At 59.9% G+C, this 57,671-nt stretch carries 52 protein-coding genes and 1 other RNA gene (1 of these 53 running past the window's edge); 50 read left to right on the top strand and 3 right to left on the bottom strand.

Features of this window, described 5'->3' with window-relative positions:
* The 16 genes from era to VB144_07375 form a co-directional block, all read left to right on the top strand.
* Nucleotides 1-86, top strand: the 3' portion of a protein-coding gene (era, locus tag VB144_07450) for a GTPase Era (protein MEA4883474.1). The gene continues 799 nt to the left of window position 1, outside the view; 86 of the gene's 885 nt are visible here — the last part of the coding sequence; its start codon lies off the left edge, out of view; the stop codon is at nt 84-86.
* Between the two features lie 63 nt (nt 87-149).
* A complete protein-coding gene (queA, locus tag VB144_07445; protein ID MEA4883473.1) occupies nt 150-1,178 on the top strand; it encodes a tRNA preQ1(34) S-adenosylmethionine ribosyltransferase-isomerase QueA in 1,029 nt (342 codons plus the stop codon).
* A 36-nt stretch (nt 1,179-1,214) separates the two neighbouring features.
* Nucleotides 1,215-2,321 carry a tRNA guanosine(34) transglycosylase Tgt gene (tgt, locus tag VB144_07440; protein MEA4883472.1) on the top strand — a complete coding sequence of 369 codons (1,107 nt, stop codon included), beginning with the start codon at nt 1,215-1,217 and terminating at the stop codon, nt 2,319-2,321.
* Nucleotides 2,322-2,357: 36 nt separating this feature from the next.
* Nucleotides 2,358-2,663: a preprotein translocase subunit YajC gene (gene yajC, locus VB144_07435; GenBank protein MEA4883471.1), complete on the top strand. Its 306-nt coding sequence runs from the start codon at nt 2,358-2,360 to the stop codon at nt 2,661-2,663.
* A 31-nt stretch (nt 2,664-2,694) separates the two neighbouring features.
* Nucleotides 2,695-3,480: a hypothetical protein gene (locus VB144_07430; protein MEA4883470.1), complete on the top strand. Its 786-nt coding sequence runs from the start codon at nt 2,695-2,697 to the stop codon at nt 3,478-3,480.
* A 143-nt stretch (nt 3,481-3,623) separates the two neighbouring features.
* A complete protein-coding gene (locus tag VB144_07425) occupies nt 3,624-4,292 on the top strand; it encodes an HD domain-containing protein (GenBank protein MEA4883469.1) in 669 nt (222 codons plus the stop codon).
* A gap of 76 nt (nt 4,293-4,368) precedes the next feature.
* On the top strand, nt 4,369-5,955 hold the full coding sequence (locus tag VB144_07420) for a hypothetical protein (protein MEA4883468.1): 1,587 nt from the start codon (nt 4,369-4,371) through the stop codon (nt 5,953-5,955).
* The gene (locus tag VB144_07415) at nt 5,952-7,688 is read left to right on the top strand and encodes a VWA domain-containing protein (protein ID MEA4883467.1); all 1,737 of its coding nucleotides are present in this window, start codon (nt 5,952-5,954) and stop codon (nt 7,686-7,688) included. Before VB144_07420 ends, VB144_07415 begins: the two co-directional genes overlap by 4 nt.
* 65 nt (nt 7,689-7,753) lie before the next feature.
* On the top strand, nt 7,754-9,478 hold the full coding sequence (gene recJ, locus VB144_07410; protein MEA4883466.1) for a single-stranded-DNA-specific exonuclease RecJ: 1,725 nt from the start codon (nt 7,754-7,756) through the stop codon (nt 9,476-9,478).
* 55 nt (nt 9,479-9,533) lie between these two features.
* Entirely contained in the window at nt 9,534-11,684 is a 2,151-nt protein-coding gene (locus tag VB144_07405; protein MEA4883465.1) for a bifunctional (p)ppGpp synthetase/guanosine-3',5'-bis(diphosphate) 3'-pyrophosphohydrolase, read from the top strand.
* Nucleotides 11,685-11,740: 56 nt separating this feature from the next.
* Nucleotides 11,741-12,250 carry a D-aminoacyl-tRNA deacylase gene (gene dtd / locus VB144_07400; GenBank protein ID MEA4883464.1) on the top strand — a complete coding sequence of 170 codons (510 nt, stop codon included), beginning with the start codon at nt 11,741-11,743 and terminating at the stop codon, nt 12,248-12,250.
* A 13-nt stretch (nt 12,251-12,263) separates the two neighbouring features.
* Complete coding sequence (locus VB144_07395) at nt 12,264-12,914, top strand: MBL fold metallo-hydrolase (GenBank protein ID MEA4883463.1); 651 nt, start codon at nt 12,264-12,266, stop codon at nt 12,912-12,914.
* Between the two features lie 132 nt (nt 12,915-13,046).
* Complete coding sequence (locus tag VB144_07390) at nt 13,047-14,219, top strand: SurA N-terminal domain-containing protein (GenBank protein MEA4883462.1); 1,173 nt, start codon at nt 13,047-13,049, stop codon at nt 14,217-14,219.
* Nucleotides 14,220-14,348: 129 nt separating this feature from the next.
* Nucleotides 14,349-15,626 carry a histidine--tRNA ligase gene (gene hisS, locus VB144_07385; GenBank protein MEA4883461.1) on the top strand — a complete coding sequence of 426 codons (1,278 nt, stop codon included), beginning with the start codon at nt 14,349-14,351 and terminating at the stop codon, nt 15,624-15,626.
* 47 nt (nt 15,627-15,673) lie between these two features.
* A non-coding RNA gene (ssrS, locus tag VB144_07380) (6S RNA) lies at nt 15,674-15,855 on the top strand.
* Nucleotides 15,856-15,895: 40 nt separating this feature from the next.
* Entirely contained in the window at nt 15,896-17,233 is a 1,338-nt protein-coding gene (locus tag VB144_07375) for a replication-associated recombination protein A (GenBank protein MEA4883460.1), read from the top strand.
* Between the two features lie 450 nt (nt 17,234-17,683).
* On the opposite strand, the gene VB144_07370 is transcribed toward VB144_07375, so the two are convergent.
* From VB144_07370 to VB144_07360, 3 genes are read right to left on the bottom strand one after another with little or no spacing between them, the layout of a single operon-like run.
* A complete protein-coding gene (locus VB144_07370) occupies nt 17,684-18,004 on the bottom strand; it encodes a hypothetical protein (protein ID MEA4883459.1) in 321 nt (106 codons plus the stop codon).
* The gene (locus VB144_07365; GenBank protein MEA4883458.1) at nt 18,001-18,579 is read right to left on the bottom strand and encodes an indolepyruvate oxidoreductase subunit beta; all 579 of its coding nucleotides are present in this window, start codon (nt 18,577-18,579) and stop codon (nt 18,001-18,003) included. Before VB144_07365 ends, VB144_07370 begins: the two co-directional genes overlap by 4 nt.
* A complete protein-coding gene (locus tag VB144_07360; protein MEA4883457.1) occupies nt 18,579-20,519 on the bottom strand; it encodes a thiamine pyrophosphate-dependent enzyme in 1,941 nt (646 codons plus the stop codon). Before VB144_07360 ends, VB144_07365 begins: the two co-directional genes overlap by 1 nt.
* Nucleotides 20,520-20,698: 179 nt before the next feature.
* Here VB144_07360 and VB144_07355 point away from each other — a divergent pair, with 179 nt between their 5' ends.
* The 34 genes from VB144_07355 to VB144_07190 all read left to right on the top strand — a co-directional run bounded on the left by VB144_07355 (nt 20,699) and on the right by VB144_07190 (nt 57,630).
* Complete coding sequence (locus tag VB144_07355) at nt 20,699-21,145, top strand: Rrf2 family transcriptional regulator (GenBank protein ID MEA4883456.1); 447 nt, start codon at nt 20,699-20,701, stop codon at nt 21,143-21,145.
* Between the two features lie 36 nt (nt 21,146-21,181).
* A complete protein-coding gene (nifS, locus tag VB144_07350; GenBank protein ID MEA4883455.1) occupies nt 21,182-22,405 on the top strand; it encodes a cysteine desulfurase NifS in 1,224 nt (407 codons plus the stop codon).
* Nucleotides 22,406-22,481: 76 nt separating this feature from the next.
* Nucleotides 22,482-22,922 carry a Fe-S cluster assembly scaffold protein NifU gene (gene nifU / locus VB144_07345; GenBank protein ID MEA4883454.1) on the top strand — a complete coding sequence of 147 codons (441 nt, stop codon included), beginning with the start codon at nt 22,482-22,484 and terminating at the stop codon, nt 22,920-22,922.
* A 66-nt stretch (nt 22,923-22,988) separates the two neighbouring features.
* On the top strand, nt 22,989-23,234 hold the full coding sequence (locus VB144_07340) for a hypothetical protein (protein ID MEA4883453.1): 246 nt from the start codon (nt 22,989-22,991) through the stop codon (nt 23,232-23,234).
* A gap of 54 nt (nt 23,235-23,288) precedes the next feature.
* The gene (locus VB144_07335; GenBank protein ID MEA4883452.1) at nt 23,289-24,407 is read left to right on the top strand and encodes an AI-2E family transporter; all 1,119 of its coding nucleotides are present in this window, start codon (nt 23,289-23,291) and stop codon (nt 24,405-24,407) included.
* A 159-nt stretch (nt 24,408-24,566) separates the two neighbouring features.
* Nucleotides 24,567-27,215: an alanine--tRNA ligase gene (alaS, locus tag VB144_07330; protein MEA4883451.1), complete on the top strand. Its 2,649-nt coding sequence runs from the start codon at nt 24,567-24,569 to the stop codon at nt 27,213-27,215.
* A 29-nt stretch (nt 27,216-27,244) separates the two neighbouring features.
* A complete protein-coding gene (locus tag VB144_07325) occupies nt 27,245-27,505 on the top strand; it encodes an IreB family regulatory phosphoprotein (GenBank protein MEA4883450.1) in 261 nt (86 codons plus the stop codon).
* Between the two features lie 118 nt (nt 27,506-27,623).
* Nucleotides 27,624-30,080, top strand: a complete 2,457-nt coding sequence (locus VB144_07320; protein MEA4883449.1) for a hypothetical protein — start codon at nt 27,624-27,626, stop codon at nt 30,078-30,080.
* 6 nt (nt 30,081-30,086) lie between these two features.
* On the top strand, nt 30,087-31,034 hold the full coding sequence (locus VB144_07315; GenBank protein ID MEA4883448.1) for an aldo/keto reductase: 948 nt from the start codon (nt 30,087-30,089) through the stop codon (nt 31,032-31,034).
* Nucleotides 31,035-31,045: 11 nt separating this feature from the next.
* Nucleotides 31,046-31,465 (top strand): Holliday junction resolvase RuvX, encoded by a 420-nt coding sequence (gene ruvX / locus VB144_07310; GenBank protein ID MEA4883447.1) that lies wholly within the window; start codon nt 31,046-31,048, stop codon nt 31,463-31,465.
* An 82-nt stretch (nt 31,466-31,547) separates the two neighbouring features.
* Nucleotides 31,548-31,889, top strand: coding sequence for a DUF1292 domain-containing protein (locus VB144_07305; protein MEA4883446.1), 342 nt, complete (start codon nt 31,548-31,550; stop codon nt 31,887-31,889).
* 154 nt (nt 31,890-32,043) lie between these two features.
* The gene (gene mltG / locus VB144_07300; GenBank protein ID MEA4883445.1) at nt 32,044-33,102 is read left to right on the top strand and encodes an endolytic transglycosylase MltG; all 1,059 of its coding nucleotides are present in this window, start codon (nt 32,044-32,046) and stop codon (nt 33,100-33,102) included.
* Nucleotides 33,103-33,129: 27 nt separating this feature from the next.
* Nucleotides 33,130-33,747: a uridine kinase gene (gene udk, locus VB144_07295; GenBank protein ID MEA4883444.1), complete on the top strand. Its 618-nt coding sequence runs from the start codon at nt 33,130-33,132 to the stop codon at nt 33,745-33,747.
* Nucleotides 33,748-33,857: 110 nt separating this feature from the next.
* Nucleotides 33,858-35,675, top strand: coding sequence for a penicillin-binding transpeptidase domain-containing protein (locus VB144_07290; GenBank protein MEA4883443.1), 1,818 nt, complete (start codon nt 33,858-33,860; stop codon nt 35,673-35,675).
* A 97-nt stretch (nt 35,676-35,772) separates the two neighbouring features.
* Nucleotides 35,773-36,480 (top strand): RNA polymerase sporulation sigma factor SigK, encoded by a 708-nt coding sequence (gene sigK, locus VB144_07285; GenBank protein MEA4883442.1) that lies wholly within the window; start codon nt 35,773-35,775, stop codon nt 36,478-36,480.
* A 266-nt stretch (nt 36,481-36,746) separates the two neighbouring features.
* On the top strand, nt 36,747-37,772 hold the full coding sequence (locus tag VB144_07280) for a LacI family DNA-binding transcriptional regulator (protein MEA4883441.1): 1,026 nt from the start codon (nt 36,747-36,749) through the stop codon (nt 37,770-37,772).
* A gap of 143 nt (nt 37,773-37,915) precedes the next feature.
* Nucleotides 37,916-39,184 (top strand): extracellular solute-binding protein, encoded by a 1,269-nt coding sequence (locus tag VB144_07275; GenBank protein MEA4883440.1) that lies wholly within the window; start codon nt 37,916-37,918, stop codon nt 39,182-39,184.
* A gap of 111 nt (nt 39,185-39,295) precedes the next feature.
* Nucleotides 39,296-40,249, top strand: coding sequence for a sugar ABC transporter permease (locus VB144_07270; protein ID MEA4883439.1), 954 nt, complete (start codon nt 39,296-39,298; stop codon nt 40,247-40,249).
* Nucleotides 40,246-41,157, top strand: coding sequence for a carbohydrate ABC transporter permease (locus VB144_07265; GenBank protein ID MEA4883438.1), 912 nt, complete (start codon nt 40,246-40,248; stop codon nt 41,155-41,157). The genes VB144_07270 and VB144_07265 overlap by 4 nt, the downstream gene beginning before the upstream one ends.
* Before the next feature lie 4 nt (nt 41,158-41,161).
* Complete coding sequence (locus VB144_07260) at nt 41,162-43,954, top strand: cellobiose phosphorylase (protein MEA4883437.1); 2,793 nt, start codon at nt 41,162-41,164, stop codon at nt 43,952-43,954.
* Nucleotides 43,955-43,973: 19 nt separating this feature from the next.
* Nucleotides 43,974-44,426 (top strand): hypothetical protein, encoded by a 453-nt coding sequence (locus VB144_07255; protein MEA4883436.1) that lies wholly within the window; start codon nt 43,974-43,976, stop codon nt 44,424-44,426.
* Between the two features lie 59 nt (nt 44,427-44,485).
* Nucleotides 44,486-44,980, top strand: coding sequence for a YqeG family HAD IIIA-type phosphatase (locus VB144_07250; GenBank protein MEA4883435.1), 495 nt, complete (start codon nt 44,486-44,488; stop codon nt 44,978-44,980).
* A 60-nt stretch (nt 44,981-45,040) separates the two neighbouring features.
* The gene (gene priA, locus VB144_07245; GenBank protein ID MEA4883434.1) at nt 45,041-47,515 is read left to right on the top strand and encodes a primosomal protein N'; all 2,475 of its coding nucleotides are present in this window, start codon (nt 45,041-45,043) and stop codon (nt 47,513-47,515) included.
* A gap of 74 nt (nt 47,516-47,589) precedes the next feature.
* On the top strand, nt 47,590-48,057 hold the full coding sequence (def, locus tag VB144_07240; GenBank protein ID MEA4883433.1) for a peptide deformylase: 468 nt from the start codon (nt 47,590-47,592) through the stop codon (nt 48,055-48,057).
* Between the two features lie 3 nt (nt 48,058-48,060).
* Nucleotides 48,061-49,020, top strand: coding sequence for a methionyl-tRNA formyltransferase (gene fmt / locus VB144_07235; protein MEA4883432.1), 960 nt, complete (start codon nt 48,061-48,063; stop codon nt 49,018-49,020).
* A gap of 51 nt (nt 49,021-49,071) precedes the next feature.
* Entirely contained in the window at nt 49,072-49,767 is a 696-nt protein-coding gene (locus VB144_07230; GenBank protein ID MEA4883431.1) for a zinc metallopeptidase, read from the top strand.
* The gene (gene rsmB, locus VB144_07225) at nt 49,760-51,145 is read left to right on the top strand and encodes a 16S rRNA (cytosine(967)-C(5))-methyltransferase RsmB (protein ID MEA4883430.1); all 1,386 of its coding nucleotides are present in this window, start codon (nt 49,760-49,762) and stop codon (nt 51,143-51,145) included. Before VB144_07230 ends, rsmB begins: the two co-directional genes overlap by 8 nt.
* Before the next feature lie 39 nt (nt 51,146-51,184).
* On the top strand, nt 51,185-52,621 hold the full coding sequence (gene spoIVB, locus VB144_07220) for a SpoIVB peptidase (protein MEA4883429.1): 1,437 nt from the start codon (nt 51,185-51,187) through the stop codon (nt 52,619-52,621).
* Between the two features lie 67 nt (nt 52,622-52,688).
* On the top strand, nt 52,689-52,946 hold the full coding sequence (locus VB144_07215; GenBank protein MEA4883428.1) for a response regulator transcription factor: 258 nt from the start codon (nt 52,689-52,691) through the stop codon (nt 52,944-52,946).
* A gap of 63 nt (nt 52,947-53,009) precedes the next feature.
* Nucleotides 53,010-53,759, top strand: coding sequence for a sporulation initiation factor Spo0A C-terminal domain-containing protein (locus VB144_07210; protein MEA4883427.1), 750 nt, complete (start codon nt 53,010-53,012; stop codon nt 53,757-53,759).
* A 43-nt stretch (nt 53,760-53,802) separates the two neighbouring features.
* Nucleotides 53,803-54,957 (top strand): putative cytokinetic ring protein SteA, encoded by a 1,155-nt coding sequence (gene steA, locus VB144_07205; protein MEA4883426.1) that lies wholly within the window; start codon nt 53,803-53,805, stop codon nt 54,955-54,957.
* Between the two features lie 91 nt (nt 54,958-55,048).
* On the top strand, nt 55,049-55,954 hold the full coding sequence (locus VB144_07200) for a copper transporter (protein MEA4883425.1): 906 nt from the start codon (nt 55,049-55,051) through the stop codon (nt 55,952-55,954).
* A gap of 5 nt (nt 55,955-55,959) precedes the next feature.
* Nucleotides 55,960-56,667, top strand: a complete 708-nt coding sequence (locus tag VB144_07195) for a glycosyltransferase family 2 protein (protein MEA4883424.1) — start codon at nt 55,960-55,962, stop codon at nt 56,665-56,667.
* Between the two features lie 117 nt (nt 56,668-56,784).
* Nucleotides 56,785-57,630, top strand: a complete 846-nt coding sequence (locus tag VB144_07190; protein ID MEA4883423.1) for a hypothetical protein — start codon at nt 56,785-56,787, stop codon at nt 57,628-57,630.
* Nucleotides 57,631-57,671 lie beyond the last annotated feature (41 nt).

The raw sequence follows: 57,671 nt of genomic DNA, 5'->3' as shown, positions 1-57,671 counted from the left end.
AGGTGAATCTCCAGCTGTGGGTGAAGGTCAGGAAACGCTGGCGAGATGACGAATCGTTCCTCGACAGACTCGGCTACAGCGAGTGACGCCAAGCGAATGACGCCAAGCGAGTGACGCCAAGCGAGTGACGCGAAAGGACATGCCAACATATGCAGCTCAGTGAGTTCGATTACGACCTTCCAAAGCGCTTGATAGCACAGACCCCGCTTCAGATCAGGGACGCTTCCAGGCTGATGGTGCTCCATCGGGACAGCCTCGAGGTGGAGCACAGGCAGTTCCACGATCTCCCGGAGTACCTCCGCCGAGGCGACGTGCTGGTGCTCAATGATACCCGGGTGATGCCTGCGCGGCTCTCGGCCAAGCGCGAAACCGGAGGCAAGGTGGAGATCCTGCTCCTTTCGAAGAAAAGCGACGAAGGCACGACCTGGGAGTGCCTTGCACGCCCGGGTCGGCGCGCGCAGGTGGGCGAGACCCTCTCTTTCGGCGGGGGAAGGATGACAGGATGCGTTCTCGACAAGACCGACTACGGAGGCCGCGTGATCGCATTCGAGGCTTCTGAAGGTGTCGACGCGGTGGTCGATGCAATAGGAGAGATGCCCACGCCTCACTACATAAAGGAGCATCTGTCCACTCCAGACCGGTACCAAACAGTATACGCATCGGTGCGAGGCTCTGCAGCAGCGCCCACAGCGGGGCTTCACTTCACCCAGGAACTCCTGGACCGGATTAAGGCAAACGGAGTGACGCTGGCCAGGGTTACCCTCCATGTCGGGCTTGGAACCTTCCGTCCGGTGAAAACGGAGCAGATCGAAGCGCATGTGATGCACTCAGAGCACTACCACGTATCCAGCGAGACCGCTGCTGCAATCAACAGCGCCCGCATGGCTGGGGGAAGAGTTGTGGCGGTTGGCACCACAGCCGTGCGCACCCTAGAGACCGTTGCAGCCGAGGATGGTTCCGTCAATCCAGGTGATGGATGGACGGGCATCTTCATCTACCCCGGCTATCGGTTCAAAGCCGTGGATTCCATGGTGACCAACTTCCATCTGCCCAAATCCACCCTGGTGATGATGGTGTCGGCCTTCGCAGGGAGGGACTTCGTTCTCAGCTCGTATCAGGAGGCCGTGAACCAGGAGTACAGGTTCTTCTCATTTGGCGATGCGATGCTCATACTCTAGCACGGATTCAACAGTGAGGTGGTCCATATTCATCCGGTGAGTTTTACTATACACAAGAGATCCACAACAACAGCAGCCAGGGCGGGAGTACTGCACACTCCTCACGGCGACATCCAAACCCCGGTGTTCATGCCAGTTGGGACTCAGGCCACTGTGAAAACCGTATCTCCAGACGAGCTCACTGGGCTTGGCGCCCGGATTGTCCTTGGGAACACGTATCATCTCTATCTCAGGCCAGGCCATGAGCTGATTGCGAAGGCTGGCGGCCTGCACCGGTTCATGTCGTGGGGAGGGGCTGCTCTCACCGACTCAGGCGGGTTTCAGGTGTTTTCCCTGGGGGCGCTGCGCAAGATCACTGAGAATGGCGTGGAGTTCCGATCCCACATCGACGGGTCTCCTCACATGTTCACGCCTGAGCGAGTGATGGAGATAGAGATGGCGCTAGGAGCGGACATCGCCATGTGTTTCGATGAATGTGCTCCTTATCCGTGTGAGCGGGATTACGCGCGAAGCTCCACGGAACTTACTGCCAGATGGGCGGAGAGGTGCCTTGCCGCCCACGACCGTGAAGACCAGGCCGTATTCGGAATAGTGCAGGGATCGACCTATGCGGATCTGCGAAAGCAGAGCGCGGCCCAGATGGTGTCGATGGGATTCCCCGGGTTTGGCATAGGAGGCCTTTCGGTTGGCGAACCTAAAGAGATCATGTACGAGATACTCGATGCGGTGGTTCCGTGCCTGCCCGAGGAGAAGCCTCGTTACTTGATGGGCGTGGGCTCTCCCGATGCGCTCCTCGAGGGGGTTGCCCGGGGCATCGACATGTTTGATTGCGTTCTCCCCACCAGGAACGCCAGAAACGGAACGGTATTCACGAGGTCCGGAAGGATCATCGTGCGCGATGCGTCATATGCGGAGGACTTCGGCCCTCTGGATCAGGGGTGCGACTGCTATGCGTGCACCCATTTCTCCAGGGCATACATACGGCATCTTCTCAAGGCAGGCGAGATCTTGGGCTTGAGGCTCACCTCCCTCCACAACCTTCGGCACTTGGTCAGGATGATGGAGGAGATGAGGGCAGCGATCATCGATGGGACTTTTGATGAATACCGGAAGGAAACATGGCGGGTCTGGTATAATAACTAAGGCATTACCCACTTGGGAAATGGAGGTAAGCAGCGAATGCAACCAGGACAGAGTCAGAACCTGTTAGTCACATTGCTCCCATTTGCCGTTCTGATGGTGGTCTTCTACTTCATGCTGATCCGACCGCAGCAGACGCAAAAGAAGAAGCGCGAAACCATGCTCTCGGGGTTGCGCAAGGGCAACAGAGTAGTAACCATCGGAGGAATACACGGCGAGATAGTCGAGATCAAGGACGACGCACTAATCGTGAACGTCGCAGACCAGGGCGAGCGCATCATCATGCGCTTCTCCAAATGGGCAGTGCAGGATACAGTGGGCAAGGAGAATCAGCAGAGTTCCTAGGGGTCGGCGTCACTATAGGAGGCCTGGATCTATGATTACGAGAAGAACCTGGATTACATATGCGCTTGCCGCAGCTCTCCTGGCGGGCATGTGCATCCCCTATGCCGCAGCTGCCGCTGATGCTGCAGAGGCGGTCGCGGCGGAGTTCGTCAGTGCTTTTCAGAAGTGCGACTGGAAGCGGGCGCAGTCCTTCTGTTCCGACGCAGCGCTTTCGTGGGTGGAATATGTCTCTGCTAGAGATGGCAAGACCGACGGCATCACATCGATATCCAAGGTGGAGTCGAGTGTTCTCGGCGAGAGCATCCGTGCGAAGGTGTACTACGTCAATGCTGACGGGCAGTTGCGAGTCAGATACCTGAAGATTCGCGATATCGAAGGCCGCCCCGCCGTGGTCGATGATCGCATGATGGGCCGCGAATGGGTTTCCCTCTCCTACCGGAAGGGGCTTTTCGCAACGCCTCAGGAGATAGGCGGAGTGCGCGTCACTGTCCTCGGACTTCTTGAGGCCCCTCCCGAGGTAAAGATCGACCTCCTAGTGGAGAACATATCCGGACCAGCGGATTGCATGGTGCTTCCGTCGATAGAGGCTTTCTATGTGGTGGATGCGGATGGAGCAGTCAGGCAGAAGTACTACGCGAGCGCGCCCGAATTACTGCCTGAGAAACCGCTGGCTAAAGGCGAGACGATGCGCACATATGCCATACTGCCGTTTTGGAGCGCTGATCCTGCCTTCTCAGGAAGGCAATGGAAGAAGATCACATGGACTCTGTACGTGCCTTTCGGGCCGTTGGATCAGTTCGCGTTCGACTACATGTAGGCTCACAGCGAACGATGTCCACGTCCACACGGATAACGCCCATACGGAGAACGGCGGCCGCGCCTGCATGGCGCGGCTGTCGGCGTAGGTGTGGGGTAGACTCGCGGGGCGCGCGAGCACACAACAGAGGTGATGATGATCATATGGATGGAAAGCTGAGCATCAAGGATGTGCGGAGCAACCCCGAGGTGAATGCTCTGGTGGAACGGGCGAACTTGAACCTTGGAGCGATGGGATACACAGAGCACGGCCCGCGCCACGCGTTTCTGGTGTCGAGCATCGCCCACAATGTCCTTGAAACACTGAAGTACGACCCCAGATGGGCGGAGCTTGCGGGCATCGCTGGATATATCCACGATATCGGAAACGTCGTGTCGAGGGATCATCACGGACAGAGCAGTGCGATTATGGCGTGGTCCCTTCTCACCAGGATGGGCATGAGCGTGGAAGAGACGGCCCTGGTGATGGCGGCAGTCGGCAACCACGAGGAGGAATATGGCCACCCTGTGAACGAGGTGTCGGCAGCGGTTATTCTTGCCGACAAGACCGACGTGCACCGGACTCGCGTCCGGAACCGCGACGTGGCCTCCTTCGATATCCACGACCGAGTGTCATACGCGGCCACCAAATCCCGGCTGGATATCGACGCTGAGCACAGGCTCATTACGCTCTCACTCGTGACCGATACTGAGATGTGCCCCGTAATGGAATACTTCGAGATATTCCTATCCCGCATGACCATGTGCAGAAAGGCCGCAACCGTGCTCAACTGCAAGTTCGGTCTTGAGATCAACGGAGCATGCTTGCTGTGATCCGCCGACTGGGGATCAAACTCCACGCGCGGTGCAATACTACTCTTCGCACAATACCGACGCGGAGGGGTTCCTTTTGCGCCCATACGAGAGCCTTGTGAAGCATGAGGGAAACGCTGCTCTGTTTGAAGCAGTGGAGATCTCCATTGTGGCGGCCATAGCGGGGCGGCCAGTGCATGTGCACGCGGAAGGCGTGAGAGGAACCGGAAAGACCACCATAATGCGCTCGGCGGCTGGCGTTCTTCCCAGGATCGATCGGATTACTGGCTGCGAGTACAACTGCAGGCCATGGGCGCCACACTGCCCAGTCCATCGCGACATGCCTCTGTCACGCCTTCACGACCTCAGCTCAGAGAGGATCATGATGCCATTCCTCGAGGTATCCCACTCGGCCAAGCTTGGCACGGTGGTAGGCAGCATCGATCTTGCTAAGGTAATGGACCGAGAGAGGCCAGGCGCTGCCATCCTGCTCGGCACGATCCCCAGAGCGAACCGGGGCATAGTCTTCATCGATGAGATAAACCGGCTTGCCGACACCTCCCCCGAGCTAACCGATGTCTTGCTAGATGTAATGGGAACGAAGCCCGGCAGGGTGCAGATCGAGGAGTCTGGTCTCCCGGTGGTGGCGGTGCCTGTGGAGATCTCGGTATGGTCCGCGTCCAACCCTGACGAGGACCCGGGCCCTTTGGAGGACGTGAGGAGGCAGCTTTCCGATAGGTTTGATCTGTCGGTTGAGATGGGCCGAGCGAGCGAGTTGCCGATGATCAGGAGGATCCTAGAGCTCGACGACTTTTGCGCCCAGAGCAGGCAGCTCTCGCTGTCTGCTCCCGAAGGCAGCAGGGGCGCTGCATCCGCTCCGGCTGATCCTGGTTCGGGGGGATGGAAGGGCCGGCTCGTGGCAGCGGGCGCCCTCGTTCCGCGGGTCAGCTACCCTGACGAGTTGGTCGAGCTTCTTGCCCAGATATACGTGGACTTCGATATCGAGAGCATCAGGGCCATGGAATCAGCCAGGATCACCTCGAGGTGCAGGGCAGCTCTGGCGGGCAGAAGCTGTGTTGCGCTGGAGGACATCAGGGCAGTGCTGCCAGCGGTGCTAAGGCACAGGGTGGAGATTGCTGCCCTGTCGAGCATCCTTCGGTACGTTGACGCGATGCAGGAGAAGTCGGCCGGCAGGCCAACCTCTGCCCTGGCAGGAGGGGGCTGCTCGGGGCCTGGGCAGACGCCAGGGTCTGCGCTAGGGGGCGGTGGTCAGTGCTACGACCGCAGCTGGGAGTCGAGAGTTGGGGCGGGGCCCGGGCCCGGGCTTGGGCTTGGATCTGGGGCCGGGCCTGGGGGCCAACCCGGCATTGCCGGGATGCCTGGAATCCGTGGGATGCTCCACAGGGTGTTCGAGCGCATGAAATCCGATGGGGCTGACTCCGGATCCGGAGCCGGACCTGAGGATGGCGGAGGCCAGGGGAGAAGGTCAGCCGGGTGCGGAAGCCCGACAGACGGAGGAAACGGGATTGGCGGCGCCAGGGCGAGCGTGGGTTCTGGTGTGCATGGCGATGCTGATGAGGGCGGAGGCGGGCCTGCGGTGTGCGAAGCATGTCCGCCCAACCCTGCGCGCCCCATAACCGACATCGGCCCCAAGGTCGTCTTCGCAGAGGATGACTTGAGTTGAGGCTTGAGGAAATAGCGGCATTCACCAGAGACGTGAACCAGGAGCTGGATAGGGGGCTCGGGGTGCGCATAGGGGAGACTGCAGTGGCGTCGAGGCGCATTCACATACTCGACCCTGCGCATCCCGAGGTGATGACGGTGAGGTGCATGGCAGACGCAGGGCAGGTCTTCTACGGAAGATCCAAGGCCTTCGAAGTCGTGCACCTCGACGTTTTCCACGCCCTGGCAGACATAGACCACACTGCGGTGGCTTTAGCTGTGAGGCATGCAGCGGAGGAATTCGCGAGGGAGATGTGTATTGGGCCTGAGCCGTGGTCGCTTAGATCATGGCCATCTGGAAACCTCGCGGACTTCGTGGACGTGCAGACCGGGACTGGCGGCGGCCGGGCCACTGGCAGCCTCAAGTTCGGCAGAAAGGCGTCGCTCCGAACTGCGCACAGAGGCCATGTCCATCTTGCAGCCATGCTTCCACCTGATGCGACGGGCCTGATCTACTATCTCGTCCGCGAAGTAGAACTCGCCATAAGGTTGGCAGGGGGTGAGTTGCGTCAGGTTGAGAGGGTGGCTAACAACCATTCCGTCATAGGCAGTCCGCTGGACCTATCGCCATACTCTTCGCAGATGGATTCGCTGCTTCGCGAGGACAATCAGCCGGGCTCAGGGACGGACCGTTCAGCTGAGATGAAAGACGCGCTGGATGCGTCGGCGGATTTCGGTTCTGTAACCAGCCTTCGATCCTTCCTGGAGTGTGCCGCCAGTCCAAACAGGCGCGAGAGCCCATATGCCATGCTCGAACGGGAATTCGGCGATGCCGAGGGCATGCTCGCAAGGCTCCGTGCGCTGGAGATAGTTGACGGAGACGGCGCTTCGGTGACGCTTTCTGATAAAGGCCTCCGGATCCGGGATTTCCTTCGCCGGTTCGCCCGCGAGGTCGAAACCCAGATGCATAGGCTTATCCGCAGGGCGGCTCGGCCAGCCTGCACACCGCTTGAGCGGAGCGATTTCGCGGTCTCCTCTGCGGGCAAAGCAGGTCATTACTCTGCTCTTCGCACAATGCGCGCAGATGAGGCAGATTTCCGGGGCGAGATCGCTGTGCCTGAGACAGTAACCACCTGGGCGGTGAGGTGCGCCAAGAGCGGCGAGATACTGCCGATGCAGAGAGACGATGTCCGCATCGAGCAGAGGCGGCGGAGACGAAAGGTCGACGTATGCCTGTTGATCGACGCAAGCGCCAGCATGGCCGGGAAGCGCATCCAGGCCGCGAAGCATCTTGCAAGGTATCTGTTTCTTGCGTGCCGCGACAAGGTGACCGTGCTTACCTTCCAGGATCGATCTGTGACCTGCCACGTGGTGCGAGCCCGTTCCGTGAAGGCGCTGGAGGACGGGTTGGCAACCGTGAGACCGGCAGGGCTCACTCCGCTTGCCGCGGGGATTGTCGAGGCGGTCCGCGTACTCGCGAGCAGCAAAGCCACGCCCACTCTCCTGGTGCTGCTCACTGATGGGATTCCCACTATGAACCAGTGGACTGGAGACCCTGCACGGGATGCTCTCACTGCGGCCGAGCAGATAGCCAAGTACGGTCTTCCCTTCACGTGCATAGGACTGTCCCCGAACAAGGGGTTCCTTCGCAGGCTGGCGGAGGTGGCCCATGGGACCCTCTACATTGTCGATGAGTTCGATCGCGATCTCCTGGCGAAGGTCGTCCGGGATGAGCGCGACCGGGTGCAAACATGATAAACTGTGCAGGGGATCTGTATCACAGGTCGAATTGTCCCTGATTAAGATGGGTGGATCGCATAATGGCTGCTAGGAAGAAAACATGGGTGGTTCTCGAGGGCAACCCTCGGGCGGAGGAGGAACTCGCGCGGGAATGCGGAGTCCCTGCTCCAGTTGCGAGAGTGCTTGTGAACCGAGGCCTCCTGGATGGCAAGGCCGCGGCGGCTTTTCTCTCCCCTGCACGTGGGAACATGCATGATCCGTTTATGCTTCCGGACATGAAAGAGGCGGCGGGCAGGATTGTGGACGCGGTCGCCAGAGGCGAGAAGATCAGAGTCTACGGCGACTACGACGCCGATGGCGTCACGGCGGTCTCGCTTCTCGTGACCGTGTTGTCGGCCTTAGGAGCTTCTGTCGACTATCGCATCCCCAATCGCCTCGTGGAGGGATACGGCCTCAGCACCGAAGCGATAGAGCGCGCGGCTGATGAGGGCGTGTCGGTAATGGTGACCGTGGATTGTGGAATCGGAGCTGTGGAGGAGGCGCTTGCGGCTCGATCGCGGGGCATGGATCTGATCATCACAGACCACCACGAGGCCGGGCCGGAAATTCCCAGGGCACTGGCCGTTATCAACCCCAAAAGGAAGGGTTCTCTGTATCCCTTCAAGGATCTGGCCGGGGTCGGAGTCGCGTTTAAGCTTGCCCAGGCATTCTGGGAGCTCTCGAATCGCCCTGCTGGGCATGGCGATCCGTGGCGCCATCTGGATATCGTTGCTCTGGGAACTATAGCTGACGTGGTCCCTCTTGTCGGCGAAAACAGGATCATAGCAAGAGCAGGACTCGCCATGATGAAGTCATCACAGAATTTGGGAATACGGAATCTAATAGATGTGTCTGGGTTCGCAGGCCGGGAGATCAAGGCGGGGAATGTTGGCTTCTCGATGGCGCCTCGAGTGAATGCAGCTGGCCGGCTCGGCGATCCCTCCCTCGGGGCAAGGCTGTTTCTCACGGATTCTCAGGCGGAAGCCGCTGGCCTTGCGGCCATGCTCGATGAGGAGAACCGGAAAAGGCAAGAGATAGAGGCTGGCATTTTTCGTGACGCATGGGCTCCAGTCAGCAAGATGAACACCGCGTCCACAAGGGCGATAGTGCTAGGGTCCGAATCGTGGCATTCAGGGGTCATCGGGATCGTTGCTTCAAAGATCGCGGAGCTTACCTGCAGGCCCACTGTGCTCGTGTCGTTCGACGGCGATGTGGGCCGCGGTTCGGGGCGAAGCATTCCAGGTTTCAACCTGCATTCGGCCTTGACGGAATGTTCTGACCTGTTGCTGAAGTACGGTGGCCACGCGCAGGCTGCGGGGCTCTCCATACGAGCTGACGATCTGGACAGATTCCGGGAGAGGCTCAATGAACTCGGACACAGATGGCTCACTCCCGAGGATTTGGTTCCTCAGGTGAGTGTAGACGCGGAACTGCAGGAGAGCGAGATTTCCATCGAGCTTGCCAGGGGCCTGGCCGTTCTCGAACCGTTCGGACTGGGAAACCCGACACCCGTGTTTCTTACACGAAGACTGCTGGTTCTCGAGCAGAAACAGGTGGGGCCGGAAGGACGGCACCTCAAGCTCAAGCTGGGCAAGGGATCGCGGATTGTCGACGCCATCGGTTTCCGCATGGCACAGCATTACGCCGATCTTGCGCGTCAGGCTGGAGAGGTGGATGTCGCCTACGGCCTGGAGGTAAACGAATGGAACGGGCGGGAATCCGCGGAGCTTAATCTGAAAGACATGAGGCGGTCGGAGGCTGTGTGAGGCGGTTTCGCGCTGCATAAAGCCGCTTTACGTAGTGCAGGGAGGCCAAGCGAGCATGGTCCGGTCCAAACACACCATTGAGGATCTCTTGGCAAAGGCAGGCAAGAATCGTCCTGGCGTGGACATGGGAATGGTCCGCCAGGCGTGGGAGTATGCTGAGTGTGCACACTCGGGGCAGTTCCGCGAGTCGGGAGAGGCGTATTTCGAGCATCCCGCGGCGGTGGCATTCATCCTCGCCGGCATGGACCTCGACCCGAACACGATCACGGCTGGGCTTCTGCATGATGTGGTGGAGGACACGAGCAAGAGTATTGATGAGATAAGGACCACGTTCGGGCCTGAGATTGCCATGCTGGTGGACGGGGTGACCAAACTCTCCCGCCTTGATTTCAAGAACCGCGAGGAGCAACAGGCAGAGAGCCTTCGGAAGATGTTCGTATCTATGGCAAAGGATATCCGGGTGGTTCTCATCAAGCTTGCCGACAGGCTCCACAACATGCGCACATTGCGGCATTCGCCGCCGGAGAAGCAGAAGAGGGTTGCGCGGGAAACGGTTGAGATATATGCCCCCCTCGCCCACAGGCTCGGGATGTGGGCCATCAAGTGGGAACTCGAGGATCTCTCCCTTCGGTATCTTGAGCCAGCAGCCTACTATGAACTAGTGGATCGGGTCGCCAAGAAGAGGCAGGAAAGAGAGGGCATCATCGAGGACGCCCGTCGGACTCTTGCCGCTGCTCTTGAGGAGATAGGGGTTTCTGGCGAGATCCAGGGCAGGCCTAAGCATTTCTTCAGCATATATCAGAAGATGACGCAACAGGGCAAGGATTTCAGCGAGATATGGGACCTCATGGGGCTTAGGGTGATCGTTGGAACGCTCAGGGAGTGCTATGCAGCGCTAGGAGCTGTGCACACCATCTGGAAGCCGATTCCGGGGCGGTTTAAGGACTATATCGCGATGCCCAAGTCCAACATGTACCAGTCTCTCCACACCACTGTAGTGGGGCCCCGTGGAGAGCCTCTCGAGATCCAGATCCGCACCGTAGAGATGCATCGGACGGCGGAATACGGCATTGCTGCTCACTGGCGCTATAAGGAAGGCGGAGCAGGCGGCGATTTCGAAGACAAGATAACCTGGCTTCGGCAGATTCTGGAATGGCAGAAGGAGACCAGAAACGGCGAGGAGTTCGTGGAGACCCTCAAGGTGGACCTCTTTTCCGATGAGGTGTACGTGTTCACCCCGAAAGGCGACGTGAAGGCCTTGCCTGCCGGCTCTACGCCCATCGATTTTGCCTACGCGATTCACACGGATGTGGGCAACAGGTGCGTGGGTTCCCGCGTGAACGGGAGGATGGCGCCCCTCGGAACTGAGCTCGCCACCGGCGATATCGTTGAGGTGATCACGAGCAAGACGACCACCGGTCCAAAACAGGACTGGCTGGCGATTGCCAAGACCGCCAAGGCCAAGGGCAAGATCAGACAATGGGTGAAGGAGCTTAGAAGAGAGGAATCCATCGAGCGAGGGAAGGAACTGCTTGAGCGGGAACTGAGGCGCGTTGGGGCTGAGGTTCACGCGAACATGAAGGAGGATCGCCTTCTCGACGCGGCTCACAAGTTCAGCCATCTGAGCGCAGAGGACTTCCTGGCGAGCATCGGGTACGGGAGGATCTCGGCCGCGCAGGCCATAGGGAAACTCCTGCCAGAACGGGTGCAGGAGGATCAGAGGCCGGCTCGCGAAGCCCACCCCAGTGTCCGTTCTTCTAAGGGCGTGCGGGTGCACGGTGTGGACAATGTGCTCGTGAGGTTCGCCAGATGCTGCAGCCCGGCGCCAGGAGACGCCATTGTAGGCTACATCACCAGAGGGCGCGGGATTTCTGTTCACAGAGAGGATTGCCCGAATGTGGGTATCGAGATAGACGATGAGAACAGGCGGGTTGAGGTTGAGTGGGACATCGGCGAAGGCGTCTCCTATGCCGTCGAGATCGAAATGGAAGCCCACGATAGCCCAGGGCTGCTCACTGATGTCATGAACGCAGTGGTGGAGACCCATGCGCACGTGAGTGCAGTCACCGCTCGAACTCTCAAAAGTCACGCTGCGATGATCAACATGACTGTAGAGATAACCGATGTGGCCCACATGAACACGGTGATCCGCAGGCTTTCCAAGGTCGCCGGGGTCCGCGATGCTCACAGGGCGCGGCCAAGCTAGGGCATTCAGCTTGGAGGAGGATCACAGATACTTCGGTGCAGGCAGGTGTGGTGTAGTTGAGGGCTGTTGTGCAGAGGGTCGGCAGCGCGTGGGTGAGAGTGCGCCAGGAGAACGCCCGGGGTGAAGAGGCTGGCGGCAAAGAGGTCGACGGTGAGATGGGGCGCAGTGCGGAGGTAGGGAGGATCGGCCGCGGCGTACTGGTGCTCCTCGGGGTGACTCGGTCGGATGGGTCTGATGATGTCTGCTACATGGCCGACAAGATCACGGGCCTTCGCGTATTCGATGATGCCTATGGCAAGATGAACCTCTCTCTTCGGGATGTGGGAGGCAGCATGCTTGCAGTCTCACAGTTCACGCTCTACGGCGATTGCCGGCGGGGCAAGCGGCCTAGCTTCACTGATGCTGCGCCTCCAGATCAGGCCGTCGTGATTTACCATGAGTTCATCGACGCGGTTCGAGCAACTGGAGTGCATGTGGAAACTGGGGTATTCAGAGCAGAGATGGAAGTGGGCCTGGTGAACCATGGACCTGTGACCATAATCCTCGACAGCTCCAGGGATTTCTAAGGGGGTTGCTGTATTGGCGGAATCAGAGAATCTCAGGGTTCAGCGTATGGCTGTTGGCCCTCTCTCCACCAACTGCTACATAGTGTGGCGCGATGGGGCAGATGAGGCGGCGGTCATCGACCCGGGAGCGCAGGCCGAGGGTATAGTGAGAGCCCTGGATTCACTCGGCCTCAGATGTGGGGCAATCATATGCACTCATGGGCACCCCGACCACATCGGTGGAGTCGGAGAGCTTCGCCGGATCACAGGAGCGAAGGTGCATGTGGGAGTGAAAGATGCTCCCATGCTTGCGTGCCCAATCGACACCTTCCGCATCCTGGCTCGGTGCGGAGCAGGCAACGACAGGCTGGATGCGGATGAGACTCTTGAAGACGGGGAGACACTGCACGTTGGCGGCGTGGACTTCCGCATTCTGGCCACGCCTGGCCACACTCCTGGAGGCGTATGCCTGTGGGCGCCTGAGGATCTCGTAGTGTTCACAGGCGACACCCTGTTCAACATGGGTGTGGGCCGCACCGACCTAGAGGGCGGTGACGAGGGTGCACTGTGGAAGTCCATCCACGATGTGTTGTTTCCCATGGACGAACGAACCCGAGTCTATCCTGGGCATGGAGCGGCAACCACGATAGGCGATGAGATGGCTTGGAACGGGCCTTCTCGTTGAAGCATAGGGATCGTTCAGCCCTGGCTTGCGCCTTGCAGCAGCCTTGCGCGCGCCTTGCGGGTGCGTTGACACTGCTTGAGCCGTGCGATACAATATCGTAGGTTACACAGCATAGCTGGGAGGGTTTCACATTTGTTCGTAGGAATGCGTAAGCGAATGGGCACCTTTGTAGCCGTTATAGCGGGGCTTCTCGCGGTTGGCATGATCGTACCTATGTTTCTGGAACGGTCTTCAGGTTCAGCTCAGGGCAGTGGGCTCACTGTCGCGAAGGTCGATGGCAGGCGCATAACCGAGCTCGAGCTCAGCCGCGAATTCGCCTGGCAGTACTACGAGCGCATGGCATTCGGAGGCCTGAGGCCCGATCAACTCGATTCGATAAGGTCGACGGTCATGGACAAGCTTATCGATGACGCAGCAATCCTCAACGCAGCGAAGAAGGCGAACTACGCTCCGGATCAGGCCGCAGTGGACTCGCAGGTCAAGTCGGACCGCGCCAACTTCGAGAACGATTCTGACTGGGTTTCCGCACTGTCGCGGTGGGGGTTCACCACAGCTTCCTATAGTAAGTGGGTGGCCGACCGGCAGATGGTAGAGGGATTCCCCAGGCAGGCCGTTGGTGCAGTTGAGGCAACAGAGGATGAGATCAAGGCCGAGTTCGAGAGGATGCAGAAGAGCCAGCCCAAGCTGGTTCTGGATGAGGTCCGCACTAATCTGGACAAGATGATCAGGCTCCGGAAGGAGAAAGAACTGCGCGACAAGTACCTTTCGGACCTTCGAACGCAGGCCAAGGTGAAGATATACGATTCCAGGGTGCTTGCCTACCGCGCAATGGAGGCCAAGGAGTACGACGAGGCTGTGAAGCAGTACCGCAAGGCCGCCAAGCTTCAGCCAGGCGACCCCTATCTCCAGGTGGCGCTGGGGCGGGCCCTTGCGCTGCAGGGAAAGGCGAAGGACTCTGTCGCCGCATTCGAGAAGGCAACGAAGATCGTGCCGACAGACCCGTACGTGGTTATCGCGCAGGCGGATGCCAACCGCGACGCGGGCGATGCTGATCAGGCCGTGGAGCTGTACAAGCGGGCGTCCGAACTAGCCGACAAGGACGTGTTCGCTCACGCACTGATAGCCGATGGATACCGGAAGATGGATAGGGCGGACGATGCATCAGCTGAGGATGCGCTCATGGCCGATATCCAGCTCGCACAGAAGGAAGCAGCGCAGAAGGCTCTAGAAGAAGCCAAGGCTGAGGCTGAGAAGAAGGCTGCGAATGATGCTAGCGCCCAGCCTGCGGTCGAGCCCAAGAAGTAGTTGATTCCCCCGGTTATACGTGGGCGGGTTGCGACCCGCCCGTTTTCATAGCCGACATCGTATGGCCCGTTTCTGATGGCTCATTCCCAGGCGGACGTGCTTGCACCGCAGGGAGGGGAGGATGCGTCAATGGAGATCAACGCGCCTAGGGGCACTTCCGACGTTCTGCCCGAGGACGTGGGATTATGGCAGTATGCTGAGGGCATTGTGAGGCAGACATTTGAGAAATACGGATACAGGGAGATACGCACGCCCATATTCGAGCACACTGAGCTTTTCGAGCGCGGCGTCGGACAGACTACCGACATCGTAGAGAAGGAGATGTACTCTTTCCCCGACAGGGGAGGGCGGTCCATCACCTTGAGGCCTGAAGGTACGGCGCCGGTTGCCCGGGCGTATGTGGAGCATCGGCTGGCAGCCCGGCCTCAGCCAACGAAAGTGTACTACATGGGACCCATGTTCCGGTACGAGCGGCCACAGGCAGGCAGATACCGTCAGTTCCACCAGTTCGGCGCCGAGGTGCTTGGCGCAGCGTCTCCGGCTGCGGATGTGGAGATCATCGCAATGCCGATCGAGGTGTTCCGCGCGCTCGGAATCGAGGACGTGGTGGTGAACCTCAACTCCATCGGCTGCCCTAGCTGCCGTCCTGCATACCGGGAAGTGCTCCGGCAAGCTTATGCTCCTGTCCACGATGGTCTGTGTCCATCCTGCAAGTCAAGGTACGACCGGAACCCATTGAGGCTGCTCGACTGCAAATCCGAGGAATGCAGGGCGCTTCTGCCGAGCCCGCCTCCAGTGTTCGATCACCTGTGTGCAGAGTGCAAGGACCACTTCACCCAGGTCAGGAGGCTCCTCGATTCCGTTGGGGTGGGCTGCACGCTCAATTCCCGATTAGTCCGTGGCCTCGATTACTACACCAAGACAACTTTCGAGTACAACATGGCGGGGATCGGCGCCCAGGATGCACTGGGAGGAGGAGGCCGCTATGACGGCCTCGTGGAGGAGTGCGGGGGAGGCCCGACCCCAGGCGTGGGCGTGGCATGTGGGATCGAGCGCTGTGTGCTCGCGATGAAAGCCAGCGCTTCCGATGATCGGTATGCGCAGAAGCTCGACGTGTACATCGTGGCTCTAGGCGAGCGCGCGCGCGAAAAGGCTTTCTCAGTTGCCTTCGAACTGCGTGGGGCTGGGATATCCGCAGACTACGACATTCTCGGACGCGGCCTGAAGGCCCAGATGCGCTATGCAGACAAACTGCGGGCCAGGTATGTTGCGATCATCGGCGATGATGAACTGGACGCTGGCGTCGCGACTTTGAAGAACATGACTGGCGGGGAGCAGGAGCGCGTGGGGTTTGACTCGCTCAGAGATCGCTTGTTCCAGATTATGGCGCCGGGCCGCGTTTGTTGAAAGGCTGACTTCTGTGTGATATGATATACCCGCTGAATGAAGACGCAATAACCCTGCTGTGCACGTGGGTGCACTGGCTGTTTACTTCCAACATCTCTTCTCAGGGAGCCCGGTCTCTACTACGAGCATGTGTGCCGCGCCGCAGGTGCGGAACGTTAACGTAGCAGGAGGGCGCCCACCTCGCAGCGCGGGGGAGAAGCGGCCAGACCTACGCCATGGCGGGGTATTTTCGTGCTCATTTTCGCGGACATCTCGTAGAGGTGAGGGTCATGCCTGGAGCGGATCTGTTCGATTTTGGGTTGGAGCAGGGCGGTTCGCGAGACAGGGTTCCCCTGGCTGCCCGCATGAGGCCGAGGAGTATCGATGAGATCGTTGGGCAGGAGCACATCCTTGGACCGGGGAAGTTGCTGCGGCGCGCGATCGAGTCGGACCGCATCGGGTCGATCATCCTTTACGGTCCACCTGGCTCTGGAAAGACGACGATAGCGGAGGTTATCGCTGTCACCACTAAGGCCGAGTTCGAGAGGCTCAATGCTGTGACAGCTGGCGTGGCCGACATCAGGCGGGTAGTGGCTGAGGCGCGAGACCGCATGAAACTCCGGGGCAAGAGGACGATTCTGTTCATCGACGAGATCCACAGGTTCAACAGGGCTCAGCAGGACGCCCTCCTTCCATCTGTGGAGGACGGGACTGTCACCATGATAGGCGCTACCACAGAGAACCCTTTCTTCGACGTGAACCCTCCGCTGGTATCGCGGTCACGGCTTTTCCGGCTGGAGCCGCTCGATGCCGCCAAGGTTCGAACGGTGGTTTTACGCGCTATCAGCGATTGCGAGCGCGGTCTTGGCCATATCAACATAACAATCGATCCCGAAGCCCTAGACCACCTGGCTAGCTTCTCAAACGGGGACGCTCGCACTGCACTGAACGCTCTTGAGGTGGCGGCCCTGTCCACCCCTTCTGATTCAGATGGTGTTGTTCACATAACGCTGGAGGTAGCTGAGGATTCCATACAGCGGCGCGCTCTGCGGTACGATGCAGGCGGCGATATGCACTACGACGTGGTCTCAGCCTACATAAAGAGCATGCGGGGTTCTGATCCCGATGCTGCCCTCCACTACCTGGCAAGGATGATCGAATCTGGCGAGGATCCCAGGTTCATCGCGCGCAGGCTCATGATACATGCCAGCGAAGACGTGGGAATGGCGGATTCCCGTGCGCTGACAGTCGCTGCGGCCGCTCTGCTTGCCGTCGAGAAGGTGGGATTGCCGGAGGCGCGAATCATCCTTGCCCATGCCACGATATACATAGCCACCGCTCCGAAGAGCAATGCCGTGGTGCGGGCGATAGATGCAGCTCAGGCTGATGTGCGCGAGAAACCCTCGGTGGATGTCCCATCGCACTTGCGGGATTCCTCCTACCGCGGTGCAGGGGCCCTGGGAAGCGGAGTTGGCTACAAGTACCCCCACGACTACCCAGGGGCATACGTCCAGCAGCAGTACATGCCGAATGGATTGACTGACCGGGTGTACTATGAGCCTGGCGAGAACGGGGAGGAAGCTTCGATCAAGAAGAGCATACTGAAGCTGCACTCGATGGAAACGTGAGGTTTTCCCCTGCGCACCTCATGGGCAGTACGGAATTCGTACTGGTTCACCGCATGAGTGGTACGGAATCCGTACAACGCTAGGCCTTGCTTGCCCACAGGGATGGGTAGACGAGCCCCAAATATCCTAATTACTTCCATTATAGGCTCCTGCGTATGGACCATCACACTGTTTTTGCATGAATCGGTGCGTATTCAAAAGCCGTCCGCTGATTCTGCTCTCAGCGTAGTACGAAATCCGTACAGGTACCCAGCGATGCCTGTACGGATTCCGTACTGGGTCTCTGAAAAATCAGGTGCGCTGGCCGAGGGCGCGTACCGAAGATCTCGGTAATACAGCGCTGGGCGCCTGCGGGGAACTTGCGCCGTGTCGCTTCGCGCAAGTCGCTGAGGAAGACAAGCTGGCGCGATCGGGCCGGACCCAGTGGCAGATGGATCCCCTGTGCGTGCGCTAGATCCTATAGTATCTGCCCGCGCCGGCGGTCATCACGCCGAGGACCACCGTGGTGGCCAGCACCGTGCAAAAGAGTATCGCGGCAAACGCCTTCGTGATCCAGATCAGAGCTGCTCCAGCGGTGAGAATGCCGCCCATGGTGTAGAAGCAGCCCTGCATCCACCGAGCAAACCGGTCGGCGTCCTTCGCCTTTTCGTCCTTGTGCCCGTTGATGAGTTCAAACCTGTGCTTATCCCCGATCAAGTGTCCGAAGAGGACTGAGAGCACCCCAACCGCGGCCAGCAGGGCCGATGCCATCAACGGAGCGTTGGCTTTCACGCGAGTTCCCTCCCGGCGGCAAACGCGACAAGATTGAGTTCCACGGCTTTCGCGGGCACGACCTGTGCAATTGCCTGCCGCCACGCGCTTTCGGCAAAGGGCAGCACTGTCGAAAACGCCCCTAGCAGCACAACGTTCTCCGCCTTACTGTTCCCGAGCCCGACTGCGGTAGTATAGGCGTCGAGCCAGTGAGCCGAAATGCCACGCGCCGAAAGGCGTGCAGGAAGATCCTCAGGGTAGGTTTCCTTCGCGATCAGGATGGGTAGGGAAGGGATGCGCCTGGTGTTGGCGACCATCACACCTCCGGGCCTGAGCCAGTGGGCCATCCTGGCCGCTTCCATCGCTTCGAAGGCGAGGATCACATCGGCCTGGCCCGGGGAAATCGTGGGAGCGGACACGCGTTCGCCGTAGCGGACGTGTGTCGTGACACTCCCGCCACGCTGGGCCATGCCATGGATTTCCGACATCTTCACATCACAATCCGAATTCAGCAGAAGCTGGGAGAAGACTCGGCCTGCGAGTATTATGCCCTGCCCGCCGACTCCAGCCAGAAGAACACTAGTAGTCTCCTGCATTACTTGTCACCAGCCTTCGAAAGGATCTTGATCGTTCCCCAGCGGCACGCCTGGCTGCATACGCCGCATCCGACGCATGCGTCTGCATCGATCTGCACCATGTCGTTCTCCACATAGAGAGCCGGGCACGCTACACGCAGGCACAGCTTGCACTTGCGGCAGGTCTCCTGATCCACATAGTAGGCGGGTTTTCTCACAGCTGATCGCTTGAGGAGGGCGCAGGGGGCGCGGCCCACGATCACAGATGGACCTGGGTCGGCAAGAGCTGCGACCAAGGCTTCGCGCACCTTCTCTAGGTTGAACGGATCGACGGTCGCGACGTTCTTGATCCCGAAGGCTTTCACGATGCCTTCGATACTCACCTCATTGGCAGCATCGCCTGAGAGATTGAACCCGCTGCCCGGGTTCTCCTGATGGCCAGTCATGGCAGTGATGCGGTTATCAAGAATGAACGTTATGAGCCCTGATCCATTATAGGCCGCGTCGAGCAGCCCGGTCATACCAGAGTGGAAGAAGGTGGAATCGCCGATCACGCCCACGGTTCGTTTGGGCTTCTCAACCCTAAGCATTTCCAGGGCCGCCTGGAACCCCATCCCTGTGGAGATGCCGGCGCCCATGCAGATGCAGGTATCCATGGCGCCGAAGGGCTGGAGAGAGCCAAGAGTGTAGCAGCCTATGTCGCCGGATACCGCCACAGGCAGTTTGGCGAGTTCGTAGAATACTCCCCTGTGGGGGCAGCCTGCGCAGAACATCGGAGGCCTGCCAGGGACCTGCTCCGGCGGGGCGGGCAAGGGCGCCTCCGCCGCGTCAGCCTTGTCGCGGGTTCCCCCCTGCGCCTGCGCCTGCGTCTCGGCCTGCGTCTCGGCCTGCGCCTCCGCCTGCGCCTGCGTCTCGGCCTGCGCCTCCGCCTGCGCCTGCGCCTCGGCCTGCGCCGTCTCTGCCTGTGCCTTGGCGCCGACTCCTGCGCCGAGGCTCGCCAGGGACAATCCGAACGCCCGAGCCACGATTCCAGTGTCCAACTCGCCGGTGAGTGGGATCAGCGACTTGCCCTCAACGGAAATGCCGAGTGCGCGGACGGCCTCCTCGATGAACGGATCGAGCTCCTCAATCACAACAAGCCGTTCCACTTCGGTTGAGAACCGCCTCACAAGATTCTTAGGGAACGGGAAACTCATTCCAAGTTTGAGGTAGGAGGCCTTCTGCCCCAACGACTCGAGGGCGAACTGGTACGCCACACCACTCGTTATGATCCCGATCGAGCGGGAACCCCACTCAATCCTGTTCAATGGCGAGATCTCGGCGTATGTCGCAAGCTTCAGGAGGCGTTCCTCGAGCACTGCATGGCGAGCTCGGGCAGCAGCCGGCATGAGGACGTATTTGGATTGCGTCCTCTCGTACGCACGGGGAGGCGCCTCGACTCGCTCGCCGACAATCACGGGAGTCTTCCCGTGGGAAAGATTTGTGGTGGATCGGAACAGGACTGGCGTGTCGAAGGCCTCGCTGATATCAAAGGCAGCCTTCATGTAGTTGAGAGCCTCCTGGGAATCGGAAGGCTCCACGATAGGGAGCTTGGCGAACTTGGCGTAGTGCCTGTTGTCCTGCTCGTTCTGGGAGCTATGACAGCCAGGGTCGTCGGCAGTGACTATCACGAATCCAGCATTCACTCCCACATGGGCCGAGGAGAACAGGGGATCAGCGGCCACATTGAGCCCCACATGCTTCATCGCGCACATGGACCGCACACCAGCAATACATGCCCCCAGTGCAGCTTCGAGGGCGGTCTTCTCGTTCACTGCCCACTGAGATCGGATCTCCCTGTACCGCGCCACACTCTCCACAATCTCGGTGCTAGGTGTTCCCGGGTAGGCCGAGGCGAACCTCACGCCAGCCTCCCATGCGCCCCGCGCCATAGCCTCATTTCCAGTCATCAGCGTTTTCAATGCTCATCCCTCCTGCGCATTGCCACAGAACCATGATTTCCACACACAACTCCACGACTCCTTCATGCGATCATCTGTTGACACCCAGCGGATGCCGTCGTATATTGAAATTGACAAATCCGACTGAATCGGTCGGGATTGCCGAGGCTGCCTTTGGTATGGCACTCGGAGGTGATTGGGTGAAATTAAGCTCGCGCACCGAGTATGGGGTACGCGCAATGGCGGAGCTGGCCACGCTGTTCGGGCGCGGTCCGGTATCTCTCCGGGAGGTTGCAGCCAGGCAGGGAATCCCCGAAAGTTACCTTGAGCAGCTGCTCGGAGTGCTTCGAAAGGCGGGGCTGCTCTTGGGGCAGAGGGGAGCTGCAGGCGGATACGCTCTCGCACGGGAACCGAGGAGCATCACTGTTGGCGATGTAGTGCGCGCCCTTGAAGGGCCAATAGCACTGTGTTCGTGCGCTTCAGAAGACGGCGGTGACGGAGGAGGATGCAGCCGGGTTGGCGATTGTGCAGCCCATCCGGTTTGGGCTAGGTTACGCGATGGGATTACGTCGATACTAGACTCGACTACGCTCGAAGATATGATAGCTGCGCCGCAAGGGAACGGCGATGCTGAGAGCGTCGACTGAGGTCTGGCTGAGCTGTTGCTATCGGGAGGGTGTTGCATGGATAGGATATATTTGGATAACGCTGCCACCACGCCGGTCAGGCGTGAAGTTCTCGACTCCATGATCCCGTATCTAGCTGAGAAGTTTGGAAATCCATCGAGCATACACTCATTCGGAAGAGAGACCAAGCGTGGCATGGACGAGGCGCGGGAGAGGGTCGCTGGGGCCATCGGCGCATCTCCAGAGGAGATCATCTTCACTAGCGGAGGATCTGAGGCCGATAACCTTGCCATAAAGGGGACTGCCCTCGCAGTCTACGGCAAGAAGAAGCACGTAATAACCTCGGCCGTGGAGCACCACGCTGTGTTAGAGACTGCGGAGAGCCTGAAGAGGCTCGGGTTTGACGTGACCGTGGTCCCTGTGGACCAATACGGCATGGTGCACCCAGACGATGTCCAGAGGGCGATCACTCCGGAGACTTTTCTCATCAGCATCATGCACTCAAACAACGAGGTTGGCACGATTCAGCCTATCGAAGAGATAGGGAGGATAGCCCACTCGGCGGGGGTCCTCTTCCATACCGATGCAGTGCAATCCGTCGGGCATGTTCCCATCGATGTGAAGGCGCTGGGAGTGGATATGCTCTCCATGTCGGGGCACAAGTTCTACGCCCCGAAGGGTGTGGGCGCCCTGTATGTGCGGCGGGGTATCAGGCCGGTTCCCCTCATCAACGGCGGACCGCAGGAGAGAAAGCGCCGCGCCGGCACTGAGAATGTGGCGTCAATGGTGGGCATGGGCGTCGCCATTCAACTCGCCGTGGCGGAGATGGCGGAGTCTTTCACTCACGAGATCGCCCTGCGCGACAGGCTGATTACAGGGCTTGAGCACCTGATTCCCGATACGAAACTCAACGGTCATCCCACGATGAGGCTGCCCAATAATGTGAACATAAGCTACCTCTATGTTGAGGGCGAGTCGCTTCTCCTGAACCTCGACATGAAAGGCATAGCCGCCTCAAGCGGGTCAGCTTGCACCTCAGGCTCACTTGAGCCGTCCCACGTGCTGATGGCGATGGGGCTTCCGCATGAGGTGGCTCATGGCTCAGTCAGGATGACTTTGGGAATGTACACCACTGATGAGGACATCAACCGCGTGCTAGAGGTCATGCCCGGCATAGTCGACAAGATGCGGGCCATGTCGCCTGTATACCAGAAAACTGCCTGCGGCATCAAGGATGTGTGCGTGAACGCCCACGATTGCTGCGTCGCGCCGAGGAACTAGAGAGACAACCGCGCAACTGCAATGCAGGAAACGGCAGCGGACTGCGGGCATCCATGGTCGAACGGAGGTGTTGGAATTGTACAATGAGAAGGTAATGGACCACTTCAGCAATCCCCGCAATGTGGGCGACATACCTGATGCAGACGGTGTGGGGCAGGTTGGGAACCCTGTGTGCGGGGACATTATGCGCATGGCGGTCAAGATTGAAGACGGCGTGATAACGGATATCAAGTTCAAGACATTCGGGTGCGGTGCGGCAATAGCCACATCAAGCATGGTCACAGAGATGGTGATGGGCAAGAGCGTTCGCGATGCTCTGGAGATATCGAACAAGGCAGTCGCAGAGGCCTTGGGCGGGCTTCCTCCGGTGAAGATGCACTGCTCCAACCTTGCGGCAGACGCTCTTCACCTTGCCATAAAGGACTATCTTGAGAAGCATCCAGGAGTGGATGTAGGCATCGACCCCTCCTCAATAGAGGTAGAGGACCACAGCCACCACGGCGACCAAGAGGAGTAGGGTGTATCCCGACCGGACCGTGGGAATACTACCCTGTGTGGAAGGGAGGGATCGGTCATCAGGAGAATGTGGAGGGTTCTCCTCACTGGGGGCCTTCTCGGGGCGGGGCTGGGAATGTTCATGTTGATGAACTCTTCGGGCCGCCGGAGAGAGGTACTCACAGAAGAGGTCACCCGGGAATCACCGACAGGCATGAAGCGGAAGTCCACTCGAACGGTGTCACGGCAGTCGGGCACAGTCCGGAAGCCTGTGGTGGAGGCCATGCAGTCTATCGGGCGGCGGTTCGGGATGGGGGAAGACACCGAGGACTGACGTGAGGATATCTGTAGGACCGGTCTCGGGAACGGGTTGCCGAGGCCGGTCCATTTGCATTGCCACGGCATCGCCCAACCTGTCCTGGTCAAGCGGCGGTCCGAACCGACTCGACTGGCTGCGGAGGAGGAATGCACAACGGAGCAAAGGCGTGGGGGGAACCTGCGAAAGGCGGCCATTGCCCTGGGGATGCTGGCTGCCTTCGTTGTGGCAATCCAGGCGAGGCAGGCGTTCACACCGTTCCTAGTCGCAATTGCCATATCCTACACCATCTCGCCGCTGGTGAGGTTCGCCGAGGCGCGCGGGGCGAACAGGGCTGCCGCGATATTCACTGCTTACGTGATTGTAACTGCGACGATAGGATTCTCTCTGGCATTTGTGATTCCTCCTCTTGCGAACCAGCTCAACGAGATCGTGAGTGGCAAAGCCGGCGCCGGGACTGCGCTGAATGGAATTGCCGAAGACTGGAGCAAACGAGTTCATTTCCTCCCCAAAGGCGCAGCAGCGGGCCTTGCATCTGCAGCAGTGGCTCGAGCGGAGGCGTACGTACGCGAAATCGCACGTGCTGCGGGGAAAGCGGTATCGTCGGTGATGTCGCAGCTTGCCAGCATAATGCTTGCTCCTGTGATCGCCTTCTATCTCACCCGCGATGTCGACATCATCAGCCGCAGATTCTCTTCGTGGATTCCCTCCCGATCGCGCGACAGTGTGATGAGAATGGTCTCCGATATCGATCAGGCCCTCGCAGGATGGGTCCGAGGACAGGTGATAGTGTGCACCTTTGTGGGCGTGGCCACTGGCGTATCCCTTGCGCTGCTCAAGGTGGAATTCGCACTGCCGATCGGGTTCCTTGCGGGGGTGCTCGAGATAATCCCGTACTTTGGCCCAGTGTTCGGCATGGTTCCGGCGGTGCTCATGGCTGCGCAGAGGTCCACAGTGACCGCGGTCCTTGCAGCGGTGGCGTTCGTCGGCATTCAACAGGTGGAATCGGTGATCATCTCCCCAAGAATCGTAGGCGAGTGTGTGGGCCTGCATCCGCTCGTGGTTATCGGGGCGTTGCTAGTTGGCGGGAGTTTGTTCGGAGTAGTGGGGATTCTGCTGGCGGTTCCGGTGACTGCCGTCATTGCGATTATGGCGAGCCGCCTCTTCCCAGGCTTCCCAGTGGATGAGTGAGCCACTGCGCCTGAGGGGTCGATCCGGAGTGGCAACCGGAAACCCGGCAACCGGAGTTGTATTGTATGTCCCATGCTGTTGTGATAAGGTACTCTGAGAATCTGGAACCGTCAGAACCTGCGTTCCGGCATAGGCTGCACAATGTGGGGTGTAATGGCTTTGAAGACTGATGAACTGAGGCAAGCATACCTCAAATTCTTTGAATCCAAAGGGCACAAGATACTGCCGAGTGCGTCGCTGATTCCGTCGGGCGACCCAACTCTTCTGCTCACCGCCGCAGGGATGGTTCCATTCAAGCCATACTTCCTTGGCACCGCTAAGCCTGAACAGCTCCGGGTCACCACGTGCCAGAAGTGCGTGCGCACTGGCGACCTCGATAACGTCGGCAGGACTACCCGCCATGGCACCTTCTTCGAGATGCTGGGCAATTTCTCATTTGGCGACTACTTCAAGTCTGAAGCCATCGCCTGGGCCTGGGAGTTCGTCACCAAGGTGCTGGGCTTCGCTGCACAAGACCTATGGATCACCATCTACCTCGACGATGACGAGGCTTTCGATATATGGCATGATGTGATCGGGATACCGGCTGATCGAATAGTCCGCAAAGGCAAGGCGGACAATTTCTGGGAGATAGGCGTTGGGCCGTGCGGTCCGTGTTCCGAGATTCATGTGGACCGCGGAGCGCATGTGGGGTGCGGATCGCCCGACTGCGGGCTTGACTGTGACTGTGGGCGGTTCATGGAGATCTGGAATCTGGTGTTCATTCAGTTCCACAGGGATGAGCAGGGCAACTACAATCCTCTTGACAGGCCCGGAATCGATACTGGAATGGGCCTGGAGCGTGTGGCTGCGATACTGCAGGACGTGCCCACGATATTCGATGCCGATGAGACTCGCGCAATTCGCGACTACATCGCCAACGTGGCGAAGGTGAAATACGGAGCCAGTGGGCCAGCTGATATGGCCGTGAGGGTGATCACTGATCATTCGCGGGCAGCAACATTCATGATATGCGATGGTGTGCTCCCCACGAACGAGGGCCGCGGCTACGTCCTTCGCAGGCTGCTGCGGCGAGCTGCGCGATTCGGGAAGCTCATAGGCATTCAGGGCCTCTTCCTTTCGCAGGCAGCCGCCAGGGTCATAGAGGTTATGCACTCGGCCTATCCCGAACTCGACCGGGAGCGAGAGCGTATTCTCAAAACCATCGAGCTCGAGGAGGAGAGGTTCGCAGTCGCCCTGGAACAGGGATCTGGCGTTCTTGATTCGATCATTGCGAAACTTAGCGCAGATGGCGGAACCTGCGTGTCGGGGTCTGACGCGTTCAGACTGTATGATACCTTCGGCTTTCCATTTGAGCTCACAGAGGATATCTCGCGCGAGCGCGGGCTCAGCGTGGACAGGCAGGGCTTCGACGAGTCCATGGCAGCCCAGAGAGAGCGGGCGAGGGCCGCGCACGGCGAGAACGCCTATATCGACGAGAAATCCGCGAAGTACAAAGCTGCTCTGGGTGATCTTGGCTCTGAGTTCGTCGGATACGAACACCTCTCTGAGCGCGCCGCTGTCACCGCTCTCATCGGGCCGGACGGCGCCGCTGTTCGAGAGCTCGCGGAAGGCCAGGCAGGCGAGGCCGTCCTCGATCGCACTCCATTCTACGCAGCCTCAGGTGGGCAGGTGGCCGATACAGGGGAAATCGTCTCTACAAGCGGCGCCAGGGCCATCGTAGGATCTGTCGCGAAACCCATCGGCGATGCTGCCGTTCATGCCATAGCAGTTGCTCACGGGCGCATCGCAGTCGGAGATGTGGTGGAAGCGCGGGTCGACGAGGAGCGCCGGGCTGCGATATGCAGAAACCACACGGCAACCCATCTGCTTCATGCGGCCTTGCGGAGAGTGCTTGGCGCCCATGTGCAGCAGGCTGGATCGTACGTCGACAACGAGAGGCTGAGGTTCGACTTCTCCCACTTCGAGCCCGTAGGGCCGGAGCAGTTGGCAGAGGTCGAGCGTCTGGTGAACGGTTGGACCCTGGCGAACATGCAAGTCTCCACCACGCTCACCTCTATTGACGAGGCGCGCAGGCTCGGAGCAATGGCGCTATTCGATGAGAAATACGGGGACACTGTGCGGATGGTGATGGTTGGCGATGTCAGCCTCGAGCTGTGCGGAGGCACGCACGTGTCTCGCACTGGCGATATTGGCCTTGTGAAGGTGGTTTCGGAGGGAGGCGTCGCGGCTGGCGTGAGGCGCATCGAGGCTGTGACCGGTTTCGGCGCCTTGGCCTATCTGAACAGCTCCCGCACGGTTGTAAAGGAAATAGCAGATCTGCTGAAGGTCCCTGAGGATGCCATGGTTGGCAGAATCGATAAGCTTCTGCGGGACCTGCACGAGCAGGATCGGGAGATTTCGCGGCTCCGCAGCAAGCTTGCAGCGGGCGGAGTGGACTCAATCGTGGCGGGCAGGGTGATGATCGGCGACATCCCTGTGGTGGCTTCTGCAGTCGACGAGATGGACGCAGAGGCCTTGCGGGGCATGTCCGACAAGGTGAGGGAGAAGCTTGGCTCAGGCGTCGTCCTGTTAGGTGCTGCCAGCGGCGACAAGGTGAGCTTCGTGGCAACCGTCAGTCGCGACCTGGTGGCGCGTGGGTTCAATGCTGGGGCCATTGTCCGGGAGGCCGCCAGGGCCGCAGGCGGAGGCGGCGGAGGACGCCCAGACATGGCGCAGGCCGGCGGACGCGACGCATCGAGGATTAAAGAGGCTTTGGCTGCGGGGATCGAGGCCGTTCTCGCGCATCACGCTTCCAGCCTTGGCTAACAATAAGAACGAGTATGGTGGTGTTGCCTATGTCCAACCAGTGGGACGAGACAGTGAAGTATCCAGTCCTAGGCGCGGATGAGGATGTCACTCCTGTGAGGCGGATTCTCACTGAAGTCGCCTCGGCTCTGGCTGAGAAGGGCTACAATCCCGTGAATCAGCTGGTGGGTTACCTGCTGTCTGGTGATCCAACATACATCACTAGCCACAAGAACGCCCGGAACCTCATAAGGAAAGTGGAGCGCGACGAGATCATCGAGGAACTGGTCAAGAGTTACATGCTCAAATAGATGGAAGCGCGCCGCTTGGTGCAGGACAACCGCCGCACGGTATGGGGCGGCGGTTATCCTTGCAGCGGCGCTTCTCACTGCCCTGGGCATACTGCCTGGGCTTGCGGCAGCATCGGCTGTGTCGACATCCGCGACATCAGCTGCTTTGGTGTCCGCGGCATCGTCGACATTGGCCGCGTCGGGTGCTTCGCTTCCGCCGGCCGGTCCGGCGCCTTGTGCGGTTGTGCTGCTGGCAAACGGCCTCTCCTGGGAGGACGCACTCGAGTACGGGGGCAGTTTTCTTCGGTCTTTGCTCAATTCCTCCGCCATCGGCGTGGCCAACGCGAGAACGGCCGCTTCCGGTGAAGACCCAGGACCAGGCGCAGGCAGCAGCAGCGGGAGTGGCGGGGACTCTGCCATCATAGGGGAACTCGCGGCCTGTGCTGCTCTAGGCGCCGGGCGGAGAATGGTGGCTGCTGCATCCGCCGGCGCTGGGTTCGGCGCAGACGAAGCCTTTCATGGTGAAAGTGCTGCTGGTATGTATGCAAGGATGCTTGGACTGGGCGCCCGTGACGTTCCTGCGGCAGGCTCCGTGATGGTGATGGGGATTGCAGAGCTTGTTCGTGACAATGCGGGGTCACAGTACAGGGGCAGACCGGGGCTTCTCGGAGAGTCCATCTCCACTGCCGGGCTTGGAGTGTACTTGATTGGGAACTCCGATGATGTGCATTTGCATTCTCGGCCCGGAGCGCTGCTGGCCATGGACGAGCGGGGCATTGTTTCCAGAGGGGATGTGGGCGCAGACACCATCGTTCGTGATCCCAGAGCGTCCTACGGCATGGCGTGCGGTGTGGAGAGAATCGCTCGGGCAGTGGCCGCTGCCATGGCCGGGCCTGACGGGGCGAGCGTGGCAGTTGTGGATTTCGGGGATTTCGCGCGTGCCGCGCGGGAAAGCAGGAGCCTATCAGCAGCGGGACGCGTGGAACAGGCGCGAGGGTGTTACAGGCGACTGGATGAGCTGCTCGGGCGCCTGTTCTCCCTGGTAGGACCGCCCTCTGAAAGCAGGGCCTACATAATCCTATCTCCTGAGGCGCCCGCATCTGCCTGGGCTGGCTCTCCTTCCCCCACAGCGGGCAGCGTGAGGTTGTCCTCTCTAGCGCCTGTGGCGATTTCCGGCTGGGGGTTTACATCTGGCCTACTCACGGCCGCTACGACAAGACGGACCGGGATCGTGACCAATCTGGATCTGGTCCCGACTATCCTTGCCGGACTAGGGATCGAAGCAGCTTGGCCTTGCGATGGCGCCCCAATGGAGTGCATTCCTGCTTCGAATGGTCTCAGACGAGCGGCGGCCATCGGAGCTTCGGCTACATCAGCAGCGCACGCCCGAGGCCCGGTTCTGAGAGTTTTCATCGGGCTTATAGTAGCGACCGTGTTCGCTGCGGCCCTGGCGATTGTGTTCGACTTCTCGCCCTCACGGGTTCTGGTGGGCGTGGCTACGTCATTGCTGCCAGCTGTGGCAGCGGGACCTCTCGCGCTCCTGGCCTGTTCAGCCCTGGGAACGGTCGGCACAGTGCAGACTGGCGTGCTGGCCGCAGTCCTGGCATCAGTAATCGCAGCTGCTGCGCTCGCGGCGTTCAGATCTGCCGCGAATGCCGTCCTGGCAGTCGCGGGCGCAACAAGCATCGCAATAGCTGCCGACGCGGTGACCGGCGGAACCGCATGCGCATCCTCACTGATAGGGCATTCTGCCGTGATCGGGGCCAGATACTACGGTGTGGGGAATGAGCTCATGGGGGTGCTAGTAGGGTCTGTGGTGGTATCGAGCGCTGGGATCGTGGACGCTGTCGAACGCAGTCTGCGCTGCATCGAGAACCGGCGCGGGAACCGCGGCGAGAATGGCATCGACGCCACGAGCCGGGCGCGTTCAGGAGGGGCGAACCTGGCAGTTGCGATTCTGGCGGCGGTGACAGGTGTGTTCCTGGGGCATCCGTGTCTGGGTGCGAATTTCGGCGGGATGCTGTCGGCGTTCGCTGCGGCGATTGCGATGCTTGCGATCACGCCCGGGCGTCCGGGAGGAGTTGGCGCCGCACGCCCTGACCGTTGCCATGAGGCATGCGCCGAGCTTCCATGTGTATCCCGTGCCCGAAGGCGCGCCATGGTGATAGCAGCTGCGATTGTGGGAGCACTTGCGCTAGGCGCCGCCATGGTGTTGATGGACGCTGGCGCAGGAGAGCCCAGCCATATAGGGCGAGCATGGCAGGAGATTGAGTCAGGTGGGCCAGCGCAGGCGGCGATCATGGTCGTTCGCAAGCTTCAGATGAACCTGAGACTGCTGAGCTGCACGGCTTGGACCAGGGTTCTCATTGCCTTCCTGCTCGCCCTCGGGGCCCTTGCGGTAAGGCCCTCAGGACCGCTTCTCAGGCTCAGGAATGAGAGGTTTCCACTTTATGCCGCATTCCTTGCAGGGCTAGCGGGCGCAGGCGCGGCCATGGCCTTCAATGATTCAGGTGTGGTGGCATGTGCTACACTCTCGATGATGCCCACACTCACGGTGCTTGGATTCGCAGTGGACGAGCGTGCGGCGCGGTGGTGATATTAGTTGGAACGCAGGGTGTTGGGCAAGACGGGAATCGAGGTTTCCCGGATGTGCTTAGGGTCGCTCACGATGGGACCGCTTCAGGCGAACATCGGCGTAGAGGCCGGAGCGCGCCTCCTCAGTGCGGCTCTGGATCGAGGCGTGAGCTTCATTGACACCGCAGAACTCTACCGAACCTATGAACAGGTTGGCAGGGCCTTGCGCGGACGACGGCGGGAGTCTATAGTTGTTTCGTCGAGGTGTTACGCCTACACCTACCGTGACATGAGGCTCTCCATTGAGCGAGCGCTTTTAGAAACGGGTTTGGACTATATCGATCTCTTTGGTCTTCACGAGCAGGAGACCAGGCTTACCTTGAAAGGGCATTCTGAGGCCATACGGGGCCTGGTGGATGCCAAGAGAGAGGGTCTGATCCGGGCAGTGGCGGTGTCCACCCATGCGGTGGAAGTAGTGAGGGCCGTTGTCGAGTTGCCCGAAATCGATGTAGTGCATCCCATTTTCAACATGCGTGGTATTGGTATAATAGACGGTACCGTCGGTGAAATGGAGGCGGCCATACTCCAGGCGAGTGCAGCCGGGGTCGGAGTGTACAGCATGAAGGCGCTCGGCGGAGGCCACCTGTTCCGGGAGGCTCAGGGCGCGATCAGATGGGTCTTGGGCCATGATTGCATACACTCCGTGGCAATTGGTGTCAAAACCGAGGCAGAGCTCTCTGCCGACATCGCTATCATGGAGGGCCGTGAGGTGTCTCCAGATGTCCTAAGAGGCCTTGCAGGAGAGAAACGACTGCTCATCGAAGAGTGGTGCGCCAGATGTGGCGCATGTGTTGCTGCCTGCGGCCAGGGAGCCCTCCATCTGGGAACATCCCGAGCTGAAGTTGACCCCAGCAAGTGCGTGTTATGTGGGTACTGTGTCGCTCATTGCCCGGAGTTCTGTATCAAGGTGGTTTAGGAGGTCGTGGGTTGGTCCGTGTTGGGCTTGATTTTGGCGACGTTCGAATAGGTGTCGCTCTCTCCGACGAGCTTGGCCTAGTCGCCTCTCCTCTCAAGGTGATACCCTCGCGCGGCTGGGGAAAGGATGCTGTATCCGTGGCGGAGCTTGTGAAAGAGGTCGGCGCCGGCGAGATCGTTATCGGGATGCCTCGAAATATGAATGGCGCCTACGGCGCATCGGCCCAGAAGGTGCGCGACTTCTGCGAGCGTCTTCGCGAAGCGACTGATGTATCCATCGTTGCTTGGGACGAGCGCTTGAGCACGGTCCAGGCGTCACGAGCCCTCCTTGAAGCGGATCTACCGCGGAAACGCCGCCGCGAGCTGATCGATAAGACCGCAGCTGCGCTGATCCTCCAGAACTATTTGGACTACCTCCAAGCGCGCGGCTGACTCGGCGAATTCGTGCCCCTGAGTTGTGGAAATGATACTCGTGCTCTGGTGAATCAAAAAGGGCTAGATTGGAGTGATCTGCATGCCAGACGAGGAGAACATCGTGACTCTCGTGGATGAGGACGGCAAGGAAGAGGATTTCGCTATTGAGGACATGGTCGAAATCGACGACTGCAAGTACGCCGTGCTTGTGCCTGTGGAATGCCTTGAGGAGTCGGACGAGGACGAGGAGTACTGCGAGGCCGAGGCCGTCATCATGAAGATCGAAGTCGACGAGAAGGGTGAGGAGTATCTCACCGATATTGATGACGACGAGGAGTACGAGAGGGTTGTCGAGGCGCTCGAGGCGTTCGATGAGGATGAGGAAGACGATGACCTCGAGGACGAGGACGACGATGAGGACGAAGAGGACGAGGAATACTAGAATAGTGCGATCACCCCTGGAGGCCCCCTGCAAGGGGGCTTCTTGCGTACCCCGAGGTCAGGCCATATAATGTGATATGGTTCGGTTCAGGCCGAGGTGCAGTCTGATTCCGCTAAGGCTTGCCGACGGATAAGCGCGACTGGGAGGTCTCAGGTTGAAAGCGAACACCGGTGCTTCGCCCCGCCGAAAGCGCGGGTGGGCTGGCTTCATTTTGATAGCGATACTTGCCGTGGGTGCAGCGGCCTTCGTGGAACTGCAGCGCCCTCCATCATCAGGCGCGGTGGGTGCGCGCGTGCAGGTTGCCATACCCGATGGCGCCACTGCGTCGCAGATCGCTGCCATCCTCCAACAAAATGGCTTGATAAGGTACAGGGAAGGATTCAGAATAGAAGCATGTATGCTTGGTAAGGAATCGTTGCTCAAGGCGGGGCGATACGAGTTCACTGTGGGTCAGAGTGTGCGAAGCATCCTTGAAGCGGTTGCATCCGGACGAGTGGTGATGACCAGGATCACGATTCCGGAGGGTTCCACCGCACGACAGATTGCGCACATTTTCGCTGTTAGCGGCCTCGCCCAGGAGGCAGAGGCGATGGCGCTGGTGAACGATCCTCCGAAGGAGATCCGCGAGGCCTACCCGTTCCTGCCGTACGGCGAATCCCTCGAAGGATACCTTTTCCCAGATACCTATGAGTTTGCGGATGGAGTGTCGCCACTTAGGATTATCCGCGCCATGCTTGCGCAGTTCCAGAAGACAGCCGGGGCAGCCTTTGATAAGGCTTCGTTTCATCCATCGGCTCTCTCGGATCGAGACGCCCTGATTCTTGCGTCGGTGGTTGAGAAGGAAGCGAAGGCGCCGGAAGAAAGGTCCATCATCGCGCAGGTCTTCCTGAATAGACTCGAGAGGGGAATGCCCCTACAGAGCTGCGCCACGGTGCAGTATCTGCTGCCTGTTCCGAAGGAACGCTTGCTCAATACGGATCTTGAGATCGATTCCCCCTACAACACCTACATCAACAAAGGACTGCCGCCCGGCCCGATCTCAAACCCGGGGCTTGCATCGATCACGGCGGTGCTCACACCCAAGCCAGGCGATTACCTGTATTTCGTGGCTGCGGGCGACGGGAGTCACATCTTCAGCCGGACATATGAGGAGCACTTGCGGGCCAAGGCCAAGGTGGAGCGAGGGGCGCGACTCGCAAAGAAGAAGCAGTGAACACGTGAGGCTTGAGGTGACGCACAGATGGCAGGGGAAGTACTTGTAGCAGGCATAACCGGTGGTTCGGGCTCTGGGAAGACAACTGTGGTGCGCACGGTTTCGGAGGCATTTGGAAACGCAGTTGCCGTGCTCGAACATGATGCCTACTACCACGATCAGAGCTGCCTAACCTTTGAAGAACGTCTGCGGACCAACTACGATCACCCGTTCGCATTCGATACGGATTTGTACATCTCCCACGTCAAAATGCTCATGGAGGGACAAGCTGTCGACAAGCCGGCGTATTCCTTCGAGTCGTACACCCGAACCGGCCAGACAGTGCGGGTAGAGCCTGCAGGTGTAGTGGTCCTGGAGGGGATACTGATCCTCGATGACCCCCGCCTTCGGGAGCTCATGGACATCAAGGTATACGTGGATGCCGACCCTGATGTGCGGTTCATCAGAAGGCTCATGCGCGATGTGAAGGAGCGGGGAAGGACCCTGGATTCGGTCGTCGACCAGTATCTCGGAGTTGTTCGCCCCATGCACATGCAGTTTGTGGAGCCTACCAAGAGATACGCGGACATCATCATCCCAGAAGGCGGGTTCAACATGGTCGCCATTGACATGCTCATTGCCCGGCTCAAGGCGGCATTGGGGTAGAGCTGGAGTCGGACGGCCTTTGATCGATGCAATACTGAAGCGCGCTGCGTGAAGTTGGCAGCGCGCCTTTTTTGCACCCATGGGGAGAATACCGGATGAGGTGGGGCCAATTGCGAGGCACTGGCGTGGGGATACGGGCAGTGCGTGGGATTATGCTTGCAGCATCTGCACTGTTGTTGCTTCGACTGGGTTGGGTTTCGATCGGTCGAGGCACGGCATATGCATCCCGTGCAGTTGATCAGCGTTCAGTGGATGCCCCCATCGGGCAGGCGAGGGGAACGATCTTCGATAGGAACATGATGCCTTTAGCCGGAGGAAAGGCCTGGGACGATCAGCCGACAGTCCGCCTCGGCGCCGTGTTCCCGTCACTTGTGTCAGGCCCTGGCGAGGCGATTGCTGAATTGGAGCGGGTAGTGCCCAGGGCGCGGGACGGCTCGCCGCGAGTGGTGCGCATCCCCGAGGCTGACTGGAACCGGTTTGTGGGCCTGGCGCAGCGGCTCACGGGTGTAGCGCCGCTTTCCGTTGCAGGGCGGTACAAGGGCACAGCCGAGCATGTAGTTGGATACCTATCCCGTGCCGTGTCGGCTGCTGGAACAGGCACAGGCATGGGCGTGGGAGTGGGCGCTGGAATCGTGGCCGGCGTCGATGGGATCGAACGTTCCTACGATTGGGCTCTCGCTGGGCCGGGCCGAGAGGTTGTTAGGATGATGAGGGATGCTGACGGGAGGGCTCTGCCGGGGTTAGGAGCAAGAGCTGTCACCGTAGGTGGAAACGGCGGATGGGTTAGGCTGTCAATCGACTCTCAGCTACAGCGCATTGCGGAGGAGGCTTTCGATAGAAACGCTCCCCACATGGCCGGCGCTGTGGTGGCGATGAACCCGTGGACCGGAGAGGTTCTTGCCATGGTCTCGCGTCCGGCGTACAGCCAGGATGACATCGCGTCGGCTATGCGAAGCGCGGGCGGTCCTCTTATCAACAGGGCGATCAGGCCTTACTATCCTGGATCGATCTTCAAAGTTGTGGTTGGCGCTTCAGCTCTTGCGTCGGGAGTGCGCGAGCCCGGATCGATTTACCACGATTCCGGCGCCATCGAGGCCGGGGGGCACAAGTTCAGATGTTGCACATATGACCGAGGCGGGCACGGGGACATCTCGTTCACAGATGCTATGGCTCAGTCCTGCAATACCGCGTTCATCGATGCTGCGCACTCAGTCGGCGAGAGGCTGCTGGTGGAGACTGCCCGCGCGATGGGCATTGGGGATACAGCCGCCGCCGCGGCGGTGCGGCTTCCATTCGCACTTGCGGGACGCCTGCCCGTAGTGCGCGCCGCGGCGACGGTTGATCCCAAAGTGGGCGGCACGAACGATTGGCCCGGCCTTTCCGCAGAACTCGCGAATCTGGCCCTAGGACAGGCAGTGGTGGAGATGACTCCACTTGAGGCGGCCACGATGATCTCTGTGATTGCGAACGGCGGCTGGATGCGCACGCCAACACTGGTCTTGGAGGCTTGTGGTCCCGATGGCCGCAGGACTGGCCAAGCCGCGCGTTCAGGCAGGCAGAGCGAGGACTCCGGCAATTCGTGGTTCGATGCAGTGCAGGCAATTCCCTCGAGTGTGGCCGCGGACCTTCGCCGCATGCTGGCGGGAGTGGTTTCCGTCGGGACCGCGAGAGCGGCCTTAGGCGGGCTAGATGCTGCGGGAAAGACCGGCACAGCTCAGACAGGCAGGATTGGGGCTGATGGAGAGACCCTGTACAATGCCTGGTTCGTGGGATTCGCGCCTGTCGAGACAGCTCGAATCGCACTGGCCGTGCTGGTTGAGGGGCCTGAGTCGGGAGGCGATGCAGCCGCACCCATCTTCGGCGACATATGCCGGACTATCATGGGCGCCCCATGGCCTCTGCCAGGCCGCGGGAGAACTCCCCCCTGACGGACTGACGAATCCCCGCTGACCCGTGCAGGACACGCACACGATGTGCTTTTGTCTCATAGGCTGCCTCTGTATCACGAGATGGAGGTGGCCTGCTTTGCTTTCTGCCATACTATGCGCATTTGCGGCTATTGCGGCCCTGACTGCCAGGGGCATCATGCTCCTGACCTCCTACGTATCTGGAAATGGAGCCTTTCCGTCACCCCTCTCTGAGGCGGAGGAACAGGAGATGCTCGATAGGAAAGAGGCGGGAGACGAGGAAGCCAGAGCGACCCTGGTTGAGCGCAACCTGCGTTTGGTGGCGCATGTCGTGAAGAAATACGACAGTTCCGGCGAGGACACCGACGATCTCATCTCCATCGGCACGATCGGGTTGATCAAGGCCATAAACACCTTCGACCGTCATAAGCGGACCAGGCTAGCCACGTACGCGGCTCGCTGCATCGAGAACGAGATCCTGATGCATCTTCGGTCAGGCCGGAAGAACCGCGGCGAGTTGTTCCTGTACGACCCCATCGGATCCGACAAGGAAGGCAATGAGATCGTTCTGATGGATGTGCTTACGCAGGATGGCGACACAGTGGCCGAGATGGTGGAGTCCAGGGTGGAACAGGAGCGACTCCATGAGAAACTAGCAAGGCTATCGCCCAGGGAACGCAGGGTGCTGGAGCTCAGGTTCGGGATGGGAGATCAAACAAGGCAGACCCAACGAGAGATCTCTCGAGCGCTGGGCATATCACGCTCATATGTCTCGCGGATCGAGAAGCGCGCCCTAGCCAAGCTTCACAGGGAGATGGGGAAGTAGCTGGTGCGCGACTCGTATATTGGCAATGCGTCCAATGCTCAATTGCCGGCCCGCGCCTCGATCAAGTTCATGCGTCCGATGCGAGCTCGGTTCAGTGCGGGGTTCATCGAAGAATAATTCCTTTGCTGTGGAAGGAGTCTCTTTGAGGCTGGCGAATAACTGTGTTGAAACCGGTTCAATTACGAACGTGCCAGCTAGCAGTCATAAACGGAGCCAGCAGCAACGATATGAAGTAAGACCAGTTCAAGCACGGGGAGAGGGTTCGATTGCCCACTATCTCAGACGTTGCGAAAACGGCCGGGGTTTCGAAGGCTACTGTGTCGCGTGTTCTGAACGGGCTTCCGGTGAGCCACGATACGCAGGCCAAAGTGACCAGGGCCATAAAGAAGCTGGAATACCATCCGAATGCCCAGGCCAGGGGCCTGACCTTGCGCCGCAGCGACCTCGTGGGGGTGCTGGTGCCCGAATTCAACTCTCCATTCTACGCTCCGATTCTCGATGGGATCGAATCGGCCTTGTCGGATCGCGGTTACCAGATGGTGGTGTGCTGTGTAGGGCAGAACATCACCAGAAGCGTCAGCTACGTCCACTTGCTGCGGGAGCGGAGGATCGATGGCGGCCTCGTGCTCACTCCTCGCAGCGCTGATGCGGAGGCCATCACGAAGCTTGCGGAGGACGGGTTCCCCATAGTCCTGATCGATGGGGCCATCGGCGCTGAGGTTAGCTCGGTGGTGGTTGACAGCTTCAGCGGAGGAGTGCAGGCGGCGCGGCGCCTGGTGTCGCTTGGCCACCGTCGAATCGCCATGATCGCGGGGCCGGATAGCCTGTGTGAGAGCAGTGAACGTGTGCGTGGGTATGTTTCCGTCATGCAGGAAGCTGGGCTTGACCCGGAGGTGGTGAGCTCGTGTGGCTATTCGCTCGACTGCGGCCGAGAGGGCGCGCTTGCGCTTCTTTCGATCTCGCCCAGGCCAACTGCGGTGTTCTGCGCAAGTGACATGATGGCTATCGGCGCCATGGAGCTCTTTTCCGAGCGGGGCCTTACGGTTCCAGGCGACATCGCCGTGATCGGATTCGACGATATCAGAGATGCGCGCCTGGTAAGGCCGCGCCTTACCACAGTCAGTCAGCCCATGGCTGAGATGGGGGAGATGGGTGCAACCAAGCTTCTCAGGCTCATCTCTGGAGAGGAGAGGAACCCAGTCCGCCTGGTGCTTCGAACGGAACTCATTGTTCGCGAATCGTGCGGGCAAGGGCTTGCTGTGGCGGGCAATGGATCTTCTTGTACAGCGTAATCGAGCATGCGGAAGGGGTGGTGCATGGAATCTGCTGTTATCGGCGCTACTTTGGGGTACATACCGTCAGGTTCCAGTAGGGTGGGCACACTCTGACACTCGTAAGCCATCGCGAACCGAATAATCCTTAGGAGGGATTCATCTTGAAGAAGAGCATTCTCTGGGCAGCCGCCATTCTGTGCCTCGTCTTGATGTCCTCTGCGGCGCTAGGAGCCGCCAAGGAGAAGATCGTCGTAGGAGTATTCCCTGACCTCGACACTGCCTACAAGGCCTTGCTCGACAAATTCAGCGTCAAGTATCCCGACATCGAGGTGGAGATCAAGTCCCTCGGTTACGCAGACCACCACGATAATCTGGTCACCACCATAGCGGCAGGGTCTGGCGCCCCAGACGTGGCTGCGGTCGAGATCGGGTACATAGCGAAGTTCGTCACCAGCGGCGGCCTTGTGGATCTGCTGCAGAAGCCGTACGAAGCGGGACGTTACAAGAGTAATGTGGCCCCCTACGCTTGGGCCCAGAGCACTGCCGATGATGGCAGGCTTGTTGCGATGCCTGTTGACATCGCTCCTGGGTGCGCCTACTACAGGCGCGATATCTTCGCGCAGTTCAACACCAAGATCGAGGAGATCAAGACCCTCGATGACCTCTACAACTTCGGCAAGAAAGTGACTCGCGACACTAATGGCGACGGCAAGGTGGATCGCTGGCTCATCCCCGATGCTGGCGACATAGCTACAATGATCATAAAGACCGGCCCATACTTCGACGGGAACGGCAAGTGCCTGGTCGACGCCGAGCGCTTCAAGCTCGCGTTCACGTGGGCGAAGAAGTTCAGAGACGCTGGCCTGGACGCTCAGGTTGGGGCGTGGACCAATGAGTGGTACACCTGCTTCCAGGAGGGCCTGATTGCCTACCAGCCCAGCGGCGCCTGGCTCGGAGGGCATCTCCAGAACTGGATGGCGCCTCAGACCAAGGGCAAGTGGGGAGTAGCCGCATTCCCAGCACTCAAGGCAGGCGAGAAGAACCTCCTAGTGGGTTGGGGAGGCAGCTTCCTCGCGATTCCGCAGCAGAGCAAGCATAAGGATGCCGCCTGGAAGTTCATCGAGTTCATCGCCGCCAATGCCGATGCCCAGATGAGTTCGTTCAAGACCACCAACGCATTCCCTGCCTGGATGCCGGCGTGGACAGGCGACTACTTCAACGAGAAGATCGAATTCCTTGCCGGTCAGCAGGCGAGGATCCTGTGGGTCGACATAGCGAAGCGGATACCCGAGATTGAGACCAATAAGTTCGATATCGTTGCTTCGGACCTGGTGAGCACCGCCCTGGTGTCAGTTCTCAACGAAGGCAAGGATATCGACCTTGCTCTCAAGGAAGCAAAGGCTCAGATAGAAAAGAGGACTGCCAGGTAAAGCCGTATTCATGGCAATGAGGCTCCGGACAGAGGGGCTGGGAGCGGAACCCGTGTGCGGGTGGATGCATCCGGCCCCTCCCATAATCTACGTTTGGGGATGGTGGCGGTCATGTTGAGGACAAGAGCTGTCCGCTCGGCCATGTGGCGCCAGAAGGCCGCTCCTTATGTATTCATCTCGCCCTTTTTCATCTTGTTCCTGGTGTTCTCCGCGTTCCCCCTTCTGTTTTCGCTGTACTTGGGCTTCCACTCCTGGGATGGCGTAGGACCGATGGAGTGGGCTGGCATCAAGAACTTTACTTACCTTCTCACTGACGACGTCTTCTGGCGAGCTGTGAGGAACACCGTGGTTCTCATGTTCCAATCGGCCGTGCCTCAGCACGTGTTCGCCTTGGCATTCGCGTTTATTCTTAACGGCGGATTCGTGCGCTGCAAGGACTTCTTCAAGGCCAGTCTGTTCCTGCCCTATCTCACGTCTGCCATCGCCGTGTCACTTCTTTTCAAAGCCATGTTCAGCTACAGGATGGGCCTGATCAACTACGGGCTTGAGGCCTTATGCCAGTGGGGGCCAGCGAAGACGCTGCTTAGGATGGCATCCCTGCTCCCCCCGGTGAACTGGCTTGGGAAGGCAATGTACGTTAAACCCGCCATATCCACTCTCATCGTCTGGCAGTGGACTGGTTGGAACACCATCCTTTACCTGGCGGGCCTGCAGGCGATAAACACCGAGTACTACGACGCGGCTCGTGTGGACGGCGCTACATGGCCGCAGGTATTCTTCAGAATCACCCTTCCGCTTCTGCGCCCGATGATACTGTTCGCAGCTACGCTTTCGATCATCGGGAGCATGCAGTTGTTCACTGAGCCTATGATCCTGACTACGAAGACGGGCGGGACGACCATGGCAGGCTACACCGTGGCCATGAACCTATACCAGGTGGCCTTCGACTGGAGATACTTCGGATCGGCAGCTGCGATTTCGTGGGTGTTGTTCATGATGATCTTCGCATTCTCACTGGTCAACTTCAGGCTAATGAGGGGCGATAGGGAGGAGGGCGGGCTATGAGGAGACGAAGGTTGGAAATGGGCGGAGGACGGGTTGGGAGCGCGCGAGGAACAGAATGCGGCCGATCCGCTGCAGGTCGATGGCTCCTAATGGTCCTAACCAGGATCCTGCTGTATGCTCCACTGGTGATAGCCACCTTGTCCTCGTTCTTCCCCTTCTGGTACATGCTTGTGCTCTCCACCAAGAGCAGGAGCCAGATATTCTCATCGCCGCCTCCGATGTGGTTCGGGAGTTCATTCCTTGAGAACTACCGCAGCTTGATTGCGCAGATACCATTCTGGAGGAACCTCTGGAACAGTGTATACATCGCAGTGATCGGCACCGTGATCACCCTCTTCCTCTGCTCGCTCGCAGGATATGGTTTCGCGATGTACAGGTTCCGGGGTCGCGAAGCCCTCTTCCGGGTGATGCTTGGAACCGTGATGATCCCGGGTTGGGTCATGATCATTCCTTCGTTCATCATGATGAGGAAGTTCGGGTGGTATGACACCCCCCGTGCTCTGTATCTTCCTGGGGCGGCAAGCGCCATGGGCATCTTCTTGATGCGTCAGTACATAGCCAGTGCTGTTCCGCGTGAACTGATGGACAGTGCCAGGATCGATGGCTGCGGCGAGTTCAGGATGTACTTCCAGATCATCCTCCCGCTGATTCGCCCGGCACTAGGCGCACAGGGGATCATGTCGTTCCTCGGCCAGTGGAACTCATTTGTTATGCCACTGGTAATGCTGCACGATAGAAACACGTTTACAGTGCCAGTTGCCCTCCGCTCCATGCAAGGCCTGGCATCGGTGGACTACGGTGCGGTCATGGTGGGATCAGTAATGGCCACGTTCCCCCTGATAGTGGTGTTTGCGTTCATGTCGAGGCAGTTCATTGCCGGTCTGATGCAGGGAGCAACGAAGGGGTAGAGGCATGAGAGGCGAGTTCACGTTTCCGAGTGCAGACGGCATCAGCTACCTGTACTTCCCGCTTGCCAACGAAGCGGGGATGATGTGCTCTATCACGCCCACGCTTCACGGCGATATCAAGGCCGGGCAACATGCTTACCTGATGCCTCCTGCGAGCGCGGAGGATCTCCACGAGTCGCGCTGGGCGAGGAATTTCTGGGTGTATGTCGATGGGTATGGCCCGTGGTCTGCCTCGGGGAATTCCGCCCGGCAGGTCGCCATGGGGTTCTCTTGCGCCAAAGAGGATGTCACGGTTGATGCAGGGTTCCTGTGGCACCGGGTGACCCGGGCCTCCCGCGAGGCCCTCATCTCGGCGGAGATCACGAACTTCGTCCCGGTGGGCGCCGACCGGGTTGAGCTAATGCTGGTGAAGGTGACAAATACGGGCGCGCATCCACGGAAGATCACCCCAACCGCTGCAATACCCATGTATTGTCGGTCTGCCGATAATATCAGGGACCATCGGCACGTGACATCGCTTCTTAACCGGGCTCGCACTACCCGGTACGGAGTCACGGTTACACCGACGATGTCTTTCGACGAACGTGGGCATAGGCCCAATCGCCTGACATATGCGGTGCTCGGAGCTGATGAAGACGGCGCGCCGCCCGTGGGAACCTATCCTGCGCTCCTCGATTTCGTGGGAGAGGGTGGAAACCTTGAATGGCCCAGAGCGGTGGTGGAAAATGCCGACGACTGGCTGCCCGCCGGGGCCAATGTGGATGGCTATGAGGCTGCCGGAGCGCTCCGATTCGAAAAGGCCGTGCTCCGGCCAGGGGAAAGCAGATCGTACGTGATTGCCATGGCCATCTCCGAAGACAACGTGGACGGGTTGGCCGAGAAGTACTGCTCTGCGAAGGCGTTCGAAGAGCAGTTGGCGGAGTGTTGCGCCCACTGGGAGCGCAAGGTTGGGGGAATCGCCTTCCACGGGAGAGATCCACAGTTCGATGCGTGGATGAGATGGGTGACGCTTCAACCGATGCTCAGACGGATCTACGGATGCTCGTTCCTTCCGCATCATGACTACGGCAAGGGCGGCAGAGGTTGGCGAGATCTTTGGCAGGATTGCCTTGCTGTTCTTCTTCTGGAGCCCGAGCCCGCCCGGGAACTGCTTCTGTCGGGTCTGGCAGGGGTGAGGATCGATGGCAGCAATGCCACGATAATCGGACACGATCCGGGGGAGTTCGTAGCCGATAGGAACGGTATTCCCAGGGTGTGGATGGACCACGGAGCATGGCCGTATCTAGCTGTGAGGATGTACATCGACCTCACTGGAGATATCGAATTTCTCCTTTCGGAGCAGCGCTACTTCAGAGACGGTCTGCTCGACCGGGCGCAGCGGCGCGATGAACGGTGGAACCCTGCCGAACCGCCTGTTCTCAGGCGGGCCGATGGCGCCGAATACTTGGGGTCGGTCCTGGAGCATCTCCTTGTTCCCCATCTGGTGCAGTTCTTCAACGTGGGTGAGCACAACTCCATCCGCCTGGAGGGCGCCGACTGGAATGATGCGCTCGACATGGCGAGCGACCGCGGGGAAAGCGTGGCATTCACTGCGATGTATGGATGGAACCTCGAGGGGTTGGCTGAGCTGATAGACGCCCTTGCCGCGTGCAAAGGCAGCTGCGAGGCTGGCCTGGGCGAGAGCTCGTGCCCTGGGCGAAACGGCGCAATGGAAAGTGGCATCCGGGCAGGGCTGGAACTGGAGATTGCCGAGGAACTCACTCCCCTCATCGATACTGCTGGCGGTCATCTCACCGACTACGATTCAGTGCCGGACAAGCGCGCTGTGCTCGGCGAGTACTTCGCGTCCTGTTCTGGCATGGTGAGCGGGCGAAAGAGGAGAGTCCCCGCGGCTGATCTTGGGGCCGATCTGCGACGGAAGGCGCGATGGATCAAGGAGCACATCAGGCAGGAGGAGTGGATAGAGGCCGGCGACGGATCTGGCTGGTTCAACGGATACTACGACAATGCTGGGAACTCGCTGGAGGGCGCTGATGCGGGCGCTGGCGCGGGCGATGTTGCTGTTGGTGGCGATGTGATGACCCTAACTGGGCAGGTGTTCACGGTAATGGGAGGCGCGGCCCGTGATGAACAGGTGCGCAAGATCATCAGCGCAGTGCGCAAACGCCTGGCTGATCCGGCCAACGGAGGGATTCGCCTGAACACTAACACTATCTGCCCCCGCCCTGACATGGGCAGGTGCTTTAGTTTCGCATATGGGCACAAGGAGAACGGGGCGATGTTCAGCCACATGGCGGTGATGTACGCGAACGCGCTATACAAGCGCGGGTTTGCCTCCGAGGGACGGGATGTCGTGCAGTCCGTATACAAGCTGTGCCGCGACGCGGGCGCGAGCCGAATGTACCCAGGGATCCCCGAATACATCGATGCGAGAGGGCGTGGGGTGTACCACTACCTTACCGGATCCGCGAGCTGGCTCCTGATCACCATGATATCCGAGGCCTACGGAGTGCGCGGCGCCATGGGCGACTTGCTGTTCTGCCCAAGGCTTCTTGCCGATGAGTTCGATTCATCGGGGTGCGCTGGGGTCCAGTGTGTGCATGCTGATCGGCGACTGTGGATCGAGTACCACAATCAGCATCATAAGCAATATGGCGAATACAGGGTGACTGCAGTGACAGTCGACGGAGCGGAACTATCCTTCAAGCTGACCTCGCGAGGGGCTCTGGCGCCGCGGAGCGCCATCGAAGCCCTGGATTCGCAGTGCGAGCACAGAATCCGCGTGGAGCTTGGGTGAGAGAATGTGGGGTGCTGCCATGTTAAGCCGTGCGGGTATCGCGCATCTGATCGACGAATACCCGATGACCTCAGATGGGTATAGTCCATTGATAGACTTCGGAGAATGGCGAGTTGCGGTATTGCGTTTCTGTGACGGGGTTGCGCCGGGGAACATCCGCTCAATGCAGCGCCACGACGAGACCGACGAAGTGTTCGTGCTGCTTGCCGGGAAGTGCATTCTGTTTGCTTTCGAGAGCGGCGCTCCGGATGGATCTGTTGAGTCGATGAGGGCGCTTGAGATGAACCCCATGAAGGCGTACAACGTGCGACGGTCAGTCTGGCACACTCACGTGCTGAGTCCTGACGCGGCGGTCCTCATCGTTGAGAATCGCACTACTTCCGAGGTCAACTCTCCGCAGTGCGCGCTCGGACCTGACCTTACGGCAGAGATCGAAAGGACGGTGAAGGAGGCCTGGAGAACAGGCCCCTGAAACTGGCAGGGATCACCACACGCCCATCGCATGGTATAATGGCGCCATGGGATGGGAGGATGATCAGCCTGCTCTCTCCGGACGAACGCGTGGATGCAGTATGGGAGATCGACCTGAAGGCCCTAGCGGCGCGAGGGATCTCCGGAATCATCGTCGATGTGGACAATACCCTTGCTGCCTGGGGAAGCACTAAGGTCTCGCCGATGGCCTTGGACTGGCTTGCGCGGGCGCGGGCGGCCGGGTTCGGCCTGTGCCTTCTCACTAACAACTGTGCCGCCAGGGGTGAGCATTTCCGGGATGCTCTTGGCATTCCCGCCGTGTACGGCTGGGTGAAGCCGTGGCCATGGGGATTTCGCCGCGCTATGCGGATCCTTGGAACTGGTCCTTCGGGCACAGTGATGGTTGGCGATCAACTCTTCACCGACATCCTGGGAGCGCGCATGCTTCGGCTATACTCCATCCTGGTCACGCCCATCTCCGATCATGAACTTCCAGTCACCCGCCTTGCAAGACACCTTGAAGGAATCATCCTGCGCGAGCGGCGCAGGCCATGATCTCAATCGGATGCAGGGCGCCAGCCCTGCAAGCCTACACGGATACGAGGTGAGGCCACCTTGGAGGCAAGATACGCCCAGGTGGTTGTGGACGTGCCCGCCCGAAGGGTTGACAAGTGCTACGATTACATAGTCCCAGAGGATCTACATGAGAAGATCGTTCCCGGGTGCAGAGTGATGGTGCCGTTCGGCCAGCGATCCGTGGAGGGATTCGTTGTTGGCCGCATTGATGAGTCCGAGGTTGATCAGGTGCGCGAGATCATCGGACCAGTCGCGGGCGCCCCTCCGATCCCCGAGGATCTGATCGATCTCGCCAGGTGGATGTCGGAGACTTACATATGCTTGCTAGTAGATGCGCTTCGGGTCATGCTCCCATCGGGCACTCGCGTGGAGTCGTCGGTTGTGGTGCACGTCAGCGGCTCTGAGGAAGAGGCCCGGGCCGCGAGGCTCACGGCGACCGCGCGTCGGGTTTTCGACTACCTTGTTGAGTGCGGCGGAGCTGCCCGGAGAGATGAAATCGGGACTGTGCTCGGGATTGGCGATGCATCAAGGCAGGTTGCGGCCTTGGTCCGAGCTGGGCTTGTGGAGACTGAGGCCGAATGGATGCCTCCGAAGGTCCGTCCCCGCACCGTCCGCGCGTTTCGGCTTTCGGCTTCCGCAGTGGATCCCGAATCCATCGCCGATGAGCTTGCCGCAAGGAGTCCTGCTCAGGCCGGAATCCTGAGGGCGCTGGCCAGGGCGGCGCAGAATGGACTGGCGCCGACAGGGCCGGCGCCGATCCCAAGGGCCGATCTGCTGCGGCAGGCGGGCTGCTCTTCGTCCGCTCTTGATGCGCTCGTTCGACGGAAGCTAGTGGAGCGGGCGGACCTAACAGTGGCCAGAGACCCAGCCGCAGGCCTCGGCATTCCGCGTCAAGCTGCTTTCAAACTCGCGCCTGATCAAGAGCGAGCGGTGGATGCCGTGGTTTCCCGTATGGACTCCGGCGGGGGCGTGGTGCTAGTTCACGGCGTGACCAGCTCCGGCAAGACTGAGGTGTACCTGAAGGCGATCGAGCACGCGCTTTCCCAGGGCAAGCAGGCTATTCTGCTTGTGCCGGACATATCGCTTACCCCGCAGATGGCGGACAGGGTAATGGGGAGGTTCGGCCGCCGCGTCGCGGTTCTCCACAGCGCACTCGGGGCGGGCGAGAGGCTCGACGAGTGGGAGAGGATACGCCGCGGCGAAGCCGATGTGGTTGTTGGAGCAAGATCGGCGGTCTTCGCTCCGGTGAAGTCGCTAGGGGTCATCATCATCGACGAGGAACATGACTCCTCGTACAAGCAAGATGATTCCCCAAGGTATCATGCGCGTGAGGTGGCTAGGTTCAGGGCAGAGAGGGCCGGGGCGACGGTGGTGTTGGGATCCGCGACTCCAAGCATAGAGTCGTACCGGGCTTCCGAGGCAGGGCACTACTCAAGGGTGGAGATGCCCAGTCGAATCGATGACAGACCTCTGCCGAGCATCGTCGTGGTCGACATGCGTGCCGAGCTCAAGTCCGGCAATCGGACGATCTTCAGCCGCTCACTTCGTGGGGCAATGCAGGAGTGCCTCGCCCATGGGCGTCAGGCGATTCTGTTCATGAACCGCAGGGGATACTCCACTTTCGTGCTATGCCGGGATTGCGGCTATGTTGTAAAATGCCCGAACTGCGAAGTATCCCTGACCTACCACGCTGGATGCTCGGAGATGGTGTGCCACTACTGCGGCCATGTGGAGCAGGTCCCAACGGCCTGTCCATCTTGCGGAGGCGCAAGAATCAGGTATTTCGGGGCAGGCACTGAGCGCATCGAGGAGGAAGCGCGGAGTTCCTTCCCGGATGCACGGGTGGCCAGAATGGATGTGGACACCACTCGGCGCAAAGGCGCTCACAGGGCAATACTGGAGGCTTTTGGCCGCGGAAACACGGATATCCTGGTTGGGACACAGATGATCGCGAAAGGGTTGGACTTCCCGAACGTGACCGTGGTGGGAGTGGTTTCGGCGGACACCGCTCTCAATCTCCCGGACTTCCGCGCCGCCGAACGCACATTCCAGCTGATATCGCAGGTGGCTGGCAGATCCGGCCGGGGTGAGGTTCCAGGAACGGTGTTCGTGCAGACGTACAACCCAGGGCATTATTCCATCTCCAAGGCGGCATGCCACGACTACCGTGGATTCTACGAGGCGGAACTCGCCGAGAGAGAAAGCCTTGGCTATCCTCCAGTGCGCGCTCTTCTGCGCATCCTGATCGCCGGCCCTGATGAATCCCAGGTCGTGAAGGCCGCAGGCAGGGCAGCATCGGCCTGTGCTGGCAGCAAGCCCGTTCTCGAAGGGCAGGTGGAGATCGTTGGCCCTGCGCCTGCTCCAATCTCGAGGATAGCGGGCAAATACAGGTGGCATGTGTTGCTGCTCTCCGGAAGCATCGCAGCCCTGCGCGCTGCGGCCCTGCCAGGTTGCGAAGGTCCGGCAAGCGGGGTTACAATAGCTCTGAACACGAACCCAGAGAGTATCCTGTAGTGGTGTAGTGCAGCATCCCGTGCTGTGGGGTTCGTCATCACCTGATCCGTACGATCTGAATGGAGGATTCGCAGTTGATATTGGAGATTCGCACCGATGGCGATCCGGTGCTCAGGGGCAAGGCCAGGCCGGTCCGGACCATCGACGCAGCGATGCTTAAGCTTGCTTCGAACATGTTGGAGACGATGTACGACGCGCCCGGCGTTGGGCTAGCCGCCCCTCAGGTCGGTGTCGCGCTGCGCCTGATAGTTGTGGACGCGGGTGACGGACCTAGGACGCTGTTCAACCCCGCCGTGGTTGCCGCCAAAGGCGAGGATTGCAGCGATGAAGGATGCCTCTCGGTTCCCGGAATGGTGGGGCGCGTCAAGCGGGCGGCCGAAGTGGATGTTGAGGCGTACGACAGACGCGGACGACGCGTCGCAATCCAGGCGCAGGATCTTCTGGCCCGGGTTTTGCAGCATGAGATAGATCATCTTGATGGTGTGCTCTTCACTGACAAGGCTGAGAATGTGCATCCTGTGGAAGAATCGGATGGTGATTAGCCTGTGCGCGTAGTGTTCATGGGAACGCCCGAGTTTGCCGTGCCAGCACTTCTTGCTTTGAGCTCTGCGGGGCATGATATTCAATGCGTAGCAACACAGCCCGACAAGCCCGCGGGCAGGGGCAGACGCATTGCATCTCCGCCGGTGAAGGAAGCCGCAGAGAAGCTTGGTTACGCCGTTGTTCAGCCTCGCCGGGTGAGCACTCCGGAGTTCATCCAGTCGATGCAGTCCCTCGATCCAGATGTGGCTGTGGTGGCGGCCTTCGGGCAGAAGATCCCAGGCAGCCTTCTAGCCGTTCCCAGGCATGGGTTTATCAACGTCCATCCTTCGCTTCTGCCTCGCTACAGAGGCGCTGCGCCGATTCAGAGATGCCTCATGAACGGAGATGCCGAGACCGGAGTAACGATCATGTACATGGACGAAGGCTGGGACACTGGCGATATGGGCCTAGTTCAGCGCGTAGCAATCCCGGCACATGCGGATGCAGGCGAGATGTCGCGAATGCTTGCGCAGGCTGGTGGGGAACTCCTTGTCAGGTTTCTTCGTCTATTGGAAGAGCGGAGAGCGCCTCGAAAAGCACAGGATCACGGCCTTGCCACCTATGCGCCGAAGATATCCCCTGAGGATGAGGAGATCGACTGGACTCGGGGAGCGCGCGAGATAGTCAACCGTATTCGCGCGCTATCACCCCAGCCTGGCGCCAGGACCAGCCTTGACGGACAGCTTCTGCGGGTCCTCCGTGCCAGTGTGGTGGATAGCCCGGCAGGCGCGAACTGCCTTTCCGGGCAGGTAATCGTGGGGCCACGATGTGAGCTCATCATCAGATGCGGCAGGTCTGGCGCTGAAGCAGTGGCCATGGATGAGGTTCAGCCTGCCGGCAAGAGGTGCATGAAGGCCTCGGAGTTCGCGAGGGGCCGGAGGATCTCCTCCGGTGCGCTTCTGGGCTACGGCTCGTCAAACTAGTGCGCTGCAGGGAGCGCTCGAATGGGAAAGGGGTGATTGACCTTGCCTTTCATGTACTATTACGACCCTACCTATCTGCTGGTGATACCGGCGTTCATATTCGCGCTGTACGCTCAAATGAAGGTGCAGTCTACCTTCAATCGCTACCTGCGCATTCGCTCCAGTTACGGCATGACAGGCGGCGATGTGGCGCGCGGGATACTCGCTTCGAATGGCGCGCGCGATGTCAAGGTCGAAGAGATAGGCACAATGCTGGGAGATCATTTTGACCCAAGAACTAAGACCCTTCGCCTTTCTCCGCAAGTATATGGGAGTCCGTCAATTGCCGCGGTGGCAGTTGCGGCCCATGAGAGTGGCCATGCGATGCAGAACCAGGATAGCTACGGCCCTTTGGCTCTGCGCCAGGCCATATTGCCAGTGGCGAGTTTCGGGTCGTCTCTAGCAGTTCCGCTGTTCATCGTTGGCATGCTCCTAGCGTCAAGCCAGGGTGGGCAGTTCCTGATGAGCCTGGGAATATGGCTTTTCATCGGAGCGGTGGCATTTCAGCTGATAACCCTTCCGGTGGAGTTCAACGCGAGCGCGAGGGCTCTAGCGCTTCTATCAGACGGCGGCTATGTGACAGCAGACGAAATACCTGCAGCCAGACGTGTCCTTGAGGCGGCCGCCCTCACCTATGTCGCTGCGGCAGCGGTTGCAGTAACCCAGCTTCTGAGGTTGCTTGTCCTGAGGAACAGCAGACGTGATTAGGCGCCCTGACTTTCGGAGGTCAGCCCCGTGTGGAAGAGACCTCGCAATAGAAGTCGCCTACCGATGTGATCAGGACGGCATGTTCGCCCATGCCGCCTGGTCATTGTCTTTGTGCGGGAAGGTGATGGATCCAAGGGAGCGAAGGCTTGGCATGGAGATCGCCTTCGGCGCCATCCGCCGCAGGGTCACCCTGGACTGGTGCATTGAGTCTTCTGCTGCGAGGCTGGTGTCGCAGATCGACCCTCTGGCTCTCGCGATACTGCGCACAGGGGCCTACCAGATCATGTTCATGTCGCGGATCCCGAAGCATTCTGCTGTGTCAGAGGCAGTGGAATCCGCGAGGCGCCTCACGCATTCTGGCATCGCCTCGTTCGCCAATGCGGTGCTGAGGCGGATCGCATCACCCAGTTTCGAACCGGGTTTTCCCGATCCCGCTTGCGGGCAGGCCCGCGCTATGGCAGTGAGGCTCTCCTATCCAGAGTGGCTTGTGCGGCTTTGGATTGAGAATTACGGCCCGGAGAATGCCGAGGAGATGCTTCGGGCGGGCAATGACGCTCCTTCGGTGGTGTTGCGCGCCAACACAGCAAGGGGAACAGTCGATGCTGTGTCTGATTCCCTGAAGAAGGCAGGGGTGTCGGCAACGCCTGGCCAGCTGGTCCCGGAGGCTCTCAGAGTAGAGGGGCCCATCGATTCGGTGGAGTCCCTTCCAGGCTTCGATCAGGGGCAGTTCTCCGTTCAGGACGAGAGTTCGATGCTCGTTGCCCATGTTCTGGCAGCGAAGCCTGGGGATTTCGTGATCGATGCCTGTGCTGCTCCGGGCGGGAAAGCCACTCACATTGCGGAGCTTGCACGGGATTCCGGACGAGTTCTCGCGGCCGATGTCGCACCTGACCGAGTGGAGATGATCAGGCAGTCATCCGAGAGGCTGGGCCTATCCTCTGTTGAGCCGATCTGCTGTGATGCACGTGTCCTGGCCGAGTCCTATTCGGGGCAGGCTGATGCCGTTCTTGTGGACGCACCCTGCTCTGGGCTGGGAGTGCTCGCGCGACGCCCGGACGCGCGTTTTCGGAAGAGTCCGGAGGAGATAGCCGTCCTGGCGGACCTACAGGCCCAGATACTCAGTTCCGCCGCCGCCTGCGTGAAAAGCGGCGGAACGCTGGTATACAGCACATGCACACTCACCCGGGCGGAGAATCAGGAACAGGTCGCTGCCTTTCTCGCAAGTCATCGCGATTTCGCACGCTCCGCCATCGCGCCGCACATGCCCTCAGAGGCGGCGTGTGGCTTATGCAGGAGCGAGTCCTCCGACATGTTTGAGTTGCTCCCCTCGAAATCCGGCGCCGACGGCTTCTTCATCTCCCGCATGAAACGGGCGTAGACACCTACCACACTGCCATACCGCGTTGCCAACCCGAGCATGTTTTGTCGCGAATACGCTGCATCCACCGCGGACACTTTATACCCGCGCGGGCGTCAGCGTTTTCCCGACGAGAGCCCGCGACGAAGCGGGTGGAACATGCGGACAACGTCGAAATGGGTTGCAGGCGCGGCAGCAATCCTTATCCTGACTGTGCTGCTCTTCGCAGGAGGTCCGATCCTGGAGCTGACCTGGAGGCCAGCTCGAATGCGGGTGTCCCAGGGCCAGGCGTTCGACATCGACACGCGAATCCCCTGGCAGGGGGCGGTGCTCTCAGATCCGTCGGACTCTCTTCTCATCAATAGGGCAGGCGGAAGCAGCATCTCTGTTACGCCCGCCCGCCCAGGCCGGACTGAGGTCGAGGTGCGTCTGGGCGAAGGCAGGCTGAGCATTCCAGTCAGGCGTCTCGTAGTTGACGTCGTGCCTGAGATGCGTGTTGTGCCAGGCGGCCACTCCATCGGAATACTCCTTGCATCCAACGGTGTGTGTGTGATGGGGTTGTACCCAGTGATCGGCGTAGATGGCGGCAGATACCTCCCGGCGCGCGATGCAGGCATTCGGGTCGGAGATGTCGTCCTTTCGGTGGAGGGCAGGCCCGTAGCGGACTCGGCGGATCTCGAGGAACTCGTGTCATCTGCCGCCCGTAGCCGCGGGCAGGCAACGGTCCGGATCGCGAGGGCAGGGCGGGAGATCGATCTCCAGATCACACCTGCTCAATGTGAGGCCGGATTCCGTATCGGAGCGTATGTTAGGGATAACGCTGCCGGCGTCGGAACCCTCACTTTCTGGCATGCTGTCTCGGGCCGCTTCGGCGCTCTAGGTCACGTGGTGTTGGATGCGCAAACGGGGAAGGAAGTTGGCATAACCGACGGCAGGATCGTATCTGCGAGGGTCACAGGGATTGAGTCAGGCGGAGTTGGCCAGCCCGGAGAGAAGATCGGGGCTTTCGCGGGTGCGCGAGACAATATCGGGGTGGTGGATTCCAACACATCGGTTGGCATATATGGCACGCTCGCCTCAGGCGTGGATAACCCATTCTACCCAGAGCCAATTCCTGTCGCCCTGGCGTCGGCGGTCCACGAGGGCCCGGCTGAGATGCTTACGGTGATATCCGGGACTACCATAGAACGCTTTGCGGTGGAGATTGTGAAAGTGTCACGTCAGTCACGTCCAGGCGGTCGGGGCCTGGTGATTAGGGTGACTGATCCCCTGCTTGTGGAGCGGACTGGCGGGATAGTTCAGGGGATGAGCGGCTCTCCTCTGATACAGGACGGCAAGCTGATAGGCGCCGTCACGCACGTATTTGTCTCGGATCCGACCCGAGGCTATGGTGTGTTTGCTGAGTACATGCTGGATGCCGCGGGTCTTCTGGAAAAGTGGGGACTCACCGTCGAAAGGCCCATACACGGCAGAATTCGGCACATCATATTATGTTAGCGCCAGATAGGGAAGCAGTCTTGCTTCGCCTGTTGATACGCCCGGAAGGGGTTGAGAGGTGAGGCCTGTGCCCGAAGCGAAGCCCGACACCGATTCGTCCAAAGCGCTCGCGCTGGAGAAGCTGTCTCCGAGGGAGCGCGAGATCATAAATATGGTTGCCATGGGGCTGAGCAATCAGAGCATTGGGGAGAAGCTATTCATATCCGACAAGACTGTCAAGAACTACGTCACAAGCATACGCAGGAAGCTTGGCCTTGAGAACAGAATACAGGTTGCTCTTTACGCAATACGCTGTGGACTAGTGGACCCGGGATCGGGTGCGTGACGGAAGGGAAACCGCGGGAGTGCGTAGAAAGCATTGGGCGGCTAGTGACGGAGGTGCCCGATGATGCCAGATGGTCGTACGCGCATCCTGCTGGTTGACGACAATGTGGATTTCACCCGCGTGACGGCGGAGTACCTAGGCATTCAGCCCGACATGGAGGTCGTGGGCATAGCCCACGATGGAGTGGAAGGCCTCGAGATGGCTGCCAGGATCAGTCCAGACCTGATTCTGCTGGACTTGATCATGCCACATCTCGACGGAATCGGAGTAATCGAGCACCTTCGCCACGCGAGTATTCCAAACCGTCCGTGTGTCATCGTGCTCACCGCGGTCGGACAGGAAGCAGTTGTATCCAGGATGATCGCAGCGGGGGCCGACTACTACATCATGAAACCGTTCGATTTCGGCGTGCTCACCGATAGAATCCGGCGGTTCACATCTGTTCCGCCGGATTCCGCACGTCCGGAGATCTACGTCACTAGCCTCCTGCACGAGATGGGAATCCCCGCTCACCTGCTAGGCCATGCCTACCTGCGCGACGCGATTCTGATGGCTCTGGATGAGGGGCAGGTATCTGGGAATGTCACCCGAGTGATCTACCCAACGATAGCTGCTTCGCGCGGAGCGACTCCGTCTCGCGTGGAGCGCGCCATGCGGCACGCCATTGAGATTGCGTGGTCAAGAGGGGATATCGACACGCTCAACGGCATTTTCGGCCACACTGTGGACGCGGAGAAGGGCCGCCCCACGAATTCGGCATTCATCGCCAGGGTTGCCGACAAGATCCGCCTCGACATGCTGGCTCGGTCCTGACGGACCGACGTATGCTCGCAAGCGCCAATGGGACAATAAGAACGTGAGCAACAATGAGCCCCGCTTGTCCGCTGGCAAGGCCGTTGGCAGGGCCGTGGCTGACAGGCACACGAAGCGCCTTGTGCAGCGGATTGCGCCAGGCGATATTGCCATCATATCCCATGCGGACATTGATGAAGTGTCAGCCAGCTCTATCATTGCCGCGAAGCCTATGGCAGTGGTGAACGCAAGTCAGTCCATCACTGGCCGATACCGTTGCCCCGGACCCCTAATGCTGCTCGATGCGGGTATCCCGGTTCTGGATGGCGTGGGTGAGCAGCTGCTGGACCTCGTGGCCGATGGCGACGAAATTGAGGTGCGAGAAGCGACAGTGTACCGGGGGGGCGTTGAGCTGGCCTCTGGGGAATGGCTCACCCGCGAGCGGGTGGAAGCCATGTACGAGCGCGCAGAGGAGAACCTCGAGCCTGAACTTGAGAAGTTCGTGGTGAATACCCTCCAGTACGCCATCAAGGAGAAAGACATCATCCTCGGAGGAGTGGAGTGCCCTGCCATCAACACTCGAATTCGAGGCAGGCATTGTCTCATCGCAGTGCGTGGATCGGCGTTCCGCGAGGATCTGGAGGCAATCCAGTCCTACATATGCGACATGCGGCCTGTTCTCATCGGTGTCGACGGCGGTGCGGATGCCCTCCTCGAGAAGGGATTTCCTCCCGATATCATCATTGGCGACATGGACTCAGTCTCCGACCACGCACTCGGGTGCGGCGCGGAGCTCATCGCTCACGCCTACCCTGACGGGCGATCGCCTGCATCTGATCGCCTCACATCCATGGGCCTTCCTCACATGACCTTCCGCTGCCCCGGAACAAGCGAAGACGCAGCGATGCTGCTTGCCTATGATAAGGGGGCTTCTCTGATCGTGGCGCTTGGCGCCCACTCGAACATGCGCGACTTTCTTGAGAAGGGCAGGCCTGGAATGGGAAGCACGTTTCTGGCACGGCTGAAGGTGGGGGCGCTTCTCGTGGATGCGCGCGGAGTGAGCGAGCTGTACAGGGGAAGGCTACGAGTGGGGCACATCGCGTGGATACTCGCTGCTGCGACTGTCCCCTTGGCGGCCTCGGTTTTCTCGTCCCATGCAGTATCGGGCATTGCCAAGCTGATACTGCTCAGGATCAGGGTGATGCTGGGGTTCCTCTAGATCGGAATTGGTTTCGCCAGTCTCTGCAGGGCACTCCGGGATGTCCCCCGATCTAGCCCGGATCAGTGAATAGAGCGGGGCGATTGCGGTGATGGGTCTGAGATACCATGTTGTGTCACTTGTGGCTGTCCTCGTGGCTCTGGGAATCGGCATACTCCTGGGCGCCTCCATGGCTGGCGACGAGGGTCTGGCAGGTCAGCAGCGTGCGCTCATTGACCAGCTTCACTCGGATTTCGCCAGGCTCGCCAGGGAGAGGGATGACCTCGCATGGGAACTTGGCGCATCACTGAAGTACGCCGAGGAGACCATGCCGTACATTGTGCAGGGGAGGCTCGCAGGGAAGACCATCGCCATTGTTGCCATGCCGCTTGTTGAAGCGGGTGATGTGGCCCTGGCGGAGAGGGCGTGCCGAGTGGCAGGGGGCACAGTAGGCGCCATCATAACGATAGGAGATAACCGGCTCATCGGGGCCCGGTCCGACGAGATTGCGGTGTGGGCGCAGGCGGTGGCCTCGTCTGACCTAGGGAGGGTCAGGTCGCTCGCAGCCACCGGAGTCGCGAAGGTGAAGATGTCGCAAGACTGCAGGTTTGATGCTCTGCTTGTGCTGGCTTTGCCCGAGATTCCAGCTGGCCGACGCACCGAATTCATCGACGCTCTGGGCTGCGAGGCACAGAGGAGCAACATGCCGCGTGTGATTGGGTGGGCCGGGGAAATGACCGGAGGGCGAGCCGGCGCCTACGCCGGAGCGGAGGCCGGCGCCGGCACTGGAACTGGCACTGGAACCCAATCCGGGACTGGAACTGAGACTGGAACTGGGGCCCGCTCTGGCAGGGGCATGGCTTCCACATACGGTGCATCCGGCTGCACCCAGGTATATGGGATTAGCCAGGTCCCCGGAACTGTAGCGGCAGTAATGGCTCTCGCTGGCGCAGAGGGCGCCTTCGGAATGCCTCCAGCCCCGGCCTTTCTCCCGCTGCTCCCAGATGGCAAGGAGTGAGCGGAGTGGGGCCGGTTGTGGCAATAGTGCCCGCGTTCAACGAGGAGGCCACGGTCGGCGACACTGTGCAGGCACTGCACAGGTGCGAAGCAGTGGATCTGGTGATGGTCGTCGATGATGGCTCAAGTGACGATACCGCTCGTCGCGGGCTCCTGGCTGGAGCGGAGATAGTCAGATGTGAAAGGAACCGCGGCAAGGCCGCAGCCATCGTTGCGGGGCTTCGAACTGCTCGCGCGGTGGGACCAAGTATCGTAGCATTCGCAGATGCTGACCTCGCTCAGACTGCATCTGAGCTCACTCTGGTAATCCACCCGGTGAGGCGGGACGAGGCGGACATGGCAGTCGCGGGCTTCCCGAAAACTCGGAGGGGAGGGATTGGCCTGGCTGTTGGGCTTGCCAGGACGGGTGTGGCCTGCCTAACTGGGGTCCGTCTTGCATGGCCACTATCAGGTCAACGAGCGATGAGGGCGGACGCCCTGTATGCGCTTCTGGACGGGGGGATTGGAGCGTCTGCATGCGACCGCTGGAGTGGCGTGGGATTTGGGCTGGAAGTGGCACTGGCAATAGACTGGCTTAGCGCTGGTTACAACATAGTGGAAGTGCCCACGCAGATGCGCCACCGGGATACAGGCATGAATGCCAAGGGCATTATCCACAGGGGCAAGCAGTTCTGGGCGGTTGCCGCCGTGGTCGCCTCAAGAGCGTTCCATTGACCGATCAGTTCACGATTGGGGGTACGACGAACGGTTCAGCCACTCCTGGTGAAAGTCGTGGCAATCGCCGTGGCAGGGGCTGTCATCACACGCGCATCCTCACGAGGCATAACCGAAATGCTGCTGCGCACGATTGGACCAGTTCCAAACTACAGACGCCGACCGGTCGCATTTCCAGGCGGCATCATGGTGATTCTGGGAGCGGTCGGCGGTCCGGTGGCGCTGGCTGTGTTTGGTGCAGTGATCGCGGGCATGCCTTTCCTGGCCAACGCGGTCGGCGCCAATTGGCGCCAGAGTGAGGGCACGGCCAGCGCAGGATATGCGGCCTGCCGCCTGGGCGCGTATCTAGCATTGTCGCTTGGGTTTGGCCTTGCAGGGTTCGTCGACGACATGCTTGGCGACCACGACCATTCGGGGTTCGCTGGGCACATGGGGGCGCTGAAGCAAAGGATCGTGACCACTGGTGCGCTCAAGGTGATCCTAGGGGGATTAGTGGCCACGGGCGCCGTGGCGGTGATGGGTGGGCGCGGCGTGCGGCTCCTGCTTGACGCTGCAGTGGTCGCCCTAGCAGCCAACTTCGTGAACCTGCTGGATCGTCGCCCAGGCAGGGCTGCGAAGGGCTTCCTAGCGGGGTGCGGGATTGCAGTGGCCCTCAGCGGGGCTCTGTTAGGCCCCGGCGCCATTGCGCGGATACTCGACCCTGCCTCGGGTGCGCTAGGCGCCGCTATTGCCTTTGCTCCGATGGACTTGGGGGAGCGAGCGATGCTTGGCGATACTGGAGCAAACTCCCTCGGTGCAGCTCTAGGATTTGTGATTCTCGGATTGCCCGCCTCCTGGCGCACGTTGGCGCTTGCGGCTCTGATCTGGCTGACTGCGACCTCCGAAAGCCGGTCATATGGCGAGATCATAGAGGGAATCCCGATACTGAGATTTCTAGATAGGCTGGGTCGAGGCAATTTCTGAAAGGGCCCGCGCGCGAATCCGGGAGAAAGCTGGGACTCTGT

Source organism: Clostridia bacterium, from assembly GCA_034926675.1.
In the GTDB taxonomy this organism is placed as follows: domain Bacteria; phylum Bacillota; class DTU025; order DTU025; family DTU025; genus JAYFQW01.
This window is presented reverse-complemented; position numbering and strand designations above follow the sequence as displayed.

Coding starts and splice junctions, on each gene's coding strand:
- VB144_07230 (MEA4883431.1), top strand. CDS start 49,072: ATGTACTATTACGACCCTACCTATCTGCTGGTGATACCGGCGTTCATA.
- VB144_07405 (MEA4883465.1), top strand. CDS start 9,534: ATGGTCCGGTCCAAACACACCATTGAGGATCTCTTGGCAAAGGCAGGC.
- VB144_07430 (MEA4883470.1), top strand. CDS start 2,695: ATGATTACGAGAAGAACCTGGATTACATATGCGCTTGCCGCAGCTCTC.
- spoIVB (MEA4883429.1), top strand. CDS start 51,185: ATGTTTTGTCGCGAATACGCTGCATCCACCGCGGACACTTTATACCCG.
- VB144_07210 (MEA4883427.1), top strand. CDS start 53,010: ATGCCAGATGGTCGTACGCGCATCCTGCTGGTTGACGACAATGTGGAT.
- nifS (MEA4883455.1), top strand. CDS start 21,182: ATGGATAGGATATATTTGGATAACGCTGCCACCACGCCGGTCAGGCGT.
- queA (MEA4883473.1), top strand. CDS start 150: ATGCAGCTCAGTGAGTTCGATTACGACCTTCCAAAGCGCTTGATAGCA.
- VB144_07265 (MEA4883438.1), top strand. CDS start 40,246: ATGAGGAGACGAAGGTTGGAAATGGGCGGAGGACGGGTTGGGAGCGCG.
- recJ (MEA4883466.1), top strand. CDS start 7,754: ATGGCTGCTAGGAAGAAAACATGGGTGGTTCTCGAGGGCAACCCTCGG.
- udk (MEA4883444.1), top strand. CDS start 33,130: ATGGCAGGGGAAGTACTTGTAGCAGGCATAACCGGTGGTTCGGGCTCT.
- VB144_07250 (MEA4883435.1), top strand. CDS start 44,486: ATGATCAGCCTGCTCTCTCCGGACGAACGCGTGGATGCAGTATGGGAG.
- VB144_07270 (MEA4883439.1), top strand. CDS start 39,296: ATGTTGAGGACAAGAGCTGTCCGCTCGGCCATGTGGCGCCAGAAGGCC.
- VB144_07200 (MEA4883425.1), top strand. CDS start 55,049: ATGGGTCTGAGATACCATGTTGTGTCACTTGTGGCTGTCCTCGTGGCT.
- VB144_07365 (MEA4883458.1), bottom strand. CDS start 18,579: ATGCAGGAGACTACTAGTGTTCTTCTGGCTGGAGTCGGCGGGCAGGGC.
- VB144_07375 (MEA4883460.1), top strand. CDS start 15,896: ATGCCTGGAGCGGATCTGTTCGATTTTGGGTTGGAGCAGGGCGGTTCG.
- VB144_07425 (MEA4883469.1), top strand. CDS start 3,624: ATGGATGGAAAGCTGAGCATCAAGGATGTGCGGAGCAACCCCGAGGTG.
- VB144_07305 (MEA4883446.1), top strand. CDS start 31,548: ATGCCAGACGAGGAGAACATCGTGACTCTCGTGGATGAGGACGGCAAG.
- VB144_07255 (MEA4883436.1), top strand. CDS start 43,974: ATGTTAAGCCGTGCGGGTATCGCGCATCTGATCGACGAATACCCGATG.
- VB144_07260 (MEA4883437.1), top strand. CDS start 41,162: ATGAGAGGCGAGTTCACGTTTCCGAGTGCAGACGGCATCAGCTACCTG.
- VB144_07340 (MEA4883453.1), top strand. CDS start 22,989: ATGTGGAGGGTTCTCCTCACTGGGGGCCTTCTCGGGGCGGGGCTGGGA.
- hisS (MEA4883461.1), top strand. CDS start 14,349: ATGGAGATCAACGCGCCTAGGGGCACTTCCGACGTTCTGCCCGAGGAC.
- VB144_07325 (MEA4883450.1), top strand. CDS start 27,245: ATGTCCAACCAGTGGGACGAGACAGTGAAGTATCCAGTCCTAGGCGCG.
- VB144_07190 (MEA4883423.1), top strand. CDS start 56,785: ATGCTGCTGCGCACGATTGGACCAGTTCCAAACTACAGACGCCGACCG.
- yajC (MEA4883471.1), top strand. CDS start 2,358: ATGCAACCAGGACAGAGTCAGAACCTGTTAGTCACATTGCTCCCATTT.